The sequence below is a fragment of the Bacillus sp. FJAT-28004 genome (assembly GCF_001280845.1).
Lineage (GTDB): Bacteria > Bacillota > Bacilli > Paenibacillales > Paenibacillaceae > Pristimantibacillus.
In genome coordinates, this window is sequence record NZ_LGHP01000002.1 from 685,408 (window position 1) to 743,078 (window position 57,671).

Below are 57,671 nucleotides of genomic sequence, written 5' to 3' on the forward strand. Positions count from 1 at the left end.
TACGAGACCGCCATTGAATATCATGGGGATGAATACGACCCAGGTCAGAAAGCCATTCAGCTTGTAGGTTGGGCGTGAAAGCACATAGCCCATGGACGTGGTAAGCAGTACACCGAGCACGGTACCCACCGCCGTAACAAGAGCGGATACGCCGAGTGCCCGCAGAATCATCGTTCCCTGTTTGATTACATAGCCGTAAGCCTCTCCTGACAAAGCAATTGGCAACAGATGATATCCTGTCTCACGTATGGAATCCTCGCTGGATAATGAAATGGATAGAACAACGATTACAGGTATGACGCAGAGCAGCGCCAAGACGATAAATATCAGGTTGAAAAAGATGTTTACGATGTTGCTTGTACGGTTAAATTTCTCAAGGCCTGTTTCATAAGTCGTTTTCGTTGACATGGTCATACCTCCTTACATCATCGCGCTATCAGGATCAATTTTGCGAACAATCCAATTAGCGATTAGAATAGTTGCACAACCCAGAACAGACTGTACGAATGCGGCAGCAGCTGCCATCCCCAATGTAGCGGATTTCAGTTGTTTATACACCATGACATCGATGGTGGTAGACACGTTGAACAGAGAGTTGGAATCCCGCGTAACCTGATAGAATAAGCCAAAATCGGTGTAGAATATACGTCCAACTGCCAAGATGAACAGCATGACGATAACGAGTTTGAGCATGGGCAAAGTAATATATCTCGTCTGCTGCCAAATGGAAGCGCCATCAATAACAGCTGCCTCATAATAGGTGCTGTCAAGGCTTGTGATGGTTGCCAGATAGATGACCATACCATAGCCTAAGCCTTTCCAGACATTTAAGAGAATGAGAATGTAGGGCCAGTATGCCGGCTCCATATACCAGTTAACAGGATCGCCACCCATATTGACGAGCATTTGATTGAGAATTCCTTTATCAAAACTCAGGAACGCCCAGCCTACCGCAGAGACGACAACCCATGATAGGAAATAGGGGAGGAACATCATCGTCTGATAGACTTTACTCGCTTTGCGGCTGTGGAGCAGTCCGATCATAATAGCGAGTAGGACGGGTAACACAATACCTAGGACGATAAAAATAATGTTGTATCCAATGGTGTTTCGAATAATGATCCAAGCGTCATTCGACTTGAATAAGAACTCAAAGTTTTTGAAGCCTACCCAAGGACTATTAAATACATTGCTCAAGAACCCGCCGCTAATTTTGAAGTTTTTGAAGGCAATAATGATCCCGAACATAGGTAAGAAACAAAACAGGATGTACCATATCGTCGTAGGCAATGCCAAAAGAGTTAGTTCTGTATCCTGCTTGTGCCAACGAATGGGTAAGCGCTTTCTTTTATTTTGAAGTTCAACTGTCGATTTCATGCCTTTCGCTCCTTTCGGTGTTATCTAGGTTGTATTGCTTTTGTTGAATTCATTGTATAGCAGGAGGATTCAATTCTTCTAGATAACAAACTTGATACTATAGTCAACAAACGTTAGATTCGGAAAATCTGTTTACGATACCCGGAGAGACTTCTCCCCTTCGTCAGCATGATAATGCAGCTGAGGTAGTTAGTGACGGCGTACCCGATCATAGGTTCCTTTTGAAATAACCAGGATTGACTCCGGTTACGGACTTGAAAGTTTTGGATAAGTGATGAACATCCGTGAAACCGCAATATTCACTAGTTTGTTGAAGGGACATGCCTTCCTTCAACAGCTCCTGAGCATGCTGGATACGCAATTTCAGTAAGTATTGATACGGTGTCATATTGAATTGTTTCTTGAATAGTACGGTGAATCGAGACGGGGAAAGTTCTGCTCTCCTTGCCATATCGCCAACATTGATGGGTTCGGAGATTCGAAACGCTAAATATGACGTAATCCAGTTCAAGAAAGGACGACGAGTCGACGAGCTAGCTTGAGGCTTCATACAACTTTTAAAAAGCACGGTCAGAAATTCGTAAGCCAGTTGGTTGGCTTCCATGATGCCCAAATAGGTTTGTGATTGCCAGCATTCGATGATCTTGAAGACAAGGTCACGCAACTTAAGCGAGTGAGGAGTTTCGAGTTTGAATGGAATGAGTAAGGATTCGCAATCATGCAATCTAGGTTGTGCATAGGTGGAGTAGGGTGACAAGTCCAATTGTCCTGGTCGCGTGACAAAGCTATTTTCTTTCAGCGGATTATAAAAGAAATCCAGATGCACGTAAGGATTTATCGTATCGGTAATCCCTTTAATCGTATGTACGTCCCCGGGCTGAAGCAAACAGAGATCTCCTTCGTTCAGGAGATGAACGTTACCATTGACCTGGATTTCGAATGAACCCTCCTGTACGTAAAAGATGATGTAATCCAGCAAATTACGCTCTCCAAGGAAAAAGGGCGGACGGATCGCATAATCCGATTCGCGAATATAGGGAGCGATGACGTAGTCCTCTAATTTCATCATATTGCGCCTCTTTTCAAATAAAATAATCGTTTTATACATAAAAAATAGATCTTATATATACAGGAATAAAGCTTATATTCCATTAAGATGAAGGTAGATTGTTGTTCAAGTATACCATGATCTTATGGGAGGTTATAAGCGTGAAAGAGGCGTATAAGGGTACTAAAATGAGAGAAATTAGTTTTCCGCTTGGAGGGATCGGTAGCGGAAGCATCGGTCTTGCGGGCAATGGCCGGTTGGTAGACTGGGAAATATTCAACCATCCCAACAAGAAGAGTTTCAACGGTTTTAGCCACTTCGCGATAAAGGCGGAGCGGGATGGCCAAGTGCTGGACGCACGGGTGTTGAACGGGGATATGCAAGCGCCTTACGTCGGCGAGCATCTTCGTGGCGCTCCGCTCCATAGTGGGTACGGATTCGGACCGGAAAGCCAGACGATGGCGGGCATGCCGCATTTCCGGGATGTGGAATTCAGGGGCGAATTCCCGTTGGCCGGCATGTCATTTGCGGAAATCGATTTCCCCGGACGCGTCGAATTAGTAGCCTTTAACCCGTTCATACCGCTCCAAGAGGATGACTCGAGCCTTCCCGCGGCTTTCTTCGAGTGGGAAATCGAAAATACGGACCACGAACCGATTGCGTATACGTTATGCCTCTCGGCTGGCAACCCTATTCCGACGGAAAAGGTAAATCACCGATACAGCGTTAACGAAGGGACCCAAGGCCAATATGTGCATATGATTAAGCTAAACTCCGACCAGCATGGCAACGATCACCCTCAGTTCGGTGATATCACCCTGTCAACGGACGCGGCTGATGTCAGCTACCAAGAATTCTGGTATCGCGGCGGCTGGTGCGACAATCTCGAGATGTTCTGGCATGATTTCACGCGGCAAGGACGTTTGCACAATCGGCAGTATCCCGAGACAGAGCCGCCTTTGGTTCGCAAAGACACGGCATCGATTGCCGCTCATATCGAGCTGAAGCCCGGCGAGAAGAGAAAAATTCGTTTCGCGATCAGTTGGAACTTTCCGAACGTGGACAATTATTGGAATCCCAATCCGGAAGGCCTTAACGGCTGGAAAAATTATTACGCGACGCTGTTTGGGGATTCCAGCGCGTGCGCAAAATATGCTTTCGAGCATTGGGATCGTCTGTACGGAGAGACTGTTAAATTCAAAGAAGCGTTGTTCTCGTCGACGGTACCGGACGTCGTCAAGGATGCGGTGTCCGCGAATTTATCCGTGATCAAATCGGCGACAACTTTGCGTCTGACCGACGGTTCTTTCTATGGATTCGAGGGATGTATCGAAGATACCGGATGTTGCGAAGGTTCCTGTACGCACGTATGGAACTATGCTTACGCGCTACCCTTCCTGTTCCCTCGGCTGGAACGCAGCATGCGGGATTTGGATTTCAAGTACAACAAACGCGAAGACGGCAGAATGTCATTCCGGTTAATGCTCCCGCTCGGACGCGAGAGGATGGACTTCCGTGCTTGCGCCGATGGCCAATTCGGCGGCATTATTAAAGCTTATCGAGATTGGAAAATATCGGGCAATACGGAGTGGCTTAAGTCCGTCTGGCCGGAAATCAAGCAAAGCATTACGTACGCTTGGGCCGACAGCAACGAGGACAGGTGGGATCCGGATAAGACGGGCGTTCTGTCGGGCCGGCAACATCACACGCTCGACATGGAGCTGTATGGCCCGAATTCTTGGCTGAGCGGATTCTATTTAGCCGCCCTTAAAGCGGGAGCGGAGATGGCGGCGTACTTGGGCGAACGGGAAACCGCGGACGAATTCGACGGTCTGTTTCGATCGGGGAAGCGTTGGATCGACGAGCATCTGTTCAATGGTGAGTACTATGTTCAACAAGTCAATTTATCGGATAAATCGTTACTCGATCAATTCGACTCGGAGACTGTCAGCACGTATTGGAACAAAGAACGAGGGGAAATCAAATACCAGATTGCGGAAGGCTGCGTCATTGACCAAGTAATCGCACAGTGGCACGCTAATTTATGCGGTTTGGGTGAAATTTTCGATAAGGAACAGACGCGCACGGCATTGAAATCGTTGTACCGGCATAATTTCAAATCCAGCATGCGAAGGGAAGCGAACACTTGGCGGTTGTACTCTCTTAACGACGAAGGCGGACTCGTGATCTGCACGTGGCCCGAGGGCAGCGCTAAGCCGGCAATTCCGCTCACCTATAACTCGGAGACGATGACCGGTTTCGAATACCAAGCGGCTTCACACATGATTCAAGAGGGGTTCGTCGACGAAGGGGTTTCCATCGTTCAAGCGATCCGGGACCGTTACGACGGCGAGAAACGCAATCCTTGGAACGAGATCGAATGCGGCAGCAACTACGCGAGATCCATGGCGAGTTACTCCTTGCTGCAAGCCTTCAGCGGATTTGAATACGATATGGTCGAAGGCATGATCGGATTCAAACCCGTTCAATCGGACGCGGATAAGTTCCGTACGTTTTGGTCGCTCGACATGGGCTGGGGCATTTACGAGCAAAGCGTTCAACAGACTCGGTTACAAATATTGGGTGGCAAGTTGGTCTTAAGATCGATTGGATTTCCCAAAGATAGAATCGAAACCATTGAACGAATCGAATTAGGCGATGCCAATTTGGCTTACGTCGTCGTGGAGGGCAAGATTCATTTTTCCGAGCCGATCGTCATTGACGAGGAAAACATGCTTGTTATCAAGCATACTTAGACGCAAATCCAGACGACCTCCAATTTGTCGGCATTTGTGAACCTAAAAAGGCAACCACCGTTCTCAAAACGGTGGTTTTTTATTTTGGTTTAATTTGATGATCAAGTTAGTCACGGACTTTAATTTGGAAAAGGAACGAATGGGAGGAGGAGGCAACGACAGCGTGTATCGGGCCACCGATTCAGCTCAGCAAGAAGTGGCCATTAAAATTGCTCATTACAGAAAACCAAAAGAGATCAACACGTTAGTTTACCGCTCATCACGAAATCGATATTAACCCTTTATATAATTCTGAATGATTTACGGTAGTTGAGCGGTGAAATGCCCTGCCATTTTTTAAAAATATGGCTGAAATTATGTAAATCATCATAACCGACCAAACCGCCAATATACTCGATTTTATAATCTGTCTCGCGTAAATAGCGCTTTGCAGCTTGATGACGCAAATCTTGCAAATACTTCTGCGGAGACATGTCAAATGTTTGTTTAAATAAACGAATAAAATGATCTTCACTTACGTTAAGGCGCTGCGCCATCGTTTTATTCGTATAGGGCAAGTGGATATTCTGTTGAAGTTCTACCTTCAACCCAAACAGCAATTTCTCATAAGCAGAAGAGGATTGCCGCTCGGACTCATGAGGCAGGCTCAGTAAAGTCGCAAGAATGAGCTGCATATATCCGCGACAGACCAGAAAAGAGTCCGATTTGCTGATTTGATACGATCTAGAAATATCTTCCATCAACCTAACGATCTCTTGTGGAACAGATCGGTAACAACGGGCAAATACCAACCTTCCATCGGCCGTGTTTGGCCAGAAGCAGAACGATTCCTCCTTAACTTGTCTCTCTGAAACAACCATATCTCCGTCAAATTCGATATCCAGTTCATCATAGAGATCGAAGTGAATTCCCAGCAACCGTACATTGGGCGAAGTCATAGTAACAATCCGATGCTTGACGGCAGGGGGCAGAATGAGCAAATCCCCGCTATAAAAAGTAATAGGCTCAGCACTATCCTCAAAATGTACGGCAATACATCCCATGTACACATACATAAGCTCACCATCATATAGTCGTCGGGTAAGACCCTGAACAGGAGGAATATTTTGGTGTTCAGCCCAGTGAATGCTTGGTGCGAAAGCGCGAGTGTCGATCATCCGGGTATGGGGTTGCTTGAAACTGAAATCCATCCGAAAATGCCACCTCTTTTTTAACGGAGATTCACAACTTTAATTCGGAAATTGACAAATACAAGTGAATTATTCTTATGATAGCATATTTAAGAATCTGAAATTCACAAAAATTAAAGAGGTGTATTTATGGAAAATCCATTGGATTGTGCAAAGGTTAGGTTGGGCGTTATTGGAGTTGGCCCTCGGGGCAGAGGTTTGTTCAACTTGCTGCTGACGATGGAGGAAGTGGAAGTTGTTGCAATAAGCGATTTATATGAAGACAGATTGCAACAAGCTGTTCAGGATGCGCATTCCATCAACCAAGCGATTCCGGACACTTATAAAAATTATAAAGATCTGCTGGCTCGAAGCGACATTGAAGCCGTGATTGTGTCGTCTTCATGGACTAGCCATTTGGAAATCGCGATTGCAGCAATGAAAGCAGGCAAATATGTAGGTTCTGAAGTCGGGGGTGCCGCATCGCTTGAGGAATGCTGGGAACTAGTGAGAACGTCAGAAGCAACAGGGATGCAATGCATGCTTCTGGAGAACTGCTGTTTCGGACGCGAGGAAATGGCAGTATTGAATATGGTGAGACAGGGATTATTCGGTGAAATCATCCATTGTCAGGGCGCATATGAGCATGATTTGCGGGATGAGGTTGCTATGGGAATTGAGAATAGACATTATCGGATTCACAACTACCTTAACCGAAACGGCGACGTATATCCTACCCATGGACTGGGACTGGCAGCGGCTTGCTTGAACATTAATCGCGGAAACCGATTTATCAGTCTGACATCGATTGCTTCCAAGTCCAGAGGAATAAATCTTTGGGCAAGCGAACATCTTGGCAAAGATCACATAGCAGCTCGCTCCAGGTTCACGTTAGGCGATATCGTGACGACGATGATACAATGCGCGCATGGCGAAACCATTTTATTGACGCATGACACTTCCTTACCGAGGCCCTATTCAAGAGGCGGACGAATTCAAGGAACGAAGGCTATCTGGATGGAAGACGGCAATGTCATTCACGTTGAAGGAACGAGTCCGGCGCATCAATGGGAAGCGTTTGACGGCTATAAGGAAAAGTTTGAACATCCATTATGGCAGAAATTTATGATAGACGGCGTGCAGGGCGGTCATGGAGGTATGGATTATTTGTGTCTTCGCGATTTTGTGTCAAGCGTAGCGACCAGATCCGTTCCGACGATCGATGTGTACGATATGGCATCTTGGATGGCAATAACCGTGTTGTCAGAACAATCGGTAAATGCCGGAGGGAATGCAGTAAGTTTCCCTGATTTTACAAACGGGAAGTGGATTGAACGTACGGATAATATGATGGCAGGGACTTTCTAGTCCGGTTAAATTACGGCTATAACATGCGAATAAACCTTGATCGGCTTCAATGCCAATCAAGGTTTTTTTGTTCGAAAAGTATTGAGAACGCGCAAGAAAGCAGGTTTATTGCCGATTGAGGCGGATAATGCCGATTCCGCCGGAACGGCAAGCATATGGACTGAGAACGCAATGAAGCTGATCTATCGGGATAACACGAAACCTGAGGGGGCATCGGACGAGATTCGGATGGTCGCGGCCAAGAATGAATATGAAAGCGTTCAAATCGCACTGAGGAATAGTGCTACGAAATGGAATTAAATATCCACTGCAGAAATTATAGATACATTTTGTTTACAAGCTAGAGAACTATTATTAACATCCGTGTTTTATAACTAATAGATCCAAATGAATTTAAGAAGAGAGTCTCGTTGATTCTAATTTCGGCTAAAACGCTATTCTAAGGTTAGGGTGAATACATGAAAGCTGCCTTATTTATTAAAAAAGAAACTGCGGTGGCCCTTTTGTTTCTTACTCCGAGTGTAGGTGGGTTCGCGCTATTTTATGCCATTCCGTTTGTTATGGGGCTTTTTTATTCCTTTCTGGATAGTCCAATAGATGGTGCATTTGTAGGCTTACAACTACAAGGCCTTGTTTGCAAGCTCTTCATTTCGCAAGGCGGCCGCGAACACTACTCTTTTTACAAGCATTAGCGTGCCGCTTATGCTTGGACTCTCTTTAATGCTGGCACTACTTCTTAATCAAAGCGTCTATATGCGCAAATGGTTGAGAACGGCATATATTCTCCCGCTTGTCGTGCCTGTCGCCTCGATTGTTTTTATTTGGCAAGCATTCTTCGATTGGAACGGAACAATCAACGCCTGGCTGCACAGCTGGGGAATGAACCGGGTCGATTGGATGAATTCAGATTGGGCGATTGGCGTGGTGACCCTGATCTATATCTGGAAAAACATCGGTTACAATGTCATTTTGCTAATAGCAGGGATTCAAAGTATCCCAGAAAGCTATTACGAAATCGCCAATTTGGAAGGAGCAAGATCTTTCACTAAATTGCGCGGCATTACACTCGTCTATTTAATGCCAACGATGTTTTTTGTTGTTTTGATGTCAATCATCAACTCGTTTAAGGTGTTTCGAGAGACATACCTGATTGCAGGCGACTACCCGCATGACAGCATCTATATGCTTCAGCATTACATGAACAATATGTTTTTATCGCTTGATATTCAGAAGCTGACTGCGGCAGCAAGCTTAATGGTCGGCAGCATCATGATCATTGTTTTGGGACTTTATATAATGGAACGGCGTTTTCGCAACTTTATGGAATGAACCATAGGCAGGGGGAGAAGTGGATGTACAAGACAGCGTTATTGCGTAAATTCACCTTAACCTTTGCATTGCTTTCCCTTGCATTGGTTATGCTCTTTCCGATTGTCATTACCTTTACCAACTCTTTCATGACAGAGCGGGAGATTAATCTAAACTACAGCCTCATTGGAACGATTACGGACTTAGGAGGACGGGATGTTTTTATCAATTTGAAGCTTATTCCTGATTGGGTGTCGTTTGGGCAGTTTGGCAAGATCATGATCCAATCCCCCAAGTTTTTATTGATGTTTTGGAATTCAGTATTCATGGTGGTTCCCATTATCCTGGGGCAAACAATCGTTGCGGTACTGGCTGCCTATGCCTTTTCCATGCTGCGCTTTCCGGGCAGGGATATCTTGTTTTTGGTATATATCCTGACAATGCTGATGCCGTTTCAAGTCACTCTGGTCCCCAACTATATTATTGCTGATAAGTTAGGTCTATTGAATAGATCAGCTTCGATTATTTTACCGGGTATTTTTGCTACATATGGTGTGTTTTTGCTGCGGCAGTTTTTTTTGCATATCCCCAATCCTTTAATGGAAGCAGCAAAAATCGATGGGGCAGGTCATCTCAGAATTTTTTTCAGCATTGTCCTCCCGCTTGTAAAGCCAGGTGTAGCGGCGTTGATTATTTTATTGTTTGTGGATTATTGGAATATGGTGGAGCAGCCGCTCATTTTTCTCGATGATCCATTCAAATATCCGTTATCCGTCTATTTGTCCAATATCCTGAAAGATGAGCGGGGCGTTGGTTTTGCTGCATCTTTGTTGTATATGAGTCCGATTGTACTGTTGTTTCTCTATGCGGAATCTTATTTTATCAAGGGTGTTCAGTCGTCAGGTATCAAAGGTTAGGGGAGATCTAACAGTGGAAACGGAAGTAAATGAGCTAACAGAGGCTAGAAAAAAGCGAAAAATAAGGATCTTTGCCGGAATATTCTTCGGGATATTACTTATGCTTACGTTATTTAGCAACACGCTGCTTACTCTCACTTTACCGAAAGTGCTGACGGTACAGCCCGTTCAAGGCAGCCTTAGCCATATCATTGAAGGTAACGGGATACTGAAGCCTATCGAAACAGCCGAATTAAAGGATGATACTGGCTGGAAGGTCAAGAGCATACGAGTGAAAAAAGGAGATCGCATCGTCAAAGGGCAAGTTCTGATCACCTATGAAAGCAAAACAGCGGAGCTGCAGATTGAAGATGAACGAACGATTCTTAAGCAACAAAGCTTGCGTTTGGAAGGTTTATTCGAAAGCTTTATTGACGCGAGTAGGAATGGAGATCCTAAGCTTATTGAAAGTACAAAGCGTGAGCTGGAGATTCAACGGCTGGAGATCGAAACTCATGAACGTAAAATACAAGCCTTACAAGAATATCTGAAAAATAATCAGCAAATTCTTGCTCCATTTGCTGGCATTGTTACGAAAGTTAATGCAATAGAAGGCGTCCCAACCCCCGTAGGACTGCCTGTTATCAATCTTTCCAATACTAGCAAGGGATTTAGTCTCACCTTGATGTTAACAGCTAATCAAGCTGCGCTGCTAAATATCGGAGATAGTGTGGATGTGGATTTGAAAACTCGTAAAGTCAAAACGATAACAGGAGAGATAACAGAAATACAAGATATCCCATCCGAAGATTCTATAGCTATAACCAAGCTAAGCGACAATACGCTTTCAAAAAGCATACATATCACATTACAGGATGCAAGCTTAAAGGGTGATGAAAAAGGCAGCATCAAATTAACTAGATCCGTTTCAAATGAAAATGAGACTGTACTTATTTCGAATGCGGCTATTCACGAGGATCGTGACGGCAAATTCGTCCTGCTAATTGAAGAGAGAATGGGAGCGCTTGGCAATAGCTTTTATATTCGTAAATCCTATATCGAGGTCATGGACACAAATGAAACTGAAACAGCCGTGCTGCAAGGTGTTTTTTTGATGGACAAAGTCATCATAGAGAGCAGCGAGCCTCTGCAGGAAGGCGACCGAATACGATTGCGATGAGAGAGCTTAGGGTACAGGGACTTTTTTTGTTTCGATAATATAGTTTAGATACATTTTGTTTACAAATTATAGAAGTGTTATTAACATCTTTGATTTAAAGTGTTATTACTATCGTTGTTAACGATAGCAACTTAAAGTTAAAAAGGAGATTAGAAAATGAAAAGAGCTTTGCTCATTTTTATCAGTACGATGCTCATGATTTTTATCGCGGCTTGTCAAAGCAGTGATAGCGGTAGGGAAAATAGTGAAGGCCAAGGAGGAACAACTCAGCCGATAAATGAGAAGACGACCGATAAAGCACAAAATGAAAATGTGAGCTCACCTAACGCAAATCCCCAATCGAAAGGTGGGAAGAAAACCATTGTTTTCTCAACATTTTGGGAGAACGATTTTATTATAGAGGTCAAGAAGAAGTATGAAGCGGATCATCCGGATATCGAGATCGAGCTTATGTATATACAATCGATGGATGGTATCAAGGGAAAGGAAATCTCGGATAATTTCGTAAAAAAGATGAACACAGAGCTGTTATCCGGGAAGGGACCGGATATGGTTATGATGGACCAACTGCCTATGGATATCTATGTGAATAAGAACATTCTCGCTAATTTGAGTGAAATGATGGATAAGGATCCGACGTTCAAAAAAGATCAATATTTCAATAATATTTTGGAAGGCAACAAGTTTAATGGCAACATCTACGGTATTCCGCTCAGTTTTTTCCTGTATGGTCTCGCTGGGGACGAAGAAGCAATCGGGAAAACAGGAATAAAATTTGACGACCAAAGTTGGAACTGGAGTCAGTTTGCCGAGGTGGCCAAAGAGTTGGTGAAAAAAGGAGATCGGCAATCTGCGCTTTTTAGCTCTCAGGAAGATTTCTTAAACGAAATGGTAAAAGATAATTACTCCTTGTTCGTGGATCAAGTGAACCGGAAGGCTAACTTTCAGTCCGAGACCTTTATTAAATTAATGAATCAAGTAAAGACGATGTTCGATGACAAGGTGGTTACATATGAGCCAACCGAAGTTTATTTTGTGCCAACTCAGATTAATTCGCCAGCAGATTATATACTTACTTTAAGGGAAAATTTCGATAAACCAAAACTATACACCAAACCAAATGTAGACGGACAGAAGGCCGGTGATTATTTCAGAGCTTATCAAACGATCGGCATCAATGAGAAATCAGCTGTAAAGGAGGAAGCGTGGGATTTCTTGAAATTTCTTTTGACCGAAAATTTGCATCCTTCAGCCAATGCAGCCTTTCCACTAAATAAAGCGCAATATGAAAGGCAAGTGAAACAATTGATAAAAGACGGTAGTGTTAAGGCTCATGAAGAAGGCCCTTTGCAAGGAAAGACGATCCCGGTGACGGAAGCGGATATTGTTGGCCTTGACAAGCATATCTCCAGTGCGATCTATTCTGTAGCGTTCAAGCCTACTAAGATCCAAGAGATGATTTCTAACGAGTCCAAAGCTTTTTTTAGCGGACAAAAATCTGCCGAAGATGTGGCGAAGCTGATTCAGAATCGGGTTACTACTTATTTGAATGAATAGCATATATACCTTTATCGAGCAGTAGATTCCAAGGGAAGCATGATTGATTTCGTACTGTATGGAAACGGGAGCGCTCGTATATGTAACGAGCGCTCCCGAAGGTTAAGAGGCATTATAGGTTATTATCTTACGGATACTGGGCTAACCATTGGTCGGTTCCGACCGGACAAGATTCGGATGTAATCATCTGTTCTCCTTGGAGCTGCGGGTTGCCTGTCGCGTTGTAGCAAACAATGAATGAACGGCGGTGATGATCCGACTCGTTCGCAGCGGAGCTGTGCAGCAGATTGCTATGAAAGAACAGCGCAGAGCCCGGTTTCATCTCGCAGTGAACAAGTTCGAATAACGATTCGATTTGCCCGATGCGCTTTGCATCTGCGCCGGTCTGCTCGCCGACTTTGCCGTGTTCCAGCCTGCCAAGCTTATGGGAGCCGCGCAGCACGCGCAAGCAACCGTTCTCTTGGGTAGCGGCGTCCAGCGCGATGAACACGCTCATCATATGTGGATAAATGAACCCTTGGCCGTACCAATAACCGTAATCCTGGTGCCATTCCCATGCCCCGCCGGAATGGGCTTCTTTCAGCATCACTTTGCCGTGAAAGAATGCGGCGTCCTCACCTAACAGTATACGTACGCCATTGACCAGCCGGGGGGAGACGGAGACAGCCGACCACATATCGGACCCGAGTTCGTGCCAAAGTGCCAGTCTCGCTTTCCGGCCAGAACTGTCCATATTGCCATAAGCAGCGGCGGCGACGCGATCACCGCCTTCCACCTCGCGAATCATTCTGCTGACTTCCTCGCTGGAAAATAACCCTTCTACCAATAAATACCCGTCTCTGTTGTAACGATCCGTTTCTTCATGCGTCAAATACATAGCGTCTTTTCCTCCTCGACTGAATTGAATGATGACTAGAATGATCTTCTATCCATTCCATAACTACTCCTTTAAAGATCCAATCAACACACCTTTCACAAAATACTTCTGCAGGAACGGATAAACGAGCAAAATAGGAACGGTAGATACGATAATAACCGCGTATTTAATGATTCTTTTCGCCTGCATAGCGTCAATATCGCTGGAGGTGATTAACAGATTGTCCACGCGGTTCTGAATCAAGATTTCCCTTAAAAATAACTGGAGCGGGTACATTTCTCTGTCCCGTAAATAAATGACCGCACTGAACCATGAGTTCCATTCTCCGACCGCGTGAAACAGCCCCATAACCGCCACGATGGCCATCGACAGCGGCAGCACGATTCTGAAATAAATGTAAAAATCATTAGCCCCGTCTATTTTGGCGGATTCAATCAACTCCTCGGGAATGCTCTGAAAGAACGTTCGCATCACGATCAAATTCCATGCTGAGATCGCACCCGGCAACACGATCGCCCATACCGTATTCAAAAAACCGAGCGATTTCACTAGCAGGAAGGAGGGAATAAGGCCGCCGCCGAAAAACATCGTAATGACAATAAGGATCATCATGAGCTGCTTCCACATCAAGCCTTTCCTGGATAAAACGTAGGCTCCCATAGATGTTACCAGCAAACTGATAGACGTTCCGAGAAGAACGTAATAGATCGTATTTCTATACCCGATGGCCAAATTGGGATTCTGAAAAACCAGCTTATAACCGGCCAGCGTCGGCTCGATCGGATAGAAGAGAATGCCTTTATGTGCATAGAGACTGCCGGGATCGCTAAAGGAAGCGAACAGGACATATAGCAGCGGATACAATGTCGCGATCATGAGCAGGGTCAATAGCGTTACATTGAACATATTGAAGAGAGAGCCACCCAAACGTTGCCTGCTAATCATCGTTAGTCTCCTTACCAAAGACTGACATCGTTCAGTCTTCTGCTCAATCTATTGGCACAGTACAACAAGATGAAGTTGATGATCGAATTAAACATTCCGATGGCGGCGCTGTAGCTGTAGTCGGCTTGCTCCAGCCCCCGTCTGTACACATAGGTAGAGATGACGTCCGCGGTATCGAATGTAAGCGGATTGTATAAGAGCAGTACTTTCTCCCAGCCTACGGAAAGCAAAGAGCCCATGCTCAGAATCAACAGGATGACGATTGTCGGCATAATGGAAGGGATTGTGATATAGATGACCCGCTTCAATCTCGAAGCTCCATCGATTTCCGCGGCTTCATACAGATGAGGGTTGATGCCTGATAACGCCGCCAAATAGATAATGGTTCCCCAACCCAATTCCGTCCAGATGCCCGAACTCACATATATCGTCCGAAACCACTCTGGATTCGTCAGCAGGCTGGAGCGTTCTCCCCCGAAAAATTCGATCATATCGTTGATGAATCCCGTCGAACTCGTAATGTCTATGATGATGCCGGAAATAACGACAACGGATATAAAATGAGGCAAATAGGTGATCGTTTGAACCGTTTTTTTGAAAAATTCAGCCTTCAGCTCATTTAAGAGTAATGCCAATATAATCGGGGCGGGAAAACCGAAAAGCAGACTGTAAAAGCTGAGCAAAAAAGTATTCTTCAGAAGTTTCCAAAAATAATAACTATGAATAAAATCGTTAAAATGCTGGAACCCCACCCACGGGCTGCCCAGAATTCCGAGTGTTGGCTTGAAATCCTTAAAGGCGATAACCGCGCCATACATCGGCGTATAATGGAATACGATGTAGAAAACAATCATCGGCAGGGCCATGAGGTAGAGGTATTTGTGGAGCTTGAAGTCTTTAATGGCTCTGGTCATGAACATACCCACTCGCGGTCCACTCCAATCTGAGCAATGACTTGCACGGGGAAGAAAAACGTCCGATTCATCGTTTCAGCGATTCACTCCCCGTATTGAACCGAATCATCTCTTGTTCAGCCTCTCGATTGCATGCTGATAATTGTCAGTAACCTCATCGATTCCAAACGACTTCACCTGCTTGACATAATCGTCGAATTTGTCTAAAGGCTCAACACCCATAATGAACTTCAATGTCATCTCGCTTATGTAGGTCTGGGCATCCGTCATCGTTTTGGTATTTGTCTCTTGCTCGTCGATCGTGAAGATAATGCCAGACGGCAGCTTTAACGCGATATCCGCTTGGCCCCAGAGCTTCCAGGCTTCGTGCTGCTCCGGCCAAGGGTACTGCATTAAATTTTGACGCATATCGATGTTTTGTTTTAACAGGTTGGGGAAATACAATGAACCGATTTTAGTCGGATCTTCCTTGTACTTATCCGTAAATTCAGGTTCACCATTCACCAGTTGATAGGATTCCCCTTCAATACCCCAGTTCGTCAGCAATTTACCTTCCTCAGAGTAGAGGTAGTCAAACAATTCGATGGTTTCCTTCGGATACTTATTGTTCGTCGTAATATATTTGATTGAGCTTTGATCCACATACCAGCCGTAATCGTCTCGAATGTGCAGTTTCTGGCCTTTTCCCGAACGGGAATAGGTGCCGGTACAAACTTGACTCCAGCTTGAATCTCATCTTTAATCGAAGCGTACCAATAAAGATGCATATTGCCGACCGCGCCGACCACGCCGTTTTGAACCATAGGCACGACATGATCGTTGAAGTTTTGAGTCGGATAATCTTTATGGATCAGACCTTCGCTGTACCATTTATGCAACGTTTCCAAGTACTGCCTGTATCCTGGTTCAATCGGAGCGAATTTGACGACGTTATCCTCCTGATAGAAACCGTCTGCGGGAACATTGAACGCACTTGCCAAGAACGAGCCCGGGTTCGATGTGGACCATGATAATGGGGCCTCCAGTTCGAATTTTTCTTTGAACGTTTTGAGGACGTTATACCAGTCATCGACCGTTTCCGGCATCGGCAGTCCCGCTTGGTCGAGCAGATCCTGGCGGATCATCGGGCCATTATAGGCATTGCCCTCATCGATCGACATCTCATTACTGATTTGAGCACCGAATCCGACCAGTTGACCGTCGTCGTTTTTAAGCATCTTGGCAACCTGAGGGTCAGCCTCCATGATTTTCTTTAAGTTGGGCGCATATTGGTCGATCAGATCCTTCGTATCGATGATCAACTTATCCTTGATGGCTTGCCCGGGTCCACCTTTATACGCGTCGAAATTGCCGACGATGACGTCAGGCAGATCGCCGCTGGTCACCATGAGATTGAATTGCGCCGCTTCTTGCCCCACCGGAGGGTGGATAAATTCCAGATTGATCCCCGTTCTTTTCATAATTTCTTTGGCCGCGGGCGTTTCCGCCATGTTATTGAAAAACTGGACATCACCTTCCTGTAGTCTCATAAAAACTTTAAGTGTAATCGGTTGTTTTTTGCCATCCGAATTACTTGGGTTCGTATTGGCCTTTTCGGAAGAATCTGCAGTAGAATTTGCCGTTTCATTCGAGGCCTGGCTGCAGCCTGCGACCGCCATCAATATGAGGCTTAGTAGCAATAAGGTTATCGTCTTTATTTTCTTTTGTATGAACAACGCAAATCCCCCTTTGACACGGCATGCCCTACCGAGAGGGCATACCGTGTTCGCATGTTTTAATGATAGGAAGCGTTACTTACCTATTTGGTTTCTTGGATCAATTGGAAATATTGATCTGCACGTACCACTTCATATTCCGGACCGAGCTGCTGCGTAACTTCCAGCAGATCGCTTGGCGTGAATGTCCATGCCATCACGGCAAGTGAAACGAACTTCGGCGATTTGCCGTCCCAGCTGTCCTTCTCCTGCTTAAGCTTGTCAAGAAGTTCTTTCTTCGTTCCTACAGGGCGAAGAATCGACTGGGGCGTCTTGCCGTTCAAGAACGAAATGTTCGACTTGTCATTGAGCATCATCATGATCCCTTGTGGTTTGAAATAATCCGTATAAGCCTGTGCCTTGAAGTCTGTGAGCGGATTATTATCCAGATTTAAGATGTAGGTGACGCCGAAGTCACCTCGCTCCATGTATGACTTTGATTGCTTCATAAAGCTTCTGAAAGTTTGATCCGGCCACTGGCCTGGATAGAAGTAACCGACGCCAGATGGTCCTGCAATAAGCAAATCATTGACGGATGCCGTCTTCTGGTAATAACCGAGTATCGCCGGCGCCGCATCTAGCAGCAGCGGACTTATGGTCCAGTTGATCGGTACTTTTCCTCTGTTCGGATCATCCCATGCTTGTCTCAACCGATGCTGATTGTATTGCAAATTATCGCCTTCGCCCATATTGTACGTGACATAGATTTTATTTTGCAGCGGCACCTTCGGCGCCGGCTTCTGCTTCATCACCGGGGCGCGCGTGCCGGAAAAGACGGTTAAGTTCGAGAAAAAGTCCGCCGCGAGCACATAAATACTGTTCTGTGACAGCATCTGCGTAGACTTGAATTCGCCTTCCACATCATGATCGAACCAGCCGAGGTATGGCGTGCCCGGTTCGCAGTCCTTGATGATCTTCTCGAACAGCTGCTTCTCCTGTTCATTCGTGGCATCCAGCCAGAACACCATCGCTTTGTTGGCGACGGCATAGTCCCTCAACATGCCATAGGACTTGCGATCTGCGTCTTCCCAGGCACGTGGAGCCTCATTCGTCGCGGACACCTTAAATTCGTTCCACATGTCGACCGACACCGTATACTTCGTCGATCCTGCAGGCGGAGTGAACTTGTATACCCAATATCTATCTTGATCCGCATACCGGTGGCCTTCATAACCATCGCCTACAACCGAATTTTGACGGTCGTACAAATATTTAGCCTCGGCCTCCTGGCCCGGAACGAATGTATCTATGACGGTATCGTCCGCTTTGACCGTAACCTGGTGGACCGCTGGTCCCCAGCCGTCTTCTTCAAACGAATCGTCGAAACGTAAGTAAATATCCCCCCCAGGCACATAAGTAGATAAGTCAAGATCGTAAACCTTTCGGTTCGAGCTATTTTTAATGGGCTGTAACTCCTCAATGACCGTTTTGAATTGTTCGGGAATTGACGTTGAAATGTTCACTTTAACACTCGGGGTAATCCCGATCAGCATGCGATGCGTCGTATAGGGCCACAGGTTCTCGTACTGCCAGGTATACGCATCCAAACGGTCCTTAAAGCGGCCGCGCAAATCATCGATTACCTTAATCTTCTTCTTATACCTCAACTGAATGCTCTCTGCCAGCTCTGGGCTGACAACGATGCCGCTGCGCAGTCCCGCCAACGTCGTAGCCACGTTAATCGAATCCTGTACCTTCGGATCATAGATAATGATACCGTTAATGCGATGAATGTATTTGTCCAGAAGTTTCCAAGGATCCTCGTACATCTTCGTTGGAAGGTTCAGCGTCTTGAGCCAGGTAACGACCGTTTCCTGATCTTCAATAACATAGATGCTCGGGCGTTCACGGTTCACAAGACCTTGCAGGGTGACAAGCATCATTCTCATGTCTCCGGACAGCTTTTGCTTCCCCATATCGATGACATCAAGATGCGTTGCTTTGGCGAATGAAGGTAACTCTTGATTTACAGGCCACGTGATGCCATTCGGTCTATCCTTTTGGGGTGAAGCTGAACCCGCCGAGGCGAAAGATGTAGTTAGGATGATTGCCAGGATGAGAACGATCCACTTCTTGAACACAACAACACTCTCCTTCTTGGACATTAGAATTTCTTCTGAATAAATCTGCTAAAGTTATAACGAGCGCCCGTTACAATGCTTAGTATAGGATCTATCCGTCGTTCATGTAAGCCCTTACTTTTTATCGGAGACTGGAATTATTGCTTCTGAGTAGATACGCCACATTTTTACACGAAAACGTGAATATTTAATTAAACTTCAAAATTTGTATCCATAAAAAAGGGCGTCACCCCTTAAATTTTCCGGGTGTAACGCCCTCATATTTCTTGAAAAGCCTGATAAGCGTGTCTCGATTCGTGAAGCCCACACGTGAAGCAACTTCCTTAATGGTGCAATCATTCGCAGCCATCATTTCTTTAGCTTTCTGAACTCGTACCTTTTGGATATACTCGAGCAATCCTTCTCCTGCATGCTGCTTAAACATTTTAGAGAGATAAGGCAAGCTTACATGAAACTGTTCCGATATCATGGATACGTTTAAATCCGAATTGTGATAATTACAATGCGTAAACGACATAATCTCAGCGATAAGCGTACTTTTATTGCTTTTATCCGTACCTACAACATACTGCTCGATCTCATCTATAATTGCGAATATCTCCAGCTCAAGCTGCGGAAGTGTCTTGCAGTGCAGCAGGCGGTCAATGGGATTTAGGATTTCCAAAAACTCTTTTTCCAGCTTGATGCTAATTCCGCTTAAAGAAGTGATGACAGTATGTATCAAGGCAAACATATTGCACTTGACGATATTTATCGGCACTTGTTTGGAGTTGTTAACGATGGTTTCGGAGATCACCTGTTTGGCGCTCTGATAATCCCCAACCTTTATGCAATTGGCAAATTGGTATTCTTTAACCACGGAAAAGTCATAATTCATGCTTCCTTGTTCACTAGTCTGAATGTCCTCATAATGGATGATGCTTTCACTTCCAAAAATTAGCTTGTACTCGATGGCTTCAATGGTCTCGTTATACGCTAATTTAATATCCTCCAGTTTTGAGTACAGCCTGCTAATGGAAACCGAACAAATGATGCCGATTCGATTCGCGAATAATTGAATAGCTTGTTCGGCAATTTCAATGACTTCATCCTTTTGCTTCGTTTTATCATGCTCTTTGATATTCACCAGGCACACCATGAACTGATCCACTTCCAGGACAAATCCGATATTGTTATGCTGTCTGAGGTAATCCTCCATAACATTCTTCATTATGAAGTGAACCGGTTCATGAGTGACGTTGCTGGTGCTGGTATTTTCCAGATAAAACAAGAGAAGCGCATAATGATTGGATTCGAATTTTATGTTATAGGCATCAGACAAGTCCGAAATAGAAATGCTGCAATCCTGATTTCCTTTCATGAGACGGATCAAGAAGTGATCGCGAAGCGTTTCTTTCTGCAGCCTGTATTTTTCCTCCACAGACTGCTTTTCCTCCACAATATTGGAGACCATCTCTTCGATAAATTTATATTCATTGCAATGGACCTTGGGAAGAATACCGGACTTCTCACCGATGACGTTTAACAATTTACGGAGCGGGCCGTAGTTTTTTCGGGAGAATAGATAGGTCAAAACCCCGCCCAGCACAAAGATCAGAATCATGCCGGACAATGCCAAATTGCGGATAACGACGGCTTTGTACATAAACAGATTACTTGGAATGGCGGAAACATACTTCCAGTCCGTGATTTCGGATGGGATGGAGGAAACGGTCATATTTTTCCCGTTCAACTTCACGTGTGTCACGCCAAGATCCGATAGCCCGTCATAGTTTAACTCTTTATAATCTGTAGGTTGACCCGTCGTATAGATGAGTTGATTGCTGCTGTTGATGATGGAGAAGGTTTTCCCGTCACTCGAATCCATAGTTTTAAAAGCGCTTTCAAAGATGGCATTGTTCAATTGAATAAATATCGTTGCCAACGGCTTCTCCGGATTTTTAGATATATAAGGGACTAGGGAAGTGGCAAAAACAATCGTACGCCCGGAAGCGTCCGCATCCTGGCCGTTCATGTCCAATGGTAAATATTGATTTGAATGATACCCTTTAATAAATGAATCCCACTCACGGCTGCCCATGTTGTAACTGCTGTAAAATTGCCGGTAAAAGGCTTCCGAATTAAATACCCCGTTAGTCGATAAGATCATGTCGGTATAATTAAAATAAACGTAAAACTGACTAAGAAATTGATTTGAAAGCTTATACGTCTCGAATTCCTTAAACAGCCCATAATTGGTATACCTTTGATTCGTATCCAATGAAGTCCGTGTATTCATAAGCGCTTTGACTCTTGAATCGATTCCGACTCTATTCGTTAATTGTCCGATATCTCTAAGCCGACTGTCTATGTTCTGCTGAATCTGCTTTATGATAGCTTCGTCCGCTCTGTTTATTTCCTGTTTAATCACTTCCAGCGTTTTGAAAAAAAAGACACAACCGATCATGACAGGCACCAACAAAATAAATAAATAAGGAAGCACAAAGGAGACCAGAAAGGTTCGCTTATTGAACAGGAATTGCCTTTTCATATTTTTGATATTGTTCTGCAAATGAATGAGGTCCCCTTTCAATAATCGTTGCTAATCTATATTCACATCATTACTACATCAACATGCTTTAATCCTTTATTTTCCGTAAACATTATTAGAATCGTTGGGCAAAAAAAGACAAACCTCAGTTAGATACGAACTAACAATTGGAGGTGCAGTTTTTCTATTGTCTTAGGGTCTTCGACAGCAGCTCCCTTTCTTTATTAAGCTACCCGGCAGGATTGTTTGGTCTAACGATAGAATACTATCCAAAACCGAATGGGAGTGGATAGAGGATGAAATTGCTATTAATATTCGGACCTCAGGCAGTTGGGAAAATGACGGTTGGTCATGAATTAGAGAAAATCACGGAGTTGAAACTCTTTCATAATCACATGACTATTGAATTACTTTGTCCGTTTTTAGGATTTAGTCCTGAAATGTGGGAATTATCCAATCTGTTTCGTCAGAAAATGTTTGAAGCATTCTCAAAGAGTGATTCGTACGGAATGATATTCACATTTGTATGGTCATTTGATTCGAAAGAAGACTGGGAATACGTAGAGAAGGTTTGCGGAATTTTTGAGGGAAATGGCGGAGAAGTTTGTTTTGTAGAACTCGAGGCTGATTTTGATGAAAGAATTGAGCGTAACAGGACCCCCCGTAGATTGGAACATAAACCTTCAAAAAGAAATATCGAACAATCCGAACATAGAATGAGAATTGCAGCAGAAAACCATAGGTTAAATTCATTTGAGGGAGAAATCGAAAGAAAAAACTATATTAAAATCAACAATACCAATTTGACTCAAGAAGAAGTTGCTAAAAGTATTAAAGAAAAGTTTAATTTGTAGAATAACCCTAACATTTTACAAACAAGTCATTGCACTAATGGGTAACGATAGTGGAACATACAAGGGGCAGCTTGCTATGGCAGTTGCTCCATTTCTTTATTAAGTTAAGGGGCAGTTTAGTTCAATAGAACCGTACATGAATCACAACACTCCTCTCGAATTTGTAACTTTATAAACTTACGACAGGAGGGTTCGTTTTGAACGTTCGGAGTAGTGTAAAGGGAATCGTAATTAAAAATAATAAATTATTAACCATCAAGAAACATGATGATGTATTCGATGTTGACTATACTTTACCAGGTGGCGGTCAAGAACATGGTGAAAATTTACTTGAAGCCATTCAGAGGGAGTTTTTAGAGGAAGTAGGATGTCTTATAAAAGTAAAGCAATTCGTGTTTTTAAGGGAGTACATTGGGATTGAGTGGATTCCAGTAACTATCTCCTAGATAGAGGAAATAAGGAGGAATACTTGCATTGAAACACTGCAATAAAATCCATATAATCGGTGAAGTTGGAAGTGGTAAAACTTACCTCGCGGGAAAATTATCGCAACAACTAAACATCAATTACTATCAACTTGATAATGTCGTTTGGAGAAGAGGCGAAGATAGCGATACTCGAAATCCTCAAGAAGTGCGTGACGCAATTCTTAATGATATTGTAAATAAGGAGAAATGGATTATTGAAGGTGTTCATTACAAATGGGTTCAACGAAGTTTTGAGTTAGCGGACGTAATCATCTATCTAGAAACAAATGTTTTTATACGTGATATACAAATGTTAAAGAGATTTATAAAACAAAAACTTGGACTAGAGAAAGGGAATTATAACCAGACGCTTAAGAACGTGTATATCATGATTAAATGGAATCACAAATTTAATACAGAACGAAAACCATTAATTGATAAGATATTATATTCGTTCGACTACAAAGTACATAAATTCAAAAGCAATAAACAAGTTATACAGTATTATCTCGATAAGAATTGTTGAACTAATGGGACACGTTAGTTGAATAGTACTCAACGATGAGCAGGGCTGCGGTAGCCTGCTCATTTTATTAATCTAACAGGCTGGATAGTTCGGAGAAGATCATTCGCTTTTGCGGATGGTCTTCTTGATAATCCATGGATGCAATATTTTTGGGTATGTAAATATTTCCTATGCCTCCAGAAACTATATTTAAGAATCGCTCGTTTATAAATTGCGATCAAAATATCTTAAATGGAGTGAATATAATTGAAAAACTTGTTGATAATCATCTCCGTTGTTGCCTTCGTGTTGGCTGGGTGCTCAGGAGATACAAAGGTTGACGAGAAAAACATCGTAAAAGCGGCCCAGATTGGGCCGAAAGCGGAGACGGCCGAGGACGATTTCGTGTATCGACTCGTATCGGAGAAATCCGTTTACGCCGAAGGCGAGAGAGTGGAGCTTTATGCGGAATTGGAATACGTGGGCGAAGAGCAAGAAATTAAAATCGCGCACGCCTCTTCACCGATTTCTTTTCCGATGAAAGAGAAAACGAGAGGGTTTGAGATCGGATATACGATGTCTCAACCTCGTATCGTTACCACATTAAAAAAGGGAGAGCCACTAAGGGAGCAGTATAAAGGCAGTGGCGGATATGGATCGCAAGATCCGAAGGAATATGTTGATTTTATTAAAGCTGTGGCGGAGGCGTCCCGAAAAGGCTCTCTCCCGTCAGGTGAATACGTGGTCGCTGGGGTAGCTGAGTTTGAACCACTATCAGGATCGACAAAGAATGAGGATATCCGCATGAATGTGAAAATCGAGTTTATAGTGGGAGAGAATAAAAATAACGAATGATTAGACTAATTTTATTGAACTAACGGGTAACGATAGTTCAATAACACATATGATGAGCAGGCACTACGGTGGCCTGCTCATTTTATTAAGCTAACGGGCAGGATAATTGAGGAATAAGTGTTAGAAATAACATATATTGTGATACGATTAATAAGATAACAAGATAATGGAGGTGTATTCTTAAGTGAAGCAAAAATTAGCCCTTTTTTTAATAACATCTACTTTTTTTAGTGTTTTAATCGCTTTAGGAGGAGGAGCTTCAGCACCTTTCAGTGGTTTTTCATCGGTAATTAAAGCTAGTATATTGTATGGAGTTTTATGCGGCATTTTATTTACGTTTATAGTCTTGTTTTATCAATGGTATTATTTGAGAAACATGGGATTGAATAAAAACGGTATAAGTGTAGTAAACTCAATTGAATTTGAGGCAGAGGGTGATAAAGAAGAAATATTCACAATATGCTTAGAATCAATTAATTGTTTAAAAAAATGCCAAATTGGACAATTAAATAAGGGTAAGGGTATTTTCTCGGTCAATATTGGAATAAATTGGCGTACCTGGGGAGATATCATACACTTTGACATAAAGGGAATAAATGAAAATAAATGCATAGTTGAAGTTACAAGCAGACCTAAAATGGAAACAACATTAATTGATTTCGGGAAAAACTTAGAGAATATTATAAAAATAACAAACTATCTTAAATCTAAAACAAAAATTAAAGTAGTGCAGAATGGTAGTAACATCATATTATAGAGTATTTAAGTATTCCGCTAACGGGACACGATAGTTGAATGAACGCAGTGTAAACCAGTCCGTTTCAGGGACTGGTTTTTTTCTATACGGTGATCACCCTCAGACTATAAAATGATCGTTTTTTAGAATTTATAAACATCAATTTAAAATGGAGAACGTTAGTTGAACAACAAAGGAGCAGTTTGCGGCAGCTGCTCCTTTCTTCTAGCCGGTGAAAGTCTCGTTGTTGCTTTGAAAACTCCCCAATTGTCTATTTTTTGTCAGAAAATAATCCCATTAAGTTTACCATTTTAAATACTTTACCTGTTAAACTCTGATCCTTCAGCTTGTTCAAGCGGGATACAGACGCTTATATTGCATTTAATCCGACTCAAGTTCACGCGCATCCTTAAACATTAATATTACCGCTGAATAAGACTGCGGTCATTACGCAGCATTCCGCGTAAGTCATGCCAAGACCGAACCACAGTTCGAGGACTGCGTAGAGACCCGCCGCTGAGCCCGCAAATATGCCGATGCACGCGAATAGTAACGCGATGAATACGAACATGTGGCCGCCAGTGTTTGGTTTGTACAATGTTTTTTTTTCCGGATTTAGAATTAACGAGATYCGCTCCATAGTCRCCARAAGCACGCGTGACTTGTTTAGTTTTTTTCTTTTATTTGGTGACAAAGTTATCTCCCCTAATATCTTGTTATATTCTTTTTCGGAACTTGGACTGGTTAAGTTAAGGCCTGAAGAGATTCCAAGGGCGAAACTGGACGAGCAACTGGCGGGGGCAGGCATAAGATAGCCCGATTTTCTAAAGCTTTTTGCTCAATTATTATTAAACTAACGGGCAACGATAGTTCAATATCACACATGGATGAGCAGGCGCTGCAGTGGCCTGCTCATTTTATTAAGCTACGGGCAGGATTGAAGAGTAAATTATAGAATATTTTTACTAGATAGATTGCCAAATAAGGTGTGATAAAGGTGAAAATAAGTACCAAGCTTTTAACTGAAGTGATTAACAATTGGGACCCTATCGGTCTGTTAGCTGGAGGTGCTCCACAGAACGAGTATGATATAGAGATCAATCAGATTGCACAAAAGTCTATAACATGTACAAATGAAATAGAATTAGCARAACTTWTATACAGAGTGTTCAATGATATGATGGGTGTGAAGCTAGACCACCTAAGTTGCTTAAAGCAGGCATTTAAAATAACTGATCGTAATAACAATACATTATTCAACTAACGGGTAACGATAGTTGAATAGTACACAACGATGAGCAGGCACTGAGGTAGCCTGCTCATTTCATTAAGCTAACGGGCAGAATAGCGCAATATCAACAATTTTAATTCAATTTTAGAGGAAAAAGGAGCAGAATAAAGAAGAAGTATTTGTTAAGGCTACCAAATAAACGAGATAAGGGGAGCTAATAATGGAGACTGTCATAATAAATCAAAGTAAAACTTTTACACTGTTCGGCGTTTCTAAACTTCATGATCAAAAAAAAGCGTATAGTGAAACGATTTTTGAATTGCTGGATCAGGTTTGGAAGGAAGTAAAAAACAAAGAACTCTCTCATACAGGAATAAATCATGTAGTTTATGATATTGATCACAGTATATTTGCTGGGATCGAGCTGATCTCTCCGCCTAAAGGAGATTCATTATTGGTAACGAGGGATGTTATTTTTCAAAAATATGCTTATTGTAAGCACATCGGACCATATAGTGAATTAGACAAAACTTATAGGAGCATACAATCGACTATAAAAGCTCTAGGAGTACACCATGAGGCTCCGATATTGGAGATATACGGACATTGGAATGAGGATGAATCAAAGCTTGAAACGGAGATTCTCTATAATCTCAAGTAAGTTATTCTACATTCGATTTTCAATACGTGATTAAGCTAACGGGCAGTTTAGCGTCGTGGAACAAAGCCATATTTTCAGTCAAAGTAGTTCAATTCTTATCTCGAGTTGATATAATTACTCCATGAGGGAGGGATGTAAAATGATTCGGGAAAAATTTAAGTTATGGGTGGAATCCAACAAGAGTGAACTGGCGAGTTTATTCATTTCTACGGAATATTTGAAGCACGATCTTCCTGAAAGCAGTGTTCCCGACCCTTCTACCGGCATAATTAATGAATCTGAACAATGCATTGGTCAAGTTACTGTCTGGGAATCTAAGCAGATGGAGTATGAGGTTGTTCAGATTCGATCGGAAGAAATGATTTTATGGAGTTATATTGAGAAGTTACCTGTCGAACCCAATTTCGATGAAATATTAGCTGAGTATTTTCGTGTCCTGCAAACAGGATTGAAGCCTGAAGTCCAAAATCGTTAAGCTCCCTTGGTACGATAGCTGAATAAACACGATGAAACGGCTGCCATGAATGTGGCTGCCGTTTTCTCAACTAACGGGAGTTTGCTTGAAGTAAAGCATTATGATAAATTATTGGATACAAATCAGCTTAGAGAATGGAGAAAATCATTAGATGTTTCAAGCAATMATACAAGGAATTTTGTTATCATTTGGTCTAATCTTGCCGTTAGGTGTACAAAATGTATTTGTTTTTAATCAAGGTGTTACGCAACCGAGATTTATTAGGGCTTTACCAGTAATAATTACAGCATCACTTTGTGATACTGCACTCATCTCATTAGCTATATTAGGGGTATCAGTATTAATATTTGCCATTCCGACTATTAAGACAATATTATTYTTGGTGGGAATACTATTTCTAGCTTATATGGGGTTCGTAACGTGGAAAAGTAAAGCGARTCGTAGCACKACTCAAGAAGAAGYATTATCTCCTAAAAAGCAAATTGCKTTCGCCGCATCTGTTTCATTATTAAATCCTCATGCAATCCTCGATACTATCGGTGTAATTGGAACAAGTTCCATTTCCTATTCTGGGATGGAAAAGCTAGCATTTACACTTGCTTGTATATTGGTGTCATGGATTTGGTTTTTTTCTCTTGCCTTAGTGGGAAGACAAGTAGGAAGATTAGATAAATCTGGCAGGTTTATCATTTTTCTAAACAAAGTTTCTGCCATTATTATGTGGGGAACCGCTGTATATCTTATTACACTATTAAACTAACGGGAAACGATAGCGGAGGAGCTTCCTATGTAGTAGCTCCTCTTTTCTATTGAACTAACGGGCAGTTTAACGTAACAAATAGCCTCAATATTCGTTAATAATTTGGAGAACGTTAGTTCAACGCACCATGGAGTAGTTTGCGATCCGCAGCTGAATGACCCAGCAGAAATAGGCGTTAAGGTCGTGTTTCATATTTTGAAATGAGGAAAATCAGTATGGAATACAAACAAGTTGATATTTATGTTTACGGTAAAAGAATTATTATGATTGCTAACGGAATTATTAATAAGTGGGGAGGAATTATTGCAAACATTGATGTAGTGAAGGAGGTTGAAATTCCTAACAGCGAGGAACAAATTGAGTCAGCGCTTGAATATGTATTTCAGAAATGCCATTCTCTAACTCCCGTGGAAAACGACATCACTCCGCTTGAGAAGTATTTAGAAGTAAAAGGCTATGAAAAAGCGATAAAAGGGAAAAAATTAGTTATATACTCATGGGATAGGGAAGAAGGTTATTCTTTAACTCCTACAAAGAAACAAAAAGGTTTTATTTTTTTAGATGATAAAAAAATACATTTAGGTCATGAAATTATTAAAGGTAATCTGGCAAAAGCCTTAAGAGAAGCGATTGCGAATTCAAAGTAATGAAAACCACATGTGAGTATTGTACTGTTCCTTAAGGTTCCGGAAGCCCGGAACCTTTTTGTATTGAGGAAAATTGCAGTGGGCTGCGAGAAATCATTAGTGTAGATACGAAATAGGAATATCCTTCGAGGTACATATGCTCGGCTCAATACCTCGTTCGAAAAGGTTTTTTTTGGTGGAAGGAAATTCGCTAAATCATTAAGCAAACGGTTAACTATAATTTAACAATCACCAGAACGAATAGTTTAGTTGAATAAGAAACGTGCTAAAAATGAAAAAACATACAAGGGATTATTAAATTACTAATGTATTGATCCAAGGAGGATTATTGCAGCTTTTGTTATTGAAACACAGTTAATATTTCTATAATGGTTCAAACTTCTACTATGTTACATTAACTTGTTAAGATTGCATGATACGGTTCCTTGATCATGCAACTTATAAGTTGCTTATTCTTGACAAGCAACCACAGGGTTGCTTATAATCGAAATATGGAATGGGACAAAGATGCTATATTCAAAGCACTTGGCGACTCGACTCGGCGGCTTATATTAGACGAACTATCCGAACGCAACGAGATGACGTTGTATGAACTTACGGTACGTCTCATTATGAAGCACGACCTTGCCATTTCGCGACAGGCGATAGCAAAGCATCTTTCTGCATTGGAAGGTGCGGGGCTCGTCAAATCAGAAAAAAAGGGAAAATTTCGAGTGGTTATTTTCAATAAAGAACCACTGAAAAATTTGCTGAAAAAATGGATAGAGTAATTTTAATTAAAAACTTCTGACGAATGTATGGGTCTTTCTGATTGGAGCCAGATTGTTAGCAGAGAATCAACGTTGCAAATATCAAAGGAGGCACAAACATGATGAAAATCATTGTTACCAGTCTATTCGTTCAAGATCAAGACAAGGCATTGGAGTTTTATACAGAAACGCTGGGCTTTGTAAAAAAGCATGACGTTCCCATGGGAAAATTTAGGTGGATAGCACTTGTTTCTCACGAAGAGCATGATGGTACCGAGCTTATACTCGAACCGAATGAACATCCTGCCGCTAAAGAGTATCAAAAAAAGATATTTGCCGAAGGCGTCCCAGCAACAATGTTTGGCGTTGCAGATATTCATAAAGAGTACAATCGTTTATTGGAAAACGGTGTGAAGTTTACTATGGAGCCGACAAAAATGGGCGAATTCACGATAGCTGTCTTCGACGATACATGCGGCAACCTAATTCAGATTATTCAGAAATAACTTTATGACGAAATATCGGGGTAAAGATAGAGGAGGAGCTGCATCTGTGCAGTTCCTCTTTTCTTTGTTGAAGTAACGGACAGTTTAGTGTGATAAAAAATGGAAGAGACGTATCATATCGTATACAGAATTGTTGATTTTTTATTTAATACAATGGAATGGAGTCACGCCTCAAGAATCACCGTCATCGTCGTAATTTCTTTCTGGGGGTACTGCCTTCACCGCTGGATCTCCTCCCAGAGCTTGAAAACTTGTCTCTTGATCATTTACCTAACAGTATCCTACTATTTCTTCCGAAAGAGGAGGTAAGGCTTACAATAATGGCTTCATGTAGTAAAGGTGGTTGCTACACAACTAAGAAACTCTTTTTTTGCTGTCTAGATTATATGTAGCATTTATGCCAAGTGAGGATAGATCACTAAGGAAAATAATAAAGATACCTCGTCTCTAGTGCGTGATTGGATTTCGACCTATGTAGCTGAAGATCTATATAAGGCAGGGTACCAATTGCAACAAGCGCTTGGGGGGGAGCTAACGTTAGCAAGGAGTTTGCAAAACAATTGCAGGAATATTCCTTAACGAATCAAAAAGAATTCACACAGCTCATACTAACCACCTACATGGACCTCGATCTGACAATTCCTTCAAGTGTCTCGAAAACGTACAAAGGGTACGCATTTTCTCAAATGTTTTTGTTCGGCTTAATTGGGGATAAACCGAAGGAAAGATTATAGGTTAATAGCTTTACTTTGGGTCGGGCATTGAACTAACTGGCAGTTTAGTTGAGAAGATACACTTTATTAATTGGTCAATACTGTATATGATAAGGACAGAATTAATAAGGGAGAGGATAACTGTTGGCAACTTTTTTAACTACAATTACTCCTGACATCAGTGAGTTTATTTACAACCAACATCTTTTCTTTGTTGGTACTGCTCCAACAGAAACAGGCGAAGTTAGCGTGTCTCCAAAAGGTTATGATACACTCAGAATAATTGGTGATTCCAAGATTTTGTATCTGGATTATCATGGAAGTGGAAATGAGACTGCCATTCATTTAAGACAGAATAAAAAGATAACTTTCATGTGGTGTAGTTTTGAGGAAGAACCTTTAATATTAAGGGTTTATGGACGAGGTAAAGTCCTTGATAAAGGAACTGAGAGTTTTACGTTAACCTTCAATGAACACTTCACAGGATATGAAGAAAGAATTGTGAGACAAATATTCGAGATTGATGTTTCATCTGTCCAAAAAAGTTGCGGGTGGGGTGTTCCATTTATGAAGTTTGAAAAAATCCGTCCAAAATTGGATGACATGTCTAAGAAACATATTTGACCAGATAATTAAATTAACGGTGAACGATATTTCAATCATTGAAGCGGCAGTTGGTCTGCCACTTTGTCATTAAATAGTTCAGTTTATAGGGCTTTTTTCATAGTCTACAATATTGGGGCTTGACCATACAGCGGCTGCTCCATTTCTTTTTTAAGCTAACGGGTAAAGATAGTTCAATGCCAAAGGGCTGCCTTGTGGCAGCCCTTCGCTCAACTAACGGGCAGGTTAGCGTGACGGATCGCTATTAAGAAATACTTCACAAGGAATGCTTTCCTAGTGGTGATGATATGAGAATGCTCCCATTTTTTGTTTTCAAACCTAGCTCTCAGCGTTCACAGTGATCGGAATTTTAATCCAATCTACTCCTATTGACCTCACGCCCTTTTGCGTATCGGAACCTATGGAAATCATAATGTTGAAGGTTTCCGATGGTGAAATTGCTTTTCGATCTGAAACTAAATCAATCAATATCGTTCCAGTTCCTCCTCCTGAAGGTGTACCTAAAGGATCTACACCAACAATTACCTCATTTCTCCATTCATCACCTAGGCTCTTATCTCCTTCAGAAGCATATGGCTGTAGAGATGTCTTTTGATTCTTAGGGTGACTGCTTAGAATATTGGAAATATACCATTTCTTCGGGATGTAAACAGTCATTCCACCGAAATCTTTTGGATCAATCTCAAACGATGCAACAATTCGCATGCGCTCAGCCATTCCTTTGTCGCCCCATACAAAGATCGTTCCTTTTACCGATGAGTTTTGATGTGCAGTACTGGACTTAACGTTGAACTCCTTGGTGACCACAACACCATCATTGACTACTGTGTAATCAGAAAGCTTCTCGTGAAAATAGTAGCGTTGCACGATCAAGACAGTCACTACAACTAAAACAGCAGCAAAAGCAGCCAAGATGTATTTAACAGACCGCTTCAGAATAATCCCTCCAATAATTTTTTACATTTTTACCAACTCCATTATATATCATGAATAATACTTTAATCTGGAGGTAAAACATTCATCTAACAACTTGCCCTTCTAGATATGTACATAATTGATGTTTTCGACTATTACTCACCACCTTAAGGACCTTCGGTCCTTAAGGTGGTGAGTCGTGAATACAAGAAAGTTAGATGAAATCAATGCAAAGGACATGATAAATGGAACCATTACTTTTTCTCTCGGAATATGATGCCGAATTAAAGCCTCTGATCTGTTTTAAATGGAATGAGAAGCATGGAGATGGCTTCGAAGATGCTAACCAAGAGTTCAGAAGATATATTATGAATTACATTTTCGAAAACGATCAACTTTATATTTCCAAGGAATTAGTAAGCGATTTATTTTTGGCGGAATCATTATGGGCTAAGGAGGCTTGGTGTGTTTATCAGAAATATCATTTAATTGGAGAGAAGTTACTTCGATCGGGAGGAATCCAATATATTGATGATTTTTTGGAAGGGGCTTTCTCCAGCTTTGATACATATTGTTCGTGTAGAATGATGAACTTAGTTGATTACAATATTTCTAATTTGATATATGAACTAAAAAATCGGATTAAAGAAGCAACAGACCCAGAACAAAAAAAACGTTATGTAAACGGTATTGAATTATTTAAACTTTTTATTGAAGGTGACCCAAGTGAAGGCATTGTAAGTTTAACAGGAAGTGTTAAAGTACAAAACATTAAAGAAGTCAGATATAACATCTTTAGTAAGATATTAAATAAACTGAAAAGATAATAATTGGTGTTGAATGTAAAGAGTGAGTGGTTGTGAGCTCATCTACCCACCTCTTCACACTGCGGAGCATTTGACCCTCACGCAACGAAAGTTCAACCCCGAGGGGCTGCCACATGGCAGCCCTTCGCTACGCTAACGGGCAGGTTAGTGCAACATTTTATTACCATTTTCGTCTAATTTCTGAAGTCGCTTTTGGATGAAATTGGGGGGGGGATATAAATGGTTGGCAAGATAATTGTTGGCTGGACGATTATTACATTTAGCTATTTTCTTACGATGTTTGCAATGTTTACGTTGTATAGGATCATCTTTAAAGAACCGATAGACTATAATTGGGACTTATCCGGTACTTTTGCTGGTATACCGTTGCTGATCATTCCATATATCTTAGCTGGAATATATTCGAATCAGACTTTTGTAAATAAACGCTATGGCGCATTATGGGTAAGTATAATTCCTGTTATTAGTGAGCGATTATTGATATATCTAATTGGCTATTTATTAGTGCTTGCAGGCGGTGACGGATCGATGAATGGAATAACAACTATGATGTTCATACGTGGCGAGGCAGCGCCTTACTACACGTATACCTATATCATCTGTGGTGTGATAAGCGTTTTGATTTGTTTAATTGTTGCTTCATATAAGCCTAAAGTTAATCAGTTGCTGCGCTAAAGGGTAACGATAGGTCGATTTGCAATATTAAAGACAGCAATCGCTTAGAACCGACGTGTATAGTAAGAATCATCCCGATAAGGAGCTCCTGGTACTGTCTTACATTTAATAAGCAGCGTATTATCTATAGAGTAAATTCTGGGGGAAATGAATAAATTAAATGAAATCCACCATAATAGTCAAGTGCACCTACCTATCGATTGGAGGATAAAACATGCTCGATAACCTCGAGAGCAATTATGATTGTGCCAGTGCGGGAGATGATCTGCATCAACTCAAGCAGGAGCTCGAATCGCTTCGTGAACAGCAAGCAGAAGACAAAGAATCACAAGAAATGATCAATCGACTTGAAAATCAAATCTCGTTTATATTAAACAAATGTGATATCAACCATTAGTCTGAATAAACAACGAATCCCCTACTTTACCCGATTAAGCGGTGAAGTAGGGGATTTGTTGTTTCAAACGCGTAATCATATATGTTCTTGTCATTTCTTCAAGTCGTGCATGCGTTCAGCCGAAGGTTGTATGTTTTTGTCGTGCCGATTTCCGACTTGCTGAAGCTATGACCGGGACATTAAGATATAATAAAACTATTGAATAGAACGCAGAAAAAGACCGACCCATCCTTATTAGGACAAAACAGTCCATTTAACCAACACAAACCATCGCCTAAATTAATGCACCACGAAAGATGATGGCTTCAAATGAGGCTGGGCGTGAGTAAATCGTCGGAGGTTCTTATGTCAGATTACTTATTTCTCAGGCAGGCGTCGGTGATCGGAGGATCAAGTTTCGATTGTTCTGAGCAATGGCCGTTCGCTTTTCCACTTCATAAACATGATCTTTACAGTGAGTTGCTTCTAATTAGCGAAGGAAGCGGGAAGTTTTCCATAGACGGAACAACCTATGAAGCCGGTCCAGGTACGATTTTGTTGTATCACCGTGGGATCTGGCATGAGGAAATGTCCGTCACCCATCCTTTTCGTGCGCGTTATTTAGCCTTTCGCGGGTTACAGATCCAGGGGTTGCCTCCAGATTATTTCCTCGCCTCCAAACAGACTCCCATTATTCGGACACTTGGAAATGAGGAGTTCAGTGTCTTATACCACCTTGTGGGTGATATCGCCAATGAATTGAAACAGAAGAAATTCGAGTATCAGAATATGACGGATCATATGTTTGGAATTTTTCTGACCCGATTGGGACGACACGTATACAGTACAAGAAACGATGGCAAATCGAAAAAAAGACCAAAGGAAGCCGTCTATTTCGCGAGAAGATACATGGAAGAGCATTATGATCAAAAAATAACACTGACTAAGCTTGCAGCCCTCTCTTTTGTGAATCCCTATCATCTAGCGCACTTATTCAAGGATGAGACGGGGATCAGTCCGATCCAATTCTTGATCCAATATCGGGTAGAGGTTGCGAAACGATATCTCCTAACGACCGATCTATCGATTCAGGATATCGCTGAGGCAATCGGATACAGTAGTGAAACCTCATTCCAGCATTTATTCCGAAAACTGACAGGTGTAACCCCTGGTCAATTCAGATTGACAGGCCATGTAGAAATTCGGGATAACCTACCTAATTCAAATGATCATTAAATACAATTTTTTGAGCGACCTAGACATGGTCGCTTATTTATATTTCACCTACAATTGGAATGTAAGCGCATACCGATATGACGCAAGGCGCGCTCAAAATGTAATATCACCGGAAATCCGTTAGCAGTATCTCCGGGTGTGTGCTTTGCTCCTCATAGCGATGCTTCTGGTAGTGGCTCGGGCATAAGCCGACGCATTTCTTAAATGTCTTGCTGAAATGTTCTACCGATTCAAAGCCGACAATCTCCGCAGTATCCGTAACGGATCGAGAGCCTAGGAGAAGAGACTTTGCGAACTCGATTCGCATAAGCAAAAAGTATTTTGCAGGCGGTATGCCTACAGTCTGACTGAATAATCTACGGAAATGGCTGGTGCTCATGCAGATTCTGTTGGCTAAAAGGGCGTTGTCATAGGGCTCCGATAAGTGCAGCTTCATATATTCGACCGTGCTTCTTATCATCTCGATGTTTGAGCTTGTACCGCTCTCATCCAGGGTGAACCGTTCCTTCAGGGAGCGGAACACTTCGATGAACAGTTGGGAGAATAAATGGTTAATCATGATCGAGCTATGCTCGCGACGTTCGCTCATTTCCTTAACGATTCTGGCGACGATGGGTTCAATAGGGAAGAAGCGGTTAAACACGATTCTGGATTGCAGCTGGAGGATGGAAATCGCATATTCAAGCTCCCATGGCTCTTTGGAATCCAAGCCGTCAATATAAAAACCGACGTAGAATAATTTCATTGGATCCTTGGGGTTTGAAATTTGGGCATGCGCTTCGCCGGGCTTGGCGATATATAGGGTTCCACTCTCGAGCGGAATGCGTCCATCAGGAGAAATATTAGTACCGGATCCATTGGCAATATAGTGTAATTCAAAGAAATCGTGTTTATGCGAATCGATTTTCCAGGCTGGATTCTCGGGAATTTGCCCATAATCCATTACGTTCACCTTGCGGTTATCGATGATAATGGAAGATTTCATTTGACTGTCTTTCATTTCCATCTTTACACATCCTCCCATAAATCTATTGCGGCATTACAAAGATGCGGTGGCCGGTGAGGTGTTACTGATTAGTAGTCTCTATCCCTCATTGTAACCCCGTACACGTGATAAACAATTACGATTCTTGGGGGATAGGCTATCGAATCTTGCGAAAATAGTTAAAGCAGTTAACAACCTCTTTCAAAGTAAATATCAACTTTTTATAGCCTATTGAGGAGCTGAAGCTTGAATGAAGCAAATACAATTTCGTAAGCGTAAGATTGACGACACAGTATATGAGGCATGTTCTGTATTCGACGTTGATAACGACGGGATACCGGATATTGTCAGCGGTGCCTATTGGTATAAGGGACCTGATTTTACGCAGCGCTTCAAGATCTGTGACGTGGAAGAGATCGGGGAGTATACAAACGATTTTGTCGATTATCCAATGGATGTGGATGGAGACGGCTGGACTGATATTGTCACTACCTCTTTTTTTAGTAAAACGCTGAATTGGCGTCGCAATCCTGGAAGCGCGGGAGGCGAGTGGGAAACCATTGCCTCTGGACCGGTATTGAATACTGAAACCGTTCGCTTCTATGATATCGACGGTTGCGGCGTACCCGAAGCGTTCCCGAACGAAATCAGCAGCCCGCAGGCCTATTTTAAGCTTGACCGCAATGCTAATGGGCCTAATAAACCAGATTTCCGCAAAATCATTATCAGCAAAGAAATCGCCGGTCATGGCATGGGGTTCGCGGATGTGAACGGGGATGGACGGATGGACATCGTGCTTAGCGGCGGTTGGCTCGAGCAACCCATGGATCCGCAAAAGGAATGGACGTTTCATCCTGAATTCTCGCTGGGCGGGACCAGCATCCCGATGCTAGGCCACGATGTGACGGGGAACGGGCTCTGCGACATCATCTATGGAATGGCACATGACTATGGCCTTCATTGGCTTGAACAAGGCGTAGATGAATCCGGCAATCGGACTTGGACCAAACACGATATCGATATGAGTGGCTCGCAGTTCCATGATATGCAGCTGGTGGATATCGACAACGACGGGGAGCTTGAGCTTGTGACAGGCAAGCGCTTTCGTGCACACAATGACGGCGATCCGGGGGCGCATGATCCAATCGGTATTTACTATTATAAAATCAACGGCGGTTCGTTCGAGAAACATGTCATCGACTTCGGACCTGCCGAAGAGGCTTCAGGTTGTGGGATCTATTTCTGGGTGCATGATTTAACAGGAAATGGTTATCCCGATATTGTTGCTCCAGGCAAAGACGGCCTGTACTTATTCGAAAATATGGGTATGGAGGAGATAGCATGAAGAAACTCATAATTGGATTTGTTGGAACAGGCGGAATGGGACAGATGGCGCATCTGTCCAACTATGCACAGCTCACGGATGAGTGTGAAATTGTAGCGATCGCAGAGACCCGGCCGGAACAAGCGAAGCTGGTTGCTGGAAGATATGGCATATCGAAAATTTATGCGGATCACCGCGATTTGATTGCAAACGAGAAGGTGGATGCCATTATTGCAGCACAGCCTTATCGCCGTCACAGCATCATCCTGCCGGAAATTCTGAAGGCGGGAATTCCAGTGTTTACGGAGAAGCCGATTACATTGACTGTAGAAGCGGGAGAACGATTGGCGGCGCTTGGTGAAGATAACGGTGTACTCCACATGGTTGGATATCATAAACGTTCTGATCCAGCCATTGAATATGCAAAAGACATCGTCGACAAGTGGAAGGCAAGCGGCGAATACGGCCGCATGACCTATGTACGCGTATCGATGCCTCCGGGCGATTGGGTCGGCGGTATGGATAAGCCGCTCGAATCGGGCGAGCCTCGGCCGAATGATGAGTTTGAGCCGTTCGGCACAGCATTCGACGATGCAGCCAATCGCAAATATGATGAATTCGTCAATTACTATATCCATCAAGTTAATATGACCCGCCATATGTTAGGAGAGCCTTATAAGCTGGCCTATGCAGACCCGTCGGGCGTTCTGCTATCTGGCACAAGCGACAGTGGTGTCTGCTCAGTACTTGAAATGGCAGCGTATACGACCTCAATCGAGTGGCATGAGACTGTCCTCATTACCTTCGAGAAAGGCTTCGTGAAGGTAGAGCTGCCGCCGCCGCTCGCTCGTCAGCAAGCCGGTCGGGTGATGGTTATGAGGGATAACGGCAAGGGTGCGCCGGAGTATACGATTCCGGTCATGCCGAACATGCATGCCATGCGCAACCAGGCGCGGAATTTCCTGGCTGCCGTTAGAGGTGAGCGTCCGCCAACCTGCACTGCGCGTGAAGCCGTGCAGGATCTGAAGATAGCAGAGGCCTACATTCGTGATATGTATCAGCATGCGGTAACAAAATAACGGTGAGAGGAAGCGATAGCAATGAGAAAGGTAGCGATTATTGGGGCAGGTAGCGTTGTGTTCTGCAAAACTTTGATGCTCGACATTATGGCGACAGAGGCACTTGAGGACACAGAGTTCGTCTTGATGGCGCCAACGACGAACAAGACCAGTCAGGTTGCGGCTTTTGCTAACCGTGTCATTGAAGAGAACGGACTGAAATCGAGAGTTTCTGTTACGACGGATCGTAGAGAAGCGCTCTTGGATGCCAACTATGTCATCTGTTCGTTCCAGATTGGTGGTTTGACCGGGTTTGAGATGGATTATAAGATTCCGCTAAAGTACGGAGTCGATCAATGTATCGGCGACACGCTTGGTCCGGGCGGTGTATTTCGCGCCCTTCGCAGCATTCCGGTTATGCTCGATGTCGCGCATGACATGGAGGAGCTGTGCCCGAAAGCAACGCTGCTTAATTATGTCAATCCGATGGCGATGATCTGTTGGGCTCTGGGCGAGACGAAGATTCAATATGTTGGATTATGTCATGGTGTCCAGACCACGCTGGATTTGATCTCCAGTTATGTAGGGGTGCCGAAGGCAGAGATCGACATCGTGACAGGCGGCATTAATCATATGGGCTGGTTCCTCAAGATTGAGCATGAAGGCAAAGACTTGTACCCAAAGCTTCGTGAACAGTTCGAGAAGCCCGAGTTCTATGTCAACGAGAAGGTGCGCGGAGAAGTATTCCGGCATTTCGGTTATTTCATGACCGAGTCGACAGGCCATCTCTCCGAATATGTGCCTTGGTTCCGAAAGAGCTCGGAAGCGCTTGAGCTCTATTGCGACGAGCCAGCCTTTGGCGGTGAGACGGGCGCCTATTTCAACTGGTGTACGTATGTCGCGAACAAATATAAGGAACGCGACCTATTGGCAGATGAGCCGGCCGATTTGCCCGCCCGAAGCGTGGAATATTGCGCTTATATTATTGAGGCTCTCGAAACGGGCAAGACGTTCAAGTTCAGCGGTAATTTGCGAAATAGCGGCATGATTTCAAACCTTCCGGAGGAGTGCTGCGCGGAAGGACCAGTGTTCGCCGACCGGACCGGCATCCACCGGACGATCATTGGCGAGATCCCGCCGCAGTGTGCGGCACTTAATCTCACTAACATCAACGTGCAGCGACTTGCCGTTCTGGCAGCCAAATCGGGCGACCCAGAAACTGTCGTACAGGCGATCGCACTTGATCCATTGACTTCTTCTGTTCTGACGCTGAAACAAATTCGGGACTTGGTCACCGAGATGCTGGTGGCGCAGGCGGAATGGCTTCCTCAGTTCGAAGGCCGATTGCCAAGGCCGACGCCGACAATCGAGATTCCGCCGGACGTGCAGAGAGCTGATGTTCCGATGGACCCAGCGCTTGCCATTTTCTCGCGTTTCGGTGAACTTGCGACCTAAGCTATTCACGAGGATGTTTTGAGAAGATATCAACAAAGTGTTATGAACCGTTGATCCATGGAAAAGAAAATGATTAAAGAAACGAGCCTCTAGAATCACTTCTAAGGGCTTGTTTCACGTGGTGGGGGCAGGATTATTGAAGAAAGTTAATGTTTATCATTCCCTTCTTTTACTATAAAGTAGGAATAAATATATGTTTTATCAAAATGGAGTGGTTGAATGTTTCCAATACTAGAGACAGAAAGATTACAATTGAGAGAAGTCGTTAAAACAGATGCTCAAGGTATCTTCAATTGTTTTTCCCATAATGATGTGACACGATATTATGGACAAGATACTTTCACAAGTATAGAGCAAGCAAAGCAACTTGTTGCGTTTTTTGCAAAGAGTTTCCAAGAAAATCGAGGCATTAGATGGGGAATTGAGCTAAAAGGTAAGAAAGAAATTATCGGGACAATCGGTTTTAACGCTTTGTCTTCAAAACATAAGAGAGCTGAAATAGGCTACGAACTTCATCCCGAGTATTGGGGAAAAGGATATGCCACTGAAGCAGTTTCAAAAGTTATATCATATGGTTTTAGAGAACTGGAGTTAACGCGTATTGGAGCAGTTGTTTTTATTGAAAATAAGGAATCAAATAAATTATTAGCAAAACTAGGTTTCGAAAAAGAAGGGATTTTGAAAAACTATATGTATCAAAATGGTGTTGCATATGATACAAACATTTACTCTTTGATAAAATGAATAATAAAAAATATAAAAGATATATTTTAGAGGTGAACCTCTCTACAGCGGTGATTGGCTGTGGGGAGGTTTTTTTTATTTTTTATCGAGCAGATTCTTAAATTAATTCCTCAGTGCAATAAGTTGTTCGGCTCGCCGCAAACTAGCATTATTTTTGGTTAGCTGTTTTTAGGCAATTGGGTATAGAGGTTGGAAAATATGGGGAACGTAATCACTAATTATGGATACTTGGGGAAGGACTGAATAAATTGGATTTTTTCGAAAGTAAAGAATCGTTGACCAGTATTGAATGGATCTTAAGAGCCGTTGTTAGCTTTGTTTTTTTACTCCTTGTAACTAAATCGATGGGACAGCGTTCCATTTCTCAATTAAGGTTTCTCGATTTCATTATTGCTCTGACCCTCGGCAATATTATAGCTCATCCGCTGTCAGATGAGGAATTGGGTTTAAAAGGATCTATGATCACTACCATTGTTTTAATCGTGTTATATGTTGCAGCGACGTGGTTGAGCCTGAAATGGCCGTTTTTCAAACGATATCTAGACCCATCACCAATCACACTCATTAAAAATGGACTCCTCCAATTTCATAACCTATCTAAAGCAAAAATATCTATTGAATTTTTATTTTCAGAGCTTAGAAAAGAAAAAGTAGAAGATATACAAAAAGTATCCCTTGCGGTATGGGAGCCGGGTGGAACAATATCCGTTTTCATGGACACCCAGTACCAACCAGTTACTCCGGCAGATATGAAATTAGAGACTCGACCGTTTACTATATCAAGGCCGATTATTATAGATGGAAAAGTTGATATGTCGCTACTTCACGAAATTGGAAAAGATCTTGTATGGCTTAATACCAAGATAGCACCTGCTAACGCGAATATCCGCGATGTGATATTAGCGACCGTTAATGAAAACGAAAACGTGCGGGTCTTTTCAGAACCAGAGAAGAGGAGGCATCCCTCGTGATTAAAGCTTAAAATCCAAATAGAAGCCAGAGGTTGGATTACGGAACAGCATAGACATAAAAAAGCACATGATAGATAGGTGGTGAGCTTCATTCATGCGAAAAAAAATGAGCCTGATTCTGCTGAGTATCTTTATATTGATTGTAGCTTCGGGATGCCAAAGTCAAGAATTAACACATAAAGAACAAGATTTAGTCCGAGTGAAATCCTTAAACGGTGAAAACAAAAAGAAAGTCGTTCTACTGCTGATCGATTCTTTAATGGCACAAGCTATTGATAAAGGCCTAGCGCAAAATGAACTTCCAGCCATAAAATTTCTGATCGAACATGGCCACTATTATAAGGATCTGGTCAGTTCTTTTCCCACCATGTCCGTGACGATTGATAGTTCTCTGTTTACAGGAACATATCCAGATGGTCATCGCGTACCTGGTTTGACATGGTATTCGACGAAAGAAAAAAAACTCATCAATTATGGAACCGGACCAATGGAGGTCATCAAAACTGGAGTTGATACGGTATTGGTTGATGCGTTAGTCCAATTGAACGGTAGCCACTTAAATGTACAAGCGCCTACCATTTACGAGGACTTGGCTCAACGTGGCATGAAATCCGGTAGTATTAATGGTTTGATTTATCGGGGCACCGTTAATCATACTTTATCCATTCCTCCCTTAATGCAAGGTTCATTGCCGAAAAAAATTTCTGTAAAAGGCCCGGATTATTTAGCTTTGGGTACATTGTCAGATCCGCTTAAAGGTATTCAAAAACTGCCTGATGGTTTAACTCGGCGCTTGGGTTTAAACAATCAATTTTCCATTGATACGGCTAATTATTTAATAAAGGCAAATAAATTGCCCGATTTTTTATACGTCTATTTACCTGATTTGGATCAGAAAATTCATAAAAATGGATCTACGGAACGAAATGGAATAAAGGAAGTAGATAGGCAGCTTCAATCTTTATTGCAAAGCTTTGGTTCGCCGGAAGAAGCATTGAACAAAGCTATCTTTATTACCGTTGGCGATAGTGGACAGACCCAAATTCTGCCTGCCCAAGATAACCCAATTATCGATTTACATTCCTTTTTCAATGACTATAAAGTGTTTACTCAGGGCGAACCCGTAACGGACGAAACGGAAATCGTTCTCGCCGTCAATGAAACCATGGCTTATGTCTATAAACTTAAAGAGGGGATGTCGCTAAAAGACATTGCCTCTTTATTAATAGCCGATCCTCGCATTGATTTTATTTCATGGAAAGAAAAGGAGTGGATCTACGTAACTCAAGGCGAAACTTCTAAAGAGCTCAGATTTAAAGCCAATGGAAAGTTGATCGATCCTTATCAACAAAAATGGGTGGTCGAACAAGATGCAGAGGTGTTGGATTTGAAAATAAACGCTCAGCAACATACATTGCACTATGGCAAGTACCCTGATGCACTGCAACGGTTATCCGGAGCTTTACATTCTCACCCCGGAGAATTTTTGGTTGTCACTGCAAAGCCAGGTTATGAACTGGCAGACAGAAGCTCACCAACGCACATAGGAGGTGGAGGCCATGGATCTCTTGGACAAGCGGAATCGCTGATCCCACTTATCATTAGTGGAACAGATCAAAAGCCGCAATTCTTGCGTATCATAGATTTAAAATCATTTCTAATTAAGCTTTTAACAAAGTAGCAGCATACTTTTACGATATTTGATATTTTCTAGTATAGTGTACAACTATAGAAATAAAGTATGGAGAAGGAAGGGCTGCCGGTTGGCAACCTTCCTTAACTAACTTGCAGGATAACATCATAGTCTTATGGAATATATTTGGATATTAAGGCTGTGAGGGGGAAAACATTTGCGTGATCGAGCATCTTCTCTATGTATCGTTAAAAGAAAAAAAACAATTTCACTTGAACAATACCCTGTTTCTGAACTTGAAAAGGGAGCGATTTAATGGGTGGTAAAATTGGACTAATAGCTATATTCCTCGTTTTTACTAGTTTAATTTTGAGAAAATGGCTTGTTGGAGCTGAAAAAGCGGAACTTTCAGATAGAGGTAAGAAAGTTAGGGTATGGGGAAGTATTATCATTGCACTCATTGCATTTACTATAATTATTTTAGGTGACTTAGAGGGAAATGCTTTGAAGTGGTTTTTGATGTTACTAATAATAACCAATGCGGGCTTTCAGTCATTTATAGATTGGAAGTATCTAAAGGGTTCGAAAGAATATATTGTTTCACTTATTGTACTACTCATTGGAGTAGCTTTAGTTTATTTCATTTTCTAATGTTTAGTAGATGTTGCTAATCGATAACCAATGATTTCTCTGCTTGCGTTTGTACATAGTCATTAAAGGAGATCAATAATGGAAATTAAAGTAGCAACAATTAATCACCTTTCCGCAATTGTCCGCTTATTAGCCGACGATGAATTAGGTAAAACACGTGAACAGTCTACGGACCCACTTCCTCAATCCTATATTGATGCTTTTCACAAAATCGAGCAACAAGTGGGTAATTCATTAATTGTTGCGATGGATAACGATGAAGTCATGGGTTGTCTTCAACTTACAATGATACCTGGAATTGCTCGATTTGGTGCCATGAGAGCACAAATTGAAGGTGTTCGTGTTGACCGACGTTATCGAGGCAATGGGGTTGGAGAAAGCTTATTTCGTTATGCGATCGAGGAAGCGAAAGCGAATTCCTGTCATTTGGTTCAACTAACGACTGATAAAAATCGTAAAGATGCCCACAGATTCTACGAGCGCCTGGGTTTTGTAGCTAGTCACGATGGTATGAAGCTTTTACTCGATAATTAATGTATTTGATGTAATAGAGTTGAAGGCTAGATGAATCAAGCAATTGATTTATCTAGTCTTTTTTTTGTCCAAATCTTAAAAAAGTCAATGTTGAAAGAGCAAGAAATGGCTTACGATGAAACTATTGTTTTTGTTGCTTTTGAGCACAATCTTCTAAATAATGAAAATGTGTAAACGATGAAAACGCTTAACGAACATGTCTCATCAAAAAACGTGACTAAGTTGCCGCTTCATGGCAAACTTGGCGTAAATGGAGGCGGTACTTATCCGTACGGGGTTTGGCAGAATGAAGAGCTCGCTTTTGTTTCGCTTCGCTTTATTGCTGGCTTTGATGTTGATACCGATCATCTTGATCGGGAATAACTTTTACTCTGGAGGAAGGGAGTCGCTGCGGCGGGAAATATCCAACTCGATGGAGTCCCGGGTTGAAGCGAATATACGCGCGATGGAGAAGGAAGTCGAACGTATTCAACTGCTGCAGTTTGATTTAATTAACGACGAGTCTCTGAACAAGTTGGCGGTTATTCCAGGCTACATGAACCAATACGACAAAAGCCAGGCCATTCTAATGGTGCAGGATAGGCTGTTTGCACTGAAAAACAGCAGCGTATATATTTCGGATGTGTCGGTTCATATACCCTCGATCAACCGCACGATATCTGCTATGCAGGGAACGGGCGCGATGGCAAATGAGCAATTCCATGACACTAGCGAGCTCGCCAGGAAGAGTCCGGGCAAAGCGATATATTTCCTTCACCATATTCCCTATATTGTACTCCTTCACGAGGTAAGCGGTTTGTACGAAGCGGAAAATGCGATGTATTCCATTATTGTAGAGCTTTCTCCGAATGAACTGAGTAAGTCACTTTCCTCTCTAGAAAGCAGCGAGAACAGCGGCTCCGTTCTAAGCGATTCGAACGGCGATTTTATTATTCGCACTCATCATTATGAGAATCCCTATTTAGATCAGTACATCGATCAATATAAATCAGGTGCGCCAAATGAATACGAGAATATCAGAAGTGTTGGGGAGGGAGATAACAGAGTGCTCGTATCCTCCCGTTTCTCTCAACTTCTCGGTTTCTCGCTTATTCATTTTGTTCCTGAGAAACATTTGTTCAACAATCTACATCGTTACCAGCAGCTGTTCTGGGTGTTAATAGCAGTGTTTTTATTCTTTATTATTGTGCTTTGTTTTTCCCTGTACCGTATGATCCATCGGCCGTTGCTGGCGCTTCTGCGCGCATTCAGGAAGATGGAGAAGGGCGAATTGGACGTTACGATCACCGAAAACAGCCGCAGCGAGTTCGGATATTTGCTCCAGGGCTTTAATAAAATGTCCCGTTATATGCGGGAATTGATTGAACAAGTATATACGCACAAAATATTAGTTCAACGAGCTGAGCTGAAGCATCTACAATCACAAATTAATCCTCATTTTCTATATAACAGTTATTTCACTCTGTATAACATGATTGCTGTAGAGGATCATGACAGTGCCAAGCAGTTCGCTTCACAGATGGGCAGTTATTTACAGTATATTACTCGCAATTCCTCAGATGAGGTTCCGCTTTACGAGGAGGCTAAACATGCTACGATTTATGCGGAAATTCAGGGAAGGCGTTTTCGACTGCGAATGAAGGTCAAGTGCGGCGAGGTGCCTACCTCTTATCGGGAGGTTAAAGTGCCGCGTCTTATCCTTCAGCCATTAATCGAAAACGCTTTCGAGCATGTGTTTGACCATATAGAAGAAGGTGGACTTCTGTCCATTACTTTCGAAGAGCAGGAAGATTGTCTGCTCATTCGTGTGGAAGACAATGGCTCACTTTTGGATCAGGAACGACTAGAGACCTTAGAGCGGCTGCTGAGAACGGATGAAAGTACGATTGAAACGACCGGCCTTCTTAACATTCATCGAAGGTTGCGTATGAAATACGGGGATAGAGGCGGAATCGTTGTGGGGCGTAGCGGCCTTGGAGGATTGGAAGTTCGGTTGGCTATATGGAAGGGGGACAAAGAGTATGCTTAGATTGTTAATTGTTGATGATGAGCCCGATATTGCAGACGGTCTCTACACACTTCTGCAGGAACGTTTTCCGGTCGAGTTCGAATTATACAAGGCCTATTCTGGAAAGACGGCACTTGAATGGTTAAGGAGGGGAAGGTTCGACATCGTAATGACCGATATTCGGATGCCTGTTCTTGGCGGAATGGAGCTTCATAAGCATATTCGCAGACTGTGGCCCAGATGTAAGGTTGTTTTTCTGACGGGGCATAGCGAATTCGATTATGTTTATGAGGCTATACATTATGACAATACCAGCTATCTGCTTAAGACCGAAGGTCATGAGACGATTTTGGATACCATCGGCAAGCTGGCGGAGGATATAGCCGGAGAACAGCAGATTGAAGGTCTTATGGTCAAAGCGATGCAGCAGATGGAACAAACGCTGCCGCTGCTACAAAACGAGCTGTTAAGCGAACTGCTTTATAGCGAATCTTTCGATAGGCTGAGCAGGTCCGATCAATTTGAGGAACTGGGTATTCCGCTGGATCCGAAGCGTCCAGTCCTCATTATGATGGCTAAACTGATAGGGTTGGAATCAGGATCGAGACAAATCGGCAAAGCTCAGCTTCATGCGGGGATGAAGGTGCTCGAGGAGCAATATGGCTATTCCCACCTGCATATGAAGTATATATTTGTCGACAAGGAAACCATGGTCTGGTACATACAACCGGCAGTCAGCCATTCAGAAGAACAATTTGAAGAGCCTGCTTTGTGGAGTGGCATTCTACTTGCCGTCCGGGAATATGCAGAGAATGCGGAGGCCGCATGTCTACTCTCTTTCGATATTTCGTTATTGTTCCTGCTGGACAAGTCTCCATGCGAGTGGGAAGACATCGCCGACCGCTGGGCTATGCTGGAGCATGAATATCATCGTCAATCCGGTGATCGAAACGGGGTTGTTCAAGTCGAATTCGACGAAACGGAGCTCTATCGGACGAAGATGCTGCGCAAAACGGATTTGTTTGGCGAATATTTAGCAAACGGCCAGGCCGAAGCGTTCGATTCCGCCTGGGAGCGTTTCACAGCCGAGCCAACGCGAGTCGAATCGGTTTACTCTGGGCTTTCGCTCGTTTTCTTGCGCCATATCCATCGGTTCAATTTGCAGGAGCGTCTATCGGTGCGCACTGATTTGTCAATTTTAATGCAGCCAGCAGTTGGTCAAATTGATCCTGCGTCATGTATGGATTATTATTATCGACTTGCCATGACGATTTTTGAGATGCAGCAGCAGGATCAGGCGGAACGGCGTGATCGGACAATTGATCATGTGAAGGGTTATATTCACGACCACCTGGGTGATGATCTCTCATTGGTGCGTTTATCAGAGATTGTAAAGTGGAATCCCTCTTATTTATCCAGAGCGTTCAAAAAGGTAACGGGCACGAACGTGCTCACTTATATCCATGAGGCGAAGCTGAAAGAAGCCATGCGGATGCTGGTTCAACCAGATCTGAAAATTCATGAAATCAGTACTGCGCTTGGCTTTATTTCACCGCCCCATTTCACACGATTTTTCAAGAAAGCAAGCGGTTATACCCCACAGGATTATCGAGCGCTAGAAGAACGATAATGGGTTGATTAGTTAGGCAAGCTTCTGCACAAAGGTAAAAAATAGATAAGCAGAAGTAAAGAAATGGCCTGTTACGTTAGTTGATGTAACGGGCTTATACTTTATTTAAGCAAGTGATAGCGTTTACAACAAAAGGGGGAATGAACATGCAACACAAAAGTCTGAAGCGATATCTGATATTCGCTGCAGCAGTCATGCTTCTCATAACATCAGCATGCAGCACTACGAATAACGGAGCAAATGGAAATACGGGCAAACAAGAAAACACTGCAAACACAGGAGATAGCAAGGGCGCAGGGAATACGGAAGACAAATCAGTTGCCGCTGATCCACTTGGTAAATATGAGCCTGCGATTGAAGTGTCAACCGTGAGGTGGCTGCCGCCATCTATCAAGTTCGAGAAGGGTGACAGCATTGACAACAATATCTGGTATCGCTCTTATGAAGAGGAGCTTGGTATTAAGCTAATCAATGAGTGGAGTGTTCCACAGACGCAGTGGCAGCAAAAAATGAATGTGACCATCGCATCAGGCGATATTCCGGATATTTTGACAGTGTCGGCCAATGAGTTGAAGCGTCTTGTCGATGCCGATATGGTCGAGGACATGACGGAAGTATTCGAGAAATATGCTTCGGATAAAACCAAGCAAGTTATAAGTAATGATGGAGGCAACGGAATGAAGGCCTCAACCTTCGAAGGCAAATTGCTTGCACTGCCTGGTGTTACCTTCACGGGTACCGGGGCGCAGATGTTATGGATTAGGCAGGATTGGCTGAAGAAGCTAAATTTGTCAGAGCCAAAATCGATGGAGGACGTATATCGCATCGCCGAGGCTTTTGCTAGTCAAGATCCTGATGGCAACAACCAGAAGGACACGATAGGGCTGGGTGGAATCAATAAGGATTTGAACTCTTTAATGGGCTTCTTCGAAAGCTTCCATGCTTATCCGGGACGCTGGGTCAAAGATGATTCTGGACAGCTTATCAATGGGGATATTCAACCTGGCCTCAAGCCGGCGCTGCAGAAGCTGCAGGATCTGTTCAAAGCAGGTCTGATCGATCCAGAGTTTGCGGTCAAGGATCAGGCTAAAGCTTATGAGCTGATTGCCGGCAACAAAACGGGCATGTTCTACTCAGGCGAAGGCGCCGTGTGGTGGCCGTTGACGGATCATTATAAAAAGGAAAAATCGGATTGGAAGCCGTATCCACTAATTTCCTTTGACGAACAGCCTGCAAGCACCTCGGGTGGCATTCCGGTAGGGAACTATTATGTCGTTCGCAAAGGTTTCAAGCATCCGGAAGCGCTTGTGAAGCTGCTTAATTTTGCAGTAGAGAAGCAGTATGGTCCAGAAGGACGACTGGATGCCTATTGGTACGGCGGAGAAAACAAAGAAATTAATGTATCTGCATTTGCAGCTGTCATCATAAGTGATCCACTGGAGCTCATTAATATTCACAGGGGTGTTCAAGCATCGGAAGATGCAGGACAGTATGTGGATAACCCGATTGCTGATGTAAAACATCATTATGATCTCTACAAGCTGTGGTTGTCGGGCAAATTTAAAGACAGCAACGAGGAAGGGCAAGCCTGGTCTTCCTACAAATGGGCTGGACCTGGAGGCGGCATGAATGTAGTCAGCGACTATGTGAAGGAAAACAAGTACCTTGTTGATGAATATTCGGGACCGAGCACGCCAACGATGACAGCCAAGAAAAGCACACTGGATAAGATGAAGCTGGAAGTGTTCACGAAAATTATTATGGGGCAATCGGATGTTAGCGAGTTCGATAAGTTTGTAGCGGATTGGAAGAAATTTGGCGGAGATTCGATTACTGCTGAGGTCAACGAATGGTATAAGGCTAAACAATAACCTGAGAATGGAGAGGAAGCAGGCTTGATTCGCTTGCTTCCTTTCTTACTCTATCAGCTTAGAAAGGAATGATAATGTTGCAAGCGGCGACCGTCAAAAGAAGACGACCTTGGAAGAAACATCTCCCTCTGCATCTTATGCTGGTGCCCGGAATCGTTTTGTTGATCATGTTTCATTATATCCCTATGGCAGGGATTGTCATTGCCTTCCAGGATTTTATTCCCGCAAAAGGTTTCTTCGATTCCAAATGGGTGGGTTGGAATAATTTCGAGTTTATGCTCCAGATGCCTGGGATTGGTCAGGTATTATGGAACACGATTTTTATTGCATTTCTGAAAATAATCTTCGGTCAAATTGCACCTATTGTGACGGCTTTACTGCTTAATGAAGTGCGGAAATCATCGATCAAGAGATCAGTGCAGACCCTCATTTATTTACCTCATTTCCTTTCGTGGGTCATTCTTGGCGGCATTCTGATCGATATTCTCTCACCGTCACAGGGACTGCTGAATGAAGTGATTAGCTGGTTTGGAATGGAACCGTTATTTTTTCTCGGCAATGATAAGCTGTTTCCTTATGTGCTGGTTGTCACGGATGTGTGGAAGGAATTCGGGTTTGGCACCATTGTGTATCTTGCTGCACTTACCAGCATTAATCCTACGTTATACGAAGCAGCAATCATGGATGGGGCCGGCAGATGGAAACAGACGATACATGTGACATTGCCAGGTATGCTGCCCATCATTGTACTGCTCGCGACGCTGGGCCTTGGCGGAGTGCTGAATGCAGGCTTTGACCAAGTGTTCAATCTGTATAACCCACTTGTCTATCGTACAGGGGATATTCTGGACACCTTCGTGTATCGACTAGGCCTCATTGATGCCCAATATGCGGTTGCGACAGCGGTCGGCCTGTTCAAATCGGTGGTCTCTTTGATTTTTGTAGGAGCATCGTACTGGCTGGCTTATCGATTAGCTGGTTACCGTATTTTTTAAGGAAAGGAGTGGCAGTTATGGACTTCAATGATTCACTTGGACGAAAAGTTTTTCTTATTTGCAATAATATCTTTCTTATTTCATTAGCCGTTGTTTGCTTGCTTCCTCTCATTAATATATTGGCTCTGTCCTTTAGCTCAAGCTCGGCGGCGACGGCGGGGGCAGTCAAGCTGTGGCCTGTTGATTTTACGCTGAGCTCCTACAAGTACGCACTGTCCAAACCGGAATTTTTACAGTCGCTATTCGTTTCCATTGTGCGGGTTGTCCTCGGAACGATCATCAGTTTATTGGTGGTCATTATTTCCGCATATCCGTTGTCAAAGGAACGGACGGACTTTCCCATGCGCACCTTCTATGTGTGGTTCTTCTTTGTAACAATCCTGTTTAGCGGGGGACTAATTCCTACTTACATGGTCATTCGAAATTACCATATGCTTGATACGATCTGGGCACTTGTACTTCCAGGCGCTGTGGCGGTGTTTAACATCGTGCTGCTGCTCAATTTCTTTCGTGGTACACCCAAAGAAATTCAGGAGGCTGCCCTTGTTGACGGATGTACCCACTGGCAATTGCTTTGGAAAATGATGGTTCCGATCTCGATACCTGCACTGGCAACAATTTTGCTATTTACATGTGTAGGTCAGTGGAATTCCTGGTTCGATGGACTGATTTATATGAACTCGCCTGTAAATTATCCGTTGCAGACGTATTTGCAGACACTTGTTGTAAGTACGGAACTATTTACCGCAGGGGGTAACCTGACAGCGGAAGATATGAAGGCACTAGCGGAGGTATCCGACCGTACAACCAAAGCCTCGCAAATTTTTCTTGCTGCACTGCCTGTGCTTGTTCTTTATCCTTTTTTGCAAAAATATTTCATGAAGGGCATCGTGCTGGGCAGCGTGAAAGGATAGATTTACGGAACATCATTACATCATATCGGGAGGAATGGTTTGTGATGAAGATGAAGTTACTGCTTGCGTTGCTTATGCTGGCAACTTTTATGAATGTTGGGGAGGTGCATGCTGTGAACGTGGAAAATAAGCAGGTCTCTTCAAAAATCGTTACTTGGGAAACGCCAGATTGGAAACAAAAAAACAACAGTTTTTCGGTTTGGATACGAGAGAAAGGCAAGAAAACTTGGGAGGAGCTTTATGTTTATAACGTAAAGAACGGCGAGCAGAAGGAGCAAGATGTGCCTACGGATGCAGCAATGGTTAACGTAGACTTTACAGGTACAGTTGAGTTTAAGGTAACTTACAACACGGATAAAATCAAAGATTATGAAATACGCCCGTCGGCTTACGGGATAAACGCTAGGAAAACAGGAGGAAATACATTAACCTTTTCGCTCACGCAAAATAGCAAAGCTCCATTAAAGCCCACCATTATGGTGAATGGCAGCTGGAGTGAGGGCAATTTACACATCCTTTCAAACACGCCTGAGAACGATGCTCCTTCACAAAACGCCGCGAACGTCTATGTTATAAATCCTGGTGACCCTATCCCGCTTTATTTGCCAACTGGAAAAGATACTTATTATTTCAAGCCAGGCGAGCACGAGTTGCCTAAGGGCATGTGGGTTGAGCTTGATCTCGAGGATACCATTCAACTGGAAAAGTTTGATTTGGTGCAGCTGCTAACTAACTCCCAATGGTTTGCAAAAGGACCTCAACGATTTATTATTGAGGCCAAGGAGAAAATCGACGACCCGTATGTACAAATATACGATGGGTACGAGAACAATAGGGAAGGAACAGTCACCGATTTATTAAGCAACGTTAAGGCGAGATATGTGAAGCTTGTCCTATTGGGTAATACCGGTTCAAGTCATTATGTAATGACATCATTGGCAAGCGAATTCAAGCTTTATAAAAAGGGAGATGATTCTACAAATATTGCAAAGGGCAAAGCGATAAGAGGAGCTTTCCCCGGTTACTCTAATATAACGGATGGCAATGATTCCACTACTTATATGTCTTCTACTGGTTATGGCAATTGGCATGCGGGAGAAGCGTTTTATATAAGTCAGAGCGGTACGAATGTTTATTTGGCGCCAGGCTCGCTTGTCAAAGGGTCAATTTCTGCTGATGATCTGAGCAACATTACAATCAAAGGCCGAGGTATCATGTACGGTGGTGATCTTTTGCGGCCTAGAAATTACGCCGAGGGGCGAAGCGGGGCGATATGGATTACCAGAAGTACCCAATCAGCAGTGGAAGGCATTACACTGATCGATTATCCGATGTGGTCAGTTGTTATGAACTTTACGGATCAAACGTCGATCAAAAACATAAATTTTTTCGGATCTATGGTCAATGCTGATGGTATTCACCTCTCCGGCAGCAAAAATGCGCGTGTTTCAGGCGTATTCATAAGAACGACGGACGATAATTTTGTCATTTATCATTATGGAGAGAGTTCAAATATATCGGTGAAGGATTCAATCTTCTGGGCAGATAATGCCCGCCCGATATTGCTGGGGCTTGGCGATACGCCTAATGCGACCATCGATAAGGTTAACTTTGAGAACATCTATATCTTGAATCAGCGAGGCGTTTGGGACTTGAATAAATATAACGGCGCCATTCAAATCTGGGCAACAGGAGGGAACAAGATAAGCAATATTGCTTTTAAAAATATTCATATCGATGAGTTTGAAGCTCCGGAAGACTCTATGCTTTTTCAAATCAAGACAGAAGAGATGGCTGCTGGGATTTCACCGGGTTCTGTAAGCAACGTCTCCTTTAACAATATCTTCTACCGGGGTAAGCTTCCAAGAAAATCTCTGATTTATGGCGTTGACGATATCCATAATGTGAAGGGGATTTTATTTAACCATTTTAAAATTAATAATACTTTATTGTCTTCTGCTAACATGAATCAGTATATAGAATTTAAAGGGAAGTATTCGGATATAAAGTTTAAATAGAGCCTGAAAAATGAAAATTAAGAAAGGCTCGCCAACCTAGACATCGTAAAAAAAGTCAGTGTTTTGCACACATAATAACCAAGCAACAGCTCCTATCGAATGATGATATGGAGCTATTTGCATATTGCTTTTAATAAACGCAATAAATGAGGTGTTGATTCTACAAGGATTTACATAGCATTCTATTAATTAAATAAACAAAAACATATACAAAGTATAAAAATATAATTATTATTAATTTATAAAAGCAAGGGAGGAAAATATGAAAAACTTTATTATATTCGGAGCGAGTAAAGGATTGGGAGAAGCATTCGTCAAAGGATTACCTGAAATGGGTGATAACGTATGGATGGTATCCAGAAGTTGCCCGGATAGTTTGAAACTTAACGACGGTGTTCATCGTTATTGGATAGAAGCTGACCTAGCGTTATCTGATGCAAGCGAAAGGATTGCGAGTACATTAGGTGACGTTGCCGTTGACGTATTCATATATAATGTTGGGATATGGGAAAGCAAAGGATTTATGGATGACTATGATTTTGAGAAAGATGATCCTAACGAAATTGCAAAAATTATTAATGTTAATGTAACATCCGCAATCACATGTATCCAAAAGCTGTTGCCGAATCTAAAAAAATCGGATAACGCAAAGATCTTCTTAATCGGATCTACAGCAGGTCTTGAGAATAATGATTATACACAAATATCATTTGTAGCTTCAAAATTCGGATTACGTGGAATAAGCAATGCTTTACGAGAACATGTAAAGAAATATGGAATAGGTGTAACTTGCATAAACCCAGGAGAAATCGCTACCCAGATCCCTTATGAAGATGGAATAGAGAAGGTTTTATCGGCTTATAACGGGACACAGATTCCGCTTCAGGATATCGTATCATTGGTCAAATGCGTGATGAACCTCTCCAGGGCGTCATGTGTAAAAGAAATTAATATTCCCGCAATGCTCGATATGAGTGTATGATTGTGCAAATGGTACAGGATAGTGGAGGAAGTGAGGTGACAAATCAATGATGAACATTGGAATTGATGCTGGTGGTACGCTTATCAAAGTCGCATATATAAAGAATGGTTCGCTCGAGTTTAAAAAGTATCCAATTTCCCAATTGGATCATGTGGCATCATGGATTAGCGGATTAGAAAACACTAAGATCTGTATTACGGGTGGTAAAGCAGCTTTATTGAAATCATTAATGAGTCAAAAAGCAGAACAAATCGTTGAATTTGAGGCAACATGCAGCGGCGTCCGATATCTTCTTGCAAAGTACGGAATATCAGAGGAAGCATACATATTAACGAATGTTGGTACTGGAACTTCGATTCACCATGTAGATAAAAGTGAGCAACAACGGATCGGTGGTACTGGGGTTGGCGGAGGCACAATGATGGGACTATCTCAGCTGTTAACGGGGTTATCCGATTATGACACCATAGTACCATTAGCAGCCAAGGGGATTCGAGATCGAATAGATTTGAAAGTAAGTCAGATTTATAAAGGTACAGTGCCTCCAATACCAGGAGATTTAACAGCAAGTAATTTCGGAAACATTCTCGCAATGGCATCTACAGGTGAATTGGAAAAAGAAGAGCTATTGGCTTCTGTAATGGGTATGGTAGGGGAAACAGTGGCAACTGTTAGTGTGCTTGCGGCTGGACAATGTGGCGTATCCTCCATTATTTTCATCGGTTCGTCTTTTATTCAAAATGAATTTCTTAAAGAAGTAGTCCAAAGTTATACGAAGCTTAGAGGAGCACAGCCCATTTTTATCGAAAATGGTGAGTATTCAGGTGCCGTTGGAGCTTTATTGCATGTGAGTAAGTAAACGGAATGGCACAAATTATCATTGGTTTAACAGGAAAAGTTAGTTCATCATAGGAGGGCGCCGTTTGGCGTCCTTCCCTGTTTAATATGATAATAATGGTTCGACTCAACATATATGAGAGCGCTCACAAAAACACTTGCCAGTCCACAACGGTTGGAGTAAGTTATTAGTATAAAGGAGGAATGAAATGATGGAACGGACTAATCTTCATTTACCTAGAAGTCAGCCGGAAGCACAAGGAATACCCTCCGCAGCTGTGATAAATTTTTTGAATGCTGTAAAAGAACGAAATTTGGAACTGCATAGTCTTATGCTGCTCAGGCATGGACAAGTGGTAGCAGAGGGTTGGTGGAAGCCTTATGCATCAGATATTCCTCATATGCTGTTCTCACTTAGCAAAAGCTTTACTTCAACCGCAATCGGTCTCGCTGCCTCGGAAGGGAAACTGTCGGTCGATGATACGATCGTATCGTTTTTTCCGAATGATGCTCCAGAGGAGATTGAGCCAAATCTATCGGCAATGCAAATTCGTCATTTGCTGATGATGGGAACGGGCCATGACAGTGACACAACAAGCAGACTGCAGCTGAGCGAAGATGGAAATTGGGTCAAAGCGTTTCTCGAAGCTTCTGTTGAGCATGCACCAGGCACACATTTTGTCTACAACAGTGGAGCTACATATATGCTATCAGCGATACTACAGAAGGTGACCGGTCAAACGCTGCTTGAATATTTGCAGCCGCGTTTGTTTGAACCGCTTAGTATTGAAGGAGCGACATGGGAATCCTGTCCTCGGGGAATTAATGTCGGTGGCTGGGGGCTAAACATCACCACGGAGGATATCGCTAAGTTTGGTCAGCTTTATTTGCAGAAAGGCGTGTGGAATGAACAGCGTCTTTTGCTGGAGGAGTGGGTTGATGAAGCGACGTCCGTACAAATATCCAATGGAGACGGCGGAGTCAGTGATTGGGCTCAAGGTTATGGCTACCAGTTCTGGCGATGCCGGCACGGAGTGTATCGCGGTGATGGTGCGTTCGGTCAATTCTGCATCGTAATGCCGGAGCAGAATGCGGTACTGGCTATGACTAGCGGCACTAACGATTTACAGGGTGTCATGGATGCGGTGTGGGATCACTTGCTTCCGGCAATGGAGCTGTCGCCGCTTACCCCAGATCAGGATTCGTCAGCGAAGCTTGCGGCTGAGCTACAGAATCTAAACTTACCTCTACAACGGATACAGTCGGATTCACCACTAGAAGCAGCGATCACCGGCAACGAATATAAGCTCGAAGACAATGAACAGCATTGGAAGAGCATTTCCATGTCCTTCGAAAATAATAAAGCAGTTATCACTTTGAGGAAGTCGGATAATGAATATACGACTATTCTCGGCCGAGGCGATTGGGTGGAAGGTATCACTCGGCTGTTTCAGGATGTGGATACACGCGTAGTTTCCAGCTTTACCTG

55 protein-coding genes and 1 pseudogene (2 of these 56 only partly in view) are annotated in these 57,671 nt (G+C 42.8%); 42 read left to right on the forward strand and 14 right to left on the reverse strand.

The window, feature by feature from the left end:
* The 3 genes from AC787_RS25005 to AC787_RS25015 form a co-directional block, all read right to left on the reverse strand.
* On the reverse strand, positions 1-408 hold the start of the coding sequence (locus AC787_RS25005; RefSeq protein ID WP_054027675.1) for a carbohydrate ABC transporter permease. Its footprint begins 522 nt before the window's first position; the window shows 408 of its 930 coding nt (coding positions 1-408); it begins with the start codon at positions 406-408; the stop codon falls past the left edge of the window.
* A 12-nt stretch (positions 409-420) separates the two neighbouring features.
* On the reverse strand, positions 421-1,377 hold the full coding sequence (locus AC787_RS25010; RefSeq protein ID WP_054027676.1) for an ABC transporter permease: 957 nt from the start codon (positions 1,375-1,377) through the stop codon (positions 421-423).
* Positions 1,378-1,585: 208 nt separating this feature from the next.
* Positions 1,586-2,446, reverse strand: coding sequence for a helix-turn-helix domain-containing protein (locus AC787_RS25015; protein ID WP_054027677.1), 861 nt, complete (start codon positions 2,444-2,446; stop codon positions 1,586-1,588).
* Positions 2,447-2,586: 140 nt separating this feature from the next.
* Between AC787_RS25015 and AC787_RS25020 the strand changes: the two genes are divergently transcribed.
* Positions 2,587-5,181 carry a GH116 family glycosyl-hydrolase gene (locus AC787_RS25020; protein WP_235561113.1) on the forward strand — a complete coding sequence of 865 codons (2,595 nt, stop codon included), beginning with the start codon at positions 2,587-2,589 and terminating at the stop codon, positions 5,179-5,181.
* 281 nt (positions 5,182-5,462) lie between these two features.
* On the opposite strand, the gene AC787_RS25025 is transcribed toward AC787_RS25020, so the two are convergent.
* Positions 5,463-6,371 carry an AraC family transcriptional regulator gene (locus tag AC787_RS25025; protein ID WP_054027678.1) on the reverse strand — a complete coding sequence of 303 codons (909 nt, stop codon included), beginning with the start codon at positions 6,369-6,371 and terminating at the stop codon, positions 5,463-5,465.
* A 129-nt stretch (positions 6,372-6,500) separates the two neighbouring features.
* Between AC787_RS25025 and AC787_RS25030 the strand changes: the two genes are divergently transcribed.
* The 6 genes and pseudogenes from AC787_RS25030 (at position 6,501) to AC787_RS25055 (ending at position 12,659) form a co-directional block, all read left to right on the forward strand.
* A complete protein-coding gene (locus AC787_RS25030; protein ID WP_054027679.1) occupies positions 6,501-7,718 on the forward strand; it encodes a Gfo/Idh/MocA family protein in 1,218 nt (405 codons plus the stop codon).
* Between the two features lie 36 nt (positions 7,719-7,754).
* Positions 7,755-8,018 carry a hypothetical protein gene (locus AC787_RS25035; protein WP_054027680.1) on the forward strand — a complete coding sequence of 88 codons (264 nt, stop codon included), beginning with the start codon at positions 7,755-7,757 and terminating at the stop codon, positions 8,016-8,018.
* A 158-nt stretch (positions 8,019-8,176) separates the two neighbouring features.
* A pseudogene (locus AC787_RS25040) lies at positions 8,177-9,047 on the forward strand (carbohydrate ABC transporter permease).
* A gap of 23 nt (positions 9,048-9,070) precedes the next feature.
* On the forward strand, positions 9,071-9,943 hold the full coding sequence (locus tag AC787_RS25045; RefSeq protein ID WP_054027681.1) for a carbohydrate ABC transporter permease: 873 nt from the start codon (positions 9,071-9,073) through the stop codon (positions 9,941-9,943).
* Between the two features lie 13 nt (positions 9,944-9,956).
* Positions 9,957-11,102, forward strand: a complete 1,146-nt coding sequence (locus tag AC787_RS25050) for an efflux RND transporter periplasmic adaptor subunit (RefSeq protein ID WP_054027682.1) — start codon at positions 9,957-9,959, stop codon at positions 11,100-11,102.
* Between the two features lie 156 nt (positions 11,103-11,258).
* Positions 11,259-12,659 carry an ABC transporter substrate-binding protein gene (locus AC787_RS25055; protein ID WP_054027683.1) on the forward strand — a complete coding sequence of 467 codons (1,401 nt, stop codon included), beginning with the start codon at positions 11,259-11,261 and terminating at the stop codon, positions 12,657-12,659.
* 127 nt (positions 12,660-12,786) lie between these two features.
* Here AC787_RS25055 and AC787_RS25060 read toward each other — a convergent pair whose 3' ends face one another.
* The 7 genes from AC787_RS25060 to AC787_RS25090 form a co-directional block, all read right to left on the reverse strand.
* The gene (locus tag AC787_RS25060; RefSeq protein WP_054027684.1) at positions 12,787-13,536 is read right to left on the reverse strand and encodes a phytanoyl-CoA dioxygenase family protein; all 750 of its coding nucleotides are present in this window, start codon (positions 13,534-13,536) and stop codon (positions 12,787-12,789) included.
* Positions 13,537-13,599: 63 nt separating this feature from the next.
* On the reverse strand, positions 13,600-14,481 hold the full coding sequence (locus AC787_RS25065; RefSeq protein WP_054027685.1) for a carbohydrate ABC transporter permease: 882 nt from the start codon (positions 14,479-14,481) through the stop codon (positions 13,600-13,602).
* Positions 14,482-14,492: 11 nt separating this feature from the next.
* A complete protein-coding gene (locus AC787_RS25070) occupies positions 14,493-15,395 on the reverse strand; it encodes an ABC transporter permease (protein ID WP_235561114.1) in 903 nt (300 codons plus the stop codon).
* Between the two features lie 105 nt (positions 15,396-15,500).
* Positions 15,501-15,941 carry a hypothetical protein gene (locus AC787_RS25075; protein WP_054027686.1) on the reverse strand — a complete coding sequence of 147 codons (441 nt, stop codon included), beginning with the start codon at positions 15,939-15,941 and terminating at the stop codon, positions 15,501-15,503.
* A complete protein-coding gene (locus AC787_RS25080; protein WP_054027687.1) occupies positions 15,935-17,110 on the reverse strand; it encodes an extracellular solute-binding protein in 1,176 nt (391 codons plus the stop codon). The genes AC787_RS25075 and AC787_RS25080 overlap by 7 nt, the downstream gene beginning before the upstream one ends.
* Positions 17,111-17,193: 83 nt before the next feature.
* Positions 17,194-19,254, reverse strand: a complete 2,061-nt coding sequence (locus tag AC787_RS25085) for a GxGYxYP domain-containing protein (RefSeq protein ID WP_152970746.1) — start codon at positions 19,252-19,254, stop codon at positions 17,194-17,196.
* A gap of 202 nt (positions 19,255-19,456) precedes the next feature.
* Entirely contained in the window at positions 19,457-21,781 is a 2,325-nt protein-coding gene (locus AC787_RS25090; protein ID WP_054027689.1) for an AraC family transcriptional regulator, read from the reverse strand.
* A 275-nt stretch (positions 21,782-22,056) separates the two neighbouring features.
* Between AC787_RS25090 and AC787_RS25095 the strand changes: the two genes are divergently transcribed.
* The 5 genes from AC787_RS25095 (at position 22,057) to AC787_RS25115 (ending at position 25,198) form a co-directional block, all read left to right on the forward strand.
* Positions 22,057-22,614, forward strand: a complete 558-nt coding sequence (locus AC787_RS25095) for an AAA family ATPase (RefSeq protein ID WP_054027690.1) — start codon at positions 22,057-22,059, stop codon at positions 22,612-22,614.
* Positions 22,615-22,811: 197 nt separating this feature from the next.
* A complete protein-coding gene (locus AC787_RS25100) occupies positions 22,812-23,060 on the forward strand; it encodes an NUDIX domain-containing protein (protein WP_054027691.1) in 249 nt (82 codons plus the stop codon).
* A 28-nt stretch (positions 23,061-23,088) separates the two neighbouring features.
* Positions 23,089-23,607, forward strand: coding sequence for a hypothetical protein (locus AC787_RS25105; RefSeq protein WP_054027692.1), 519 nt, complete (start codon positions 23,089-23,091; stop codon positions 23,605-23,607).
* A 246-nt stretch (positions 23,608-23,853) separates the two neighbouring features.
* Positions 23,854-24,441 carry a hypothetical protein gene (locus AC787_RS25110; RefSeq protein ID WP_054027693.1) on the forward strand — a complete coding sequence of 196 codons (588 nt, stop codon included), beginning with the start codon at positions 23,854-23,856 and terminating at the stop codon, positions 24,439-24,441.
* A 184-nt stretch (positions 24,442-24,625) separates the two neighbouring features.
* The gene (locus AC787_RS25115) at positions 24,626-25,198 is read left to right on the forward strand and encodes a hypothetical protein (RefSeq protein ID WP_054027694.1); all 573 of its coding nucleotides are present in this window, start codon (positions 24,626-24,628) and stop codon (positions 25,196-25,198) included.
* A gap of 388 nt (positions 25,199-25,586) precedes the next feature.
* On the opposite strand, the gene AC787_RS25120 is transcribed toward AC787_RS25115, so the two are convergent.
* The gene (locus tag AC787_RS25120) at positions 25,587-25,775 is read right to left on the reverse strand and encodes a hypothetical protein (RefSeq protein WP_152970747.1); all 189 of its coding nucleotides are present in this window, start codon (positions 25,773-25,775) and stop codon (positions 25,587-25,589) included.
* An 853-nt stretch (positions 25,776-26,628) separates the two neighbouring features.
* Between AC787_RS25120 and AC787_RS25130 the strand changes: the two genes are divergently transcribed.
* The 7 genes from AC787_RS25130 to AC787_RS25160 all read left to right on the forward strand — a co-directional run bounded on the left by AC787_RS25130 (position 26,629) and on the right by AC787_RS25160 (position 31,543).
* Positions 26,629-27,069 (forward strand): GyrI-like domain-containing protein, encoded by a 441-nt coding sequence (locus AC787_RS25130; RefSeq protein WP_054027696.1) that lies wholly within the window; start codon positions 26,629-26,631, stop codon positions 27,067-27,069.
* Positions 27,070-27,208: 139 nt separating this feature from the next.
* Positions 27,209-27,544 carry a hypothetical protein gene (locus AC787_RS25135; RefSeq protein ID WP_054027697.1) on the forward strand — a complete coding sequence of 112 codons (336 nt, stop codon included), beginning with the start codon at positions 27,209-27,211 and terminating at the stop codon, positions 27,542-27,544.
* A 151-nt stretch (positions 27,545-27,695) separates the two neighbouring features.
* A complete protein-coding gene (locus AC787_RS25140; RefSeq protein WP_054026195.1) occupies positions 27,696-28,304 on the forward strand; it encodes a LysE/ArgO family amino acid transporter in 609 nt (202 codons plus the stop codon).
* 215 nt (positions 28,305-28,519) lie between these two features.
* Complete coding sequence (locus AC787_RS25145) at positions 28,520-28,951, forward strand: hypothetical protein (protein ID WP_054027698.1); 432 nt, start codon at positions 28,520-28,522, stop codon at positions 28,949-28,951.
* 491 nt (positions 28,952-29,442) lie between these two features.
* Positions 29,443-29,721 (forward strand): ArsR/SmtB family transcription factor, encoded by a 279-nt coding sequence (locus AC787_RS25150; RefSeq protein ID WP_054027699.1) that lies wholly within the window; start codon positions 29,443-29,445, stop codon positions 29,719-29,721.
* Between the two features lie 101 nt (positions 29,722-29,822).
* Positions 29,823-30,206 carry a VOC family protein gene (locus tag AC787_RS25155; RefSeq protein WP_054028186.1) on the forward strand — a complete coding sequence of 128 codons (384 nt, stop codon included), beginning with the start codon at positions 29,823-29,825 and terminating at the stop codon, positions 30,204-30,206.
* An 857-nt stretch (positions 30,207-31,063) separates the two neighbouring features.
* Positions 31,064-31,543, forward strand: coding sequence for a pyridoxamine 5'-phosphate oxidase family protein (locus AC787_RS25160; protein WP_054027700.1), 480 nt, complete (start codon positions 31,064-31,066; stop codon positions 31,541-31,543).
* Between the two features lie 318 nt (positions 31,544-31,861).
* On the opposite strand, the gene AC787_RS25165 is transcribed toward AC787_RS25160, so the two are convergent.
* A complete protein-coding gene (locus AC787_RS25165; protein ID WP_054027701.1) occupies positions 31,862-32,455 on the reverse strand; it encodes a hypothetical protein in 594 nt (197 codons plus the stop codon).
* A 248-nt stretch (positions 32,456-32,703) separates the two neighbouring features.
* Here AC787_RS25165 and AC787_RS25170 point away from each other — a divergent pair, with 248 nt between their 5' ends.
* From AC787_RS25170 to AC787_RS25185, 4 genes are all read left to right on the forward strand, one after another.
* Positions 32,704-33,285, forward strand: a complete 582-nt coding sequence (locus tag AC787_RS25170; protein ID WP_054027702.1) for a hypothetical protein — start codon at positions 32,704-32,706, stop codon at positions 33,283-33,285.
* A 219-nt stretch (positions 33,286-33,504) separates the two neighbouring features.
* Positions 33,505-33,960, forward strand: a complete 456-nt coding sequence (locus AC787_RS25175; RefSeq protein WP_054027703.1) for a hypothetical protein — start codon at positions 33,505-33,507, stop codon at positions 33,958-33,960.
* Positions 33,961-34,174: 214 nt separating this feature from the next.
* Positions 34,175-34,357 carry a hypothetical protein gene (locus AC787_RS25180; protein WP_054027704.1) on the forward strand — a complete coding sequence of 61 codons (183 nt, stop codon included), beginning with the start codon at positions 34,175-34,177 and terminating at the stop codon, positions 34,355-34,357.
* A 321-nt stretch (positions 34,358-34,678) separates the two neighbouring features.
* Complete coding sequence (locus tag AC787_RS25185) at positions 34,679-35,572, forward strand: AraC family transcriptional regulator (RefSeq protein WP_161807570.1); 894 nt, start codon at positions 34,679-34,681, stop codon at positions 35,570-35,572.
* 106 nt (positions 35,573-35,678) lie between these two features.
* On the opposite strand, the gene AC787_RS25190 is transcribed toward AC787_RS25185, so the two are convergent.
* Complete coding sequence (locus AC787_RS25190; protein WP_054027706.1) at positions 35,679-36,578, reverse strand: AraC family transcriptional regulator; 900 nt, start codon at positions 36,576-36,578, stop codon at positions 35,679-35,681.
* Between the two features lie 229 nt (positions 36,579-36,807).
* On the opposite strand from AC787_RS25190, the gene AC787_RS25195 reads away from it, so the two are divergent.
* The 19 genes from AC787_RS25195 to AC787_RS25280 all read left to right on the forward strand — a co-directional run.
* On the forward strand, positions 36,808-37,902 hold the full coding sequence (locus AC787_RS25195; protein WP_054027707.1) for an FG-GAP repeat domain-containing protein: 1,095 nt from the start codon (positions 36,808-36,810) through the stop codon (positions 37,900-37,902).
* A complete protein-coding gene (locus AC787_RS25200; protein WP_054027708.1) occupies positions 37,899-38,960 on the forward strand; it encodes a Gfo/Idh/MocA family protein in 1,062 nt (353 codons plus the stop codon). Before AC787_RS25195 ends, AC787_RS25200 begins: the two co-directional genes overlap by 4 nt.
* A 21-nt stretch (positions 38,961-38,981) precedes the next feature.
* Positions 38,982-40,394, forward strand: a complete 1,413-nt coding sequence (gene melA, locus AC787_RS25205; RefSeq protein WP_054027709.1) for an alpha-galactosidase — start codon at positions 38,982-38,984, stop codon at positions 40,392-40,394.
* Positions 40,395-40,613: 219 nt separating this feature from the next.
* Entirely contained in the window at positions 40,614-41,138 is a 525-nt protein-coding gene (locus AC787_RS25210; RefSeq protein ID WP_054027710.1) for a GNAT family N-acetyltransferase, read from the forward strand.
* Between the two features lie 248 nt (positions 41,139-41,386).
* Positions 41,387-42,109 carry a DUF421 domain-containing protein gene (locus AC787_RS25215; RefSeq protein ID WP_054027711.1) on the forward strand — a complete coding sequence of 241 codons (723 nt, stop codon included), beginning with the start codon at positions 41,387-41,389 and terminating at the stop codon, positions 42,107-42,109.
* Between the two features lie 94 nt (positions 42,110-42,203).
* Positions 42,204-43,790: an alkaline phosphatase family protein gene (locus tag AC787_RS25220; protein WP_054027712.1), complete on the forward strand. Its 1,587-nt coding sequence runs from the start codon at positions 42,204-42,206 to the stop codon at positions 43,788-43,790.
* Positions 43,791-44,057: 267 nt separating this feature from the next.
* A complete protein-coding gene (locus tag AC787_RS25225) occupies positions 44,058-44,393 on the forward strand; it encodes a DUF4181 domain-containing protein (protein WP_054027713.1) in 336 nt (111 codons plus the stop codon).
* A gap of 78 nt (positions 44,394-44,471) precedes the next feature.
* Positions 44,472-44,927, forward strand: a complete 456-nt coding sequence (locus tag AC787_RS25230; RefSeq protein ID WP_054027714.1) for a GNAT family N-acetyltransferase — start codon at positions 44,472-44,474, stop codon at positions 44,925-44,927.
* A 30-nt stretch (positions 44,928-44,957) separates the two neighbouring features.
* Entirely contained in the window at positions 44,958-45,101 is a 144-nt protein-coding gene (locus AC787_RS34185) for a hypothetical protein (RefSeq protein WP_161807571.1), read from the forward strand.
* A gap of 3 nt (positions 45,102-45,104) precedes the next feature.
* On the forward strand, positions 45,105-45,290 hold the full coding sequence (locus tag AC787_RS34190) for a hypothetical protein (RefSeq protein WP_054027715.1): 186 nt from the start codon (positions 45,105-45,107) through the stop codon (positions 45,288-45,290).
* Positions 45,214-46,956, forward strand: a complete 1,743-nt coding sequence (locus AC787_RS25240; protein WP_161807572.1) for a sensor histidine kinase — start codon at positions 45,214-45,216, stop codon at positions 46,954-46,956. Before AC787_RS34190 ends, AC787_RS25240 begins: the two co-directional genes overlap by 77 nt.
* The gene (locus tag AC787_RS25245) at positions 46,949-48,565 is read left to right on the forward strand and encodes a response regulator (protein ID WP_054027717.1); all 1,617 of its coding nucleotides are present in this window, start codon (positions 46,949-46,951) and stop codon (positions 48,563-48,565) included. Before AC787_RS25240 ends, AC787_RS25245 begins: the two co-directional genes overlap by 8 nt.
* A 146-nt stretch (positions 48,566-48,711) precedes the next feature.
* The gene (locus AC787_RS25250; RefSeq protein WP_054027718.1) at positions 48,712-50,436 is read left to right on the forward strand and encodes an extracellular solute-binding protein; all 1,725 of its coding nucleotides are present in this window, start codon (positions 48,712-48,714) and stop codon (positions 50,434-50,436) included.
* Between the two features lie 74 nt (positions 50,437-50,510).
* Positions 50,511-51,431, forward strand: coding sequence for an ABC transporter permease (locus tag AC787_RS25255; protein ID WP_054027719.1), 921 nt, complete (start codon positions 50,511-50,513; stop codon positions 51,429-51,431).
* 17 nt (positions 51,432-51,448) lie between these two features.
* Positions 51,449-52,345: a carbohydrate ABC transporter permease gene (locus AC787_RS25260; protein ID WP_054027720.1), complete on the forward strand. Its 897-nt coding sequence runs from the start codon at positions 51,449-51,451 to the stop codon at positions 52,343-52,345.
* Between the two features lie 44 nt (positions 52,346-52,389).
* Positions 52,390-54,363: a glycosyl hydrolase family 28 protein gene (locus AC787_RS25265; RefSeq protein ID WP_054027721.1), complete on the forward strand. Its 1,974-nt coding sequence runs from the start codon at positions 52,390-52,392 to the stop codon at positions 54,361-54,363.
* Between the two features lie 262 nt (positions 54,364-54,625).
* On the forward strand, positions 54,626-55,345 hold the full coding sequence (locus tag AC787_RS25270; protein WP_054027722.1) for an SDR family NAD(P)-dependent oxidoreductase: 720 nt from the start codon (positions 54,626-54,628) through the stop codon (positions 55,343-55,345).
* Positions 55,346-55,391: 46 nt separating this feature from the next.
* Complete coding sequence (gene coaW / locus AC787_RS25275) at positions 55,392-56,204, forward strand: type II pantothenate kinase (RefSeq protein WP_321166164.1); 813 nt, start codon at positions 55,392-55,394, stop codon at positions 56,202-56,204.
* A 187-nt stretch (positions 56,205-56,391) separates the two neighbouring features.
* Positions 56,392-57,671, forward strand: partial view of a serine hydrolase domain-containing protein gene (locus tag AC787_RS25280; protein ID WP_054027723.1) — the 5' portion only. Its footprint extends 163 nt past the window's final position; the window shows 1,280 of its 1,443 coding nt (coding positions 1-1,280); it begins with the start codon at positions 56,392-56,394; its stop codon lies beyond the right edge, outside the window.

Coding starts and splice junctions, on each gene's coding strand:
- AC787_RS25085 (WP_152970746.1), bottom strand. CDS start 19,254: ATGTCCAAGAAGGAGAGTGTTGTTGTGTTCAAGAAGTGGATCGTTCTC.
- AC787_RS25210 (WP_054027710.1), top strand. CDS start 40,614: ATGTTTCCAATACTAGAGACAGAAAGATTACAATTGAGAGAAGTCGTT.
- AC787_RS25150 (WP_054027699.1), top strand. CDS start 29,443: ATGGAATGGGACAAAGATGCTATATTCAAAGCACTTGGCGACTCGACT.
- AC787_RS25240 (WP_161807572.1), top strand. CDS start 45,214: ATGAAGAGCTCGCTTTTGTTTCGCTTCGCTTTATTGCTGGCTTTGATG.
- AC787_RS25180 (WP_054027704.1), top strand. CDS start 34,175: ATGCTCGATAACCTCGAGAGCAATTATGATTGTGCCAGTGCGGGAGAT.
- AC787_RS25095 (WP_054027690.1), top strand. CDS start 22,057: ATGAAATTGCTATTAATATTCGGACCTCAGGCAGTTGGGAAAATGACG.
- AC787_RS25225 (WP_054027713.1), top strand. CDS start 44,058: ATGGGTGGTAAAATTGGACTAATAGCTATATTCCTCGTTTTTACTAGT.
- AC787_RS25055 (WP_054027683.1), top strand. CDS start 11,259: ATGAAAAGAGCTTTGCTCATTTTTATCAGTACGATGCTCATGATTTTT.
- AC787_RS25155 (WP_054028186.1), top strand. CDS start 29,823: ATGAAAATCATTGTTACCAGTCTATTCGTTCAAGATCAAGACAAGGCA.
- AC787_RS25025 (WP_054027678.1), bottom strand. CDS start 6,371: ATGGATTTCAGTTTCAAGCAACCCCATACCCGGATGATCGACACTCGC.
- AC787_RS25065 (WP_054027685.1), bottom strand. CDS start 14,481: ATGATTAGCAGGCAACGTTTGGGTGGCTCTCTCTTCAATATGTTCAAT.
- AC787_RS25195 (WP_054027707.1), top strand. CDS start 36,808: ATGAAGCAAATACAATTTCGTAAGCGTAAGATTGACGACACAGTATAT.
- AC787_RS34190 (WP_054027715.1), top strand. CDS start 45,105: ATGAAAACGCTTAACGAACATGTCTCATCAAAAAACGTGACTAAGTTG.
- AC787_RS25175 (WP_054027703.1), top strand. CDS start 33,505: ATGGTTGGCAAGATAATTGTTGGCTGGACGATTATTACATTTAGCTAT.
- AC787_RS25245 (WP_054027717.1), top strand. CDS start 46,949: ATGCTTAGATTGTTAATTGTTGATGATGAGCCCGATATTGCAGACGGT.
- AC787_RS25045 (WP_054027681.1), top strand. CDS start 9,071: ATGTACAAGACAGCGTTATTGCGTAAATTCACCTTAACCTTTGCATTG.
- AC787_RS25250 (WP_054027718.1), top strand. CDS start 48,712: ATGCAACACAAAAGTCTGAAGCGATATCTGATATTCGCTGCAGCAGTC.
- AC787_RS25015 (WP_054027677.1), bottom strand. CDS start 2,446: ATGATGAAATTAGAGGACTACGTCATCGCTCCCTATATTCGCGAATCG.
- AC787_RS25220 (WP_054027712.1), top strand. CDS start 42,204: ATGCGAAAAAAAATGAGCCTGATTCTGCTGAGTATCTTTATATTGATT.
- AC787_RS25200 (WP_054027708.1), top strand. CDS start 37,899: ATGAAGAAACTCATAATTGGATTTGTTGGAACAGGCGGAATGGGACAG.
- AC787_RS25230 (WP_054027714.1), top strand. CDS start 44,472: ATGGAAATTAAAGTAGCAACAATTAATCACCTTTCCGCAATTGTCCGC.
- AC787_RS25145 (WP_054027698.1), top strand. CDS start 28,520: ATGGAATACAAACAAGTTGATATTTATGTTTACGGTAAAAGAATTATT.
- AC787_RS25190 (WP_054027706.1), bottom strand. CDS start 36,578: ATGGAAATGAAAGACAGTCAAATGAAATCTTCCATTATCATCGATAAC.
- AC787_RS25130 (WP_054027696.1), top strand. CDS start 26,629: ATGGAGACTGTCATAATAAATCAAAGTAAAACTTTTACACTGTTCGGC.
- AC787_RS25030 (WP_054027679.1), top strand. CDS start 6,501: ATGGAAAATCCATTGGATTGTGCAAAGGTTAGGTTGGGCGTTATTGGA.
- AC787_RS25270 (WP_054027722.1), top strand. CDS start 54,626: ATGAAAAACTTTATTATATTCGGAGCGAGTAAAGGATTGGGAGAAGCA.
- AC787_RS34185 (WP_161807571.1), top strand. CDS start 44,958: ATGAATCAAGCAATTGATTTATCTAGTCTTTTTTTTGTCCAAATCTTA.
- melA (WP_054027709.1), top strand. CDS start 38,982: ATGAGAAAGGTAGCGATTATTGGGGCAGGTAGCGTTGTGTTCTGCAAA.
- AC787_RS25255 (WP_054027719.1), top strand. CDS start 50,511: ATGTTGCAAGCGGCGACCGTCAAAAGAAGACGACCTTGGAAGAAACAT.
- AC787_RS25010 (WP_054027676.1), bottom strand. CDS start 1,377: ATGAAATCGACAGTTGAACTTCAAAATAAAAGAAAGCGCTTACCCATT.
- AC787_RS25135 (WP_054027697.1), top strand. CDS start 27,209: ATGATTCGGGAAAAATTTAAGTTATGGGTGGAATCCAACAAGAGTGAA.
- AC787_RS25265 (WP_054027721.1), top strand. CDS start 52,390: ATGAAGATGAAGTTACTGCTTGCGTTGCTTATGCTGGCAACTTTTATG.
- AC787_RS25170 (WP_054027702.1), top strand. CDS start 32,704: ATGGAACCATTACTTTTTCTCTCGGAATATGATGCCGAATTAAAGCCT.
- AC787_RS25070 (WP_235561114.1), bottom strand. CDS start 15,395: ATGACCAGAGCCATTAAAGACTTCAAGCTCCACAAATACCTCTACCTC.
- coaW (WP_321166164.1), top strand. CDS start 55,392: ATGATGAACATTGGAATTGATGCTGGTGGTACGCTTATCAAAGTCGCA.
- AC787_RS25260 (WP_054027720.1), top strand. CDS start 51,449: ATGGACTTCAATGATTCACTTGGACGAAAAGTTTTTCTTATTTGCAAT.
- AC787_RS25060 (WP_054027684.1), bottom strand. CDS start 13,536: ATGTATTTGACGCATGAAGAAACGGATCGTTACAACAGAGACGGGTAT.